Annotated in this window: 46 protein-coding genes; 23 read left to right on the forward strand and 23 right to left on the reverse strand. The window is 69.8% G+C overall.

Annotated features, from left to right (window positions below; translation table 11 throughout):
- Positions 1-13: 13 nt before the first annotated feature.
- From IEY55_RS16055 to IEY55_RS16065, 3 genes are all read left to right on the forward strand, one after another.
- Positions 14-172, forward strand: a complete 159-nt coding sequence (locus tag IEY55_RS16055; RefSeq protein WP_189058597.1) for a hypothetical protein — start codon at positions 14-16, stop codon at positions 170-172.
- A 572-nt stretch (positions 173-744) separates the two neighbouring features.
- Positions 745-1,119, forward strand: coding sequence for an alpha-amylase inhibitor (locus IEY55_RS16060; RefSeq protein WP_189058599.1), 375 nt, complete (start codon positions 745-747; stop codon positions 1,117-1,119).
- Positions 1,120-1,433: 314 nt separating this feature from the next.
- Complete coding sequence (locus IEY55_RS16065; RefSeq protein WP_189058601.1) at positions 1,434-2,795, forward strand: preATP grasp domain-containing protein; 1,362 nt, start codon at positions 1,434-1,436, stop codon at positions 2,793-2,795.
- Positions 2,796-2,970: 175 nt separating this feature from the next.
- Here the strand turns inward: IEY55_RS16065 and IEY55_RS16070 are convergent, their stop codons facing one another.
- Positions 2,971-3,486 carry an RICIN domain-containing protein gene (locus IEY55_RS16070; protein ID WP_189058603.1) on the reverse strand — a complete coding sequence of 172 codons (516 nt, stop codon included), beginning with the start codon at positions 3,484-3,486 and terminating at the stop codon, positions 2,971-2,973.
- Between the two features lie 919 nt (positions 3,487-4,405).
- Here IEY55_RS16070 and IEY55_RS16075 point away from each other — a divergent pair.
- Positions 4,406-4,777 carry a helix-turn-helix domain-containing protein gene (locus tag IEY55_RS16075; protein ID WP_229686440.1) on the forward strand — a complete coding sequence of 124 codons (372 nt, stop codon included), beginning with the start codon at positions 4,406-4,408 and terminating at the stop codon, positions 4,775-4,777.
- A gap of 109 nt (positions 4,778-4,886) precedes the next feature.
- On the opposite strand, the gene IEY55_RS16080 is transcribed toward IEY55_RS16075, so the two are convergent.
- Together IEY55_RS16080 and IEY55_RS16085 are read right to left on the reverse strand one after the other, a co-directional pair.
- A complete protein-coding gene (locus IEY55_RS16080; RefSeq protein WP_189058605.1) occupies positions 4,887-5,675 on the reverse strand; it encodes a hypothetical protein in 789 nt (262 codons plus the stop codon).
- Positions 5,676-6,677: 1,002 nt separating this feature from the next.
- A complete protein-coding gene (locus tag IEY55_RS16085) occupies positions 6,678-7,478 on the reverse strand; it encodes a hypothetical protein (RefSeq protein WP_189058607.1) in 801 nt (266 codons plus the stop codon).
- 573 nt (positions 7,479-8,051) lie between these two features.
- Here IEY55_RS16085 and IEY55_RS16090 point away from each other — a divergent pair.
- The 5 genes from IEY55_RS16090 (at position 8,052) to IEY55_RS32810 (ending at position 14,992) form a co-directional block, all read left to right on the forward strand.
- Positions 8,052-10,832, forward strand: a complete 2,781-nt coding sequence (locus tag IEY55_RS16090) for a bifunctional FO biosynthesis protein CofGH (RefSeq protein WP_189058609.1) — start codon at positions 8,052-8,054, stop codon at positions 10,830-10,832.
- Positions 10,833-11,118: 286 nt separating this feature from the next.
- The gene (locus tag IEY55_RS16095) at positions 11,119-11,397 is read left to right on the forward strand and encodes a hypothetical protein (protein ID WP_189058611.1); all 279 of its coding nucleotides are present in this window, start codon (positions 11,119-11,121) and stop codon (positions 11,395-11,397) included.
- 1,018 nt (positions 11,398-12,415) lie between these two features.
- Complete coding sequence (trpS, locus tag IEY55_RS16100) at positions 12,416-13,441, forward strand: tryptophan--tRNA ligase (protein WP_189058613.1); 1,026 nt, start codon at positions 12,416-12,418, stop codon at positions 13,439-13,441.
- Positions 13,442-13,469: 28 nt separating this feature from the next.
- The gene (yhjD, locus tag IEY55_RS16105) at positions 13,470-14,507 is read left to right on the forward strand and encodes an inner membrane protein YhjD (RefSeq protein WP_189058615.1); all 1,038 of its coding nucleotides are present in this window, start codon (positions 13,470-13,472) and stop codon (positions 14,505-14,507) included.
- A 122-nt stretch (positions 14,508-14,629) separates the two neighbouring features.
- A complete protein-coding gene (locus IEY55_RS32810) occupies positions 14,630-14,992 on the forward strand; it encodes a septal ring lytic transglycosylase RlpA family protein (RefSeq protein ID WP_308424765.1) in 363 nt (120 codons plus the stop codon).
- 350 nt (positions 14,993-15,342) lie between these two features.
- Here the strand turns inward: IEY55_RS32810 and IEY55_RS16115 are convergent, their stop codons facing one another.
- The gene (locus IEY55_RS16115) at positions 15,343-16,632 is read right to left on the reverse strand and encodes a D-alanyl-D-alanine carboxypeptidase family protein (protein ID WP_189058617.1); all 1,290 of its coding nucleotides are present in this window, start codon (positions 16,630-16,632) and stop codon (positions 15,343-15,345) included.
- Positions 16,633-16,693: 61 nt separating this feature from the next.
- Here IEY55_RS16115 and IEY55_RS16120 point away from each other — a divergent pair, with 61 nt between their 5' ends.
- Together IEY55_RS16120 and IEY55_RS16125 are read left to right on the forward strand one after the other, a co-directional pair.
- The gene (locus IEY55_RS16120) at positions 16,694-16,969 is read left to right on the forward strand and encodes an SCO4848 family membrane protein (protein WP_189058619.1); all 276 of its coding nucleotides are present in this window, start codon (positions 16,694-16,696) and stop codon (positions 16,967-16,969) included.
- A 37-nt stretch (positions 16,970-17,006) separates the two neighbouring features.
- Positions 17,007-17,375 carry a hypothetical protein gene (locus IEY55_RS16125; protein ID WP_189058621.1) on the forward strand — a complete coding sequence of 123 codons (369 nt, stop codon included), beginning with the start codon at positions 17,007-17,009 and terminating at the stop codon, positions 17,373-17,375.
- Positions 17,376-17,515: 140 nt separating this feature from the next.
- Here the strand turns inward: IEY55_RS16125 and IEY55_RS16130 are convergent, their stop codons facing one another.
- From IEY55_RS16130 to sdhC, 4 genes are read right to left on the reverse strand one after another with little or no spacing between them, the layout of a single operon-like run.
- Positions 17,516-18,304: a succinate dehydrogenase iron-sulfur subunit gene (locus IEY55_RS16130; RefSeq protein ID WP_189058623.1), complete on the reverse strand. Its 789-nt coding sequence runs from the start codon at positions 18,302-18,304 to the stop codon at positions 17,516-17,518.
- The gene (gene sdhA / locus IEY55_RS16135; RefSeq protein WP_189058625.1) at positions 18,304-20,091 is read right to left on the reverse strand and encodes a succinate dehydrogenase flavoprotein subunit; all 1,788 of its coding nucleotides are present in this window, start codon (positions 20,089-20,091) and stop codon (positions 18,304-18,306) included. The genes IEY55_RS16130 and sdhA overlap by 1 nt, the downstream gene beginning before the upstream one ends.
- Positions 20,092-20,115: 24 nt before the next feature.
- Positions 20,116-20,541 carry a succinate dehydrogenase hydrophobic membrane anchor subunit gene (locus IEY55_RS16140; RefSeq protein WP_189058627.1) on the reverse strand — a complete coding sequence of 142 codons (426 nt, stop codon included), beginning with the start codon at positions 20,539-20,541 and terminating at the stop codon, positions 20,116-20,118.
- Between the two features lie 2 nt (positions 20,542-20,543).
- Complete coding sequence (sdhC, locus tag IEY55_RS16145) at positions 20,544-20,993, reverse strand: succinate dehydrogenase, cytochrome b556 subunit (protein WP_189058629.1); 450 nt, start codon at positions 20,991-20,993, stop codon at positions 20,544-20,546.
- A 950-nt stretch (positions 20,994-21,943) separates the two neighbouring features.
- On the opposite strand from sdhC, the gene IEY55_RS16150 reads away from it, so the two are divergent.
- The 7 genes from IEY55_RS16150 to IEY55_RS16180 all read left to right on the forward strand — a co-directional run bounded on the left by IEY55_RS16150 (position 21,944) and on the right by IEY55_RS16180 (position 30,514).
- Positions 21,944-23,074 (forward strand): BMP family lipoprotein, encoded by a 1,131-nt coding sequence (locus tag IEY55_RS16150; protein WP_189058707.1) that lies wholly within the window; start codon positions 21,944-21,946, stop codon positions 23,072-23,074.
- A gap of 61 nt (positions 23,075-23,135) precedes the next feature.
- The gene (locus tag IEY55_RS16155; protein WP_189058631.1) at positions 23,136-24,752 is read left to right on the forward strand and encodes an ABC transporter ATP-binding protein; all 1,617 of its coding nucleotides are present in this window, start codon (positions 23,136-23,138) and stop codon (positions 24,750-24,752) included.
- A complete protein-coding gene (locus tag IEY55_RS16160; protein WP_189058633.1) occupies positions 24,752-25,846 on the forward strand; it encodes an ABC transporter permease in 1,095 nt (364 codons plus the stop codon). The genes IEY55_RS16155 and IEY55_RS16160 overlap by 1 nt, the downstream gene beginning before the upstream one ends.
- Positions 25,847-25,893: 47 nt before the next feature.
- On the forward strand, positions 25,894-27,132 hold the full coding sequence (locus tag IEY55_RS16165) for an ABC transporter permease (RefSeq protein ID WP_189058709.1): 1,239 nt from the start codon (positions 25,894-25,896) through the stop codon (positions 27,130-27,132).
- 4 nt (positions 27,133-27,136) lie between these two features.
- The gene (locus IEY55_RS16170; protein WP_189058635.1) at positions 27,137-27,529 is read left to right on the forward strand and encodes a cytidine deaminase; all 393 of its coding nucleotides are present in this window, start codon (positions 27,137-27,139) and stop codon (positions 27,527-27,529) included.
- 76 nt (positions 27,530-27,605) lie between these two features.
- Positions 27,606-28,925 carry a thymidine phosphorylase gene (locus IEY55_RS16175; RefSeq protein ID WP_189058637.1) on the forward strand — a complete coding sequence of 440 codons (1,320 nt, stop codon included), beginning with the start codon at positions 27,606-27,608 and terminating at the stop codon, positions 28,923-28,925.
- Positions 28,926-29,617: 692 nt separating this feature from the next.
- Entirely contained in the window at positions 29,618-30,514 is an 897-nt protein-coding gene (locus tag IEY55_RS16180) for an AfsR/SARP family transcriptional regulator (RefSeq protein ID WP_189058639.1), read from the forward strand.
- Between the two features lie 162 nt (positions 30,515-30,676).
- On the opposite strand, the gene IEY55_RS16185 is transcribed toward IEY55_RS16180, so the two are convergent.
- The 5 genes from IEY55_RS16185 to IEY55_RS16205 all read right to left on the reverse strand — a co-directional run bounded on the left by IEY55_RS16185 (position 30,677) and on the right by IEY55_RS16205 (position 35,223).
- Positions 30,677-31,534, reverse strand: a complete 858-nt coding sequence (locus tag IEY55_RS16185; RefSeq protein ID WP_189058641.1) for a M23 family metallopeptidase — start codon at positions 31,532-31,534, stop codon at positions 30,677-30,679.
- Positions 31,535-31,701: 167 nt separating this feature from the next.
- The gene (locus IEY55_RS16190) at positions 31,702-32,832 is read right to left on the reverse strand and encodes a C40 family peptidase (protein WP_189058643.1); all 1,131 of its coding nucleotides are present in this window, start codon (positions 32,830-32,832) and stop codon (positions 31,702-31,704) included.
- Positions 32,826-33,272 carry a hypothetical protein gene (locus tag IEY55_RS16195; RefSeq protein ID WP_189058645.1) on the reverse strand — a complete coding sequence of 149 codons (447 nt, stop codon included), beginning with the start codon at positions 33,270-33,272 and terminating at the stop codon, positions 32,826-32,828. Before IEY55_RS16195 ends, IEY55_RS16190 begins: the two co-directional genes overlap by 7 nt.
- Positions 33,273-33,299: 27 nt before the next feature.
- Positions 33,300-33,734 carry a hypothetical protein gene (locus IEY55_RS16200; protein WP_189058647.1) on the reverse strand — a complete coding sequence of 145 codons (435 nt, stop codon included), beginning with the start codon at positions 33,732-33,734 and terminating at the stop codon, positions 33,300-33,302.
- Between the two features lie 292 nt (positions 33,735-34,026).
- Positions 34,027-35,223 carry a coiled-coil domain-containing protein gene (locus IEY55_RS16205; RefSeq protein WP_189058711.1) on the reverse strand — a complete coding sequence of 399 codons (1,197 nt, stop codon included), beginning with the start codon at positions 35,221-35,223 and terminating at the stop codon, positions 34,027-34,029.
- Positions 35,224-35,640: 417 nt separating this feature from the next.
- On the opposite strand from IEY55_RS16205, the gene IEY55_RS16210 reads away from it, so the two are divergent.
- Positions 35,641-36,732, forward strand: coding sequence for an adenosine deaminase (locus IEY55_RS16210; protein WP_189058649.1), 1,092 nt, complete (start codon positions 35,641-35,643; stop codon positions 36,730-36,732).
- Positions 36,733-37,125: 393 nt separating this feature from the next.
- Here IEY55_RS16210 and IEY55_RS16215 read toward each other — a convergent pair whose 3' ends face one another.
- The 6 genes from IEY55_RS16215 to IEY55_RS16240 all read right to left on the reverse strand — a co-directional run bounded on the left by IEY55_RS16215 (position 37,126) and on the right by IEY55_RS16240 (position 41,764).
- On the reverse strand, positions 37,126-37,434 hold the full coding sequence (locus IEY55_RS16215; RefSeq protein WP_189058651.1) for a YbaB/EbfC family DNA-binding protein: 309 nt from the start codon (positions 37,432-37,434) through the stop codon (positions 37,126-37,128).
- Between the two features lie 242 nt (positions 37,435-37,676).
- The gene (locus IEY55_RS16220; protein ID WP_189058653.1) at positions 37,677-38,897 is read right to left on the reverse strand and encodes a SatS C-terminal domain-containing protein; all 1,221 of its coding nucleotides are present in this window, start codon (positions 38,895-38,897) and stop codon (positions 37,677-37,679) included.
- Positions 38,898-38,995: 98 nt separating this feature from the next.
- The gene (locus IEY55_RS16225; protein WP_189058655.1) at positions 38,996-39,490 is read right to left on the reverse strand and encodes a YbaB/EbfC family nucleoid-associated protein; all 495 of its coding nucleotides are present in this window, start codon (positions 39,488-39,490) and stop codon (positions 38,996-38,998) included.
- A 220-nt stretch (positions 39,491-39,710) separates the two neighbouring features.
- Positions 39,711-40,169, reverse strand: coding sequence for a YbaB/EbfC family nucleoid-associated protein (locus tag IEY55_RS16230; protein WP_189058657.1), 459 nt, complete (start codon positions 40,167-40,169; stop codon positions 39,711-39,713).
- Positions 40,170-40,185: 16 nt separating this feature from the next.
- The gene (locus tag IEY55_RS16235) at positions 40,186-41,313 is read right to left on the reverse strand and encodes a C40 family peptidase (RefSeq protein ID WP_229686441.1); all 1,128 of its coding nucleotides are present in this window, start codon (positions 41,311-41,313) and stop codon (positions 40,186-40,188) included.
- A 25-nt stretch (positions 41,314-41,338) separates the two neighbouring features.
- On the reverse strand, positions 41,339-41,764 hold the full coding sequence (locus tag IEY55_RS16240; RefSeq protein ID WP_189058659.1) for a hypothetical protein: 426 nt from the start codon (positions 41,762-41,764) through the stop codon (positions 41,339-41,341).
- 55 nt (positions 41,765-41,819) lie between these two features.
- Between IEY55_RS16240 and IEY55_RS16245 the strand changes: the two genes are divergently transcribed.
- Positions 41,820-42,401: an SMI1/KNR4 family protein gene (locus IEY55_RS16245; protein ID WP_189058661.1), complete on the forward strand. Its 582-nt coding sequence runs from the start codon at positions 41,820-41,822 to the stop codon at positions 42,399-42,401.
- A gap of 121 nt (positions 42,402-42,522) precedes the next feature.
- Here the strand turns inward: IEY55_RS16245 and IEY55_RS16250 are convergent, their stop codons facing one another.
- From IEY55_RS16250 to deoC, 3 genes are all read right to left on the reverse strand, one after another.
- Positions 42,523-43,392, reverse strand: coding sequence for an aldehyde dehydrogenase family protein (locus tag IEY55_RS16250; protein ID WP_189058663.1), 870 nt, complete (start codon positions 43,390-43,392; stop codon positions 42,523-42,525).
- A complete protein-coding gene (locus tag IEY55_RS16255) occupies positions 43,385-44,824 on the reverse strand; it encodes an aldehyde dehydrogenase family protein (protein ID WP_189058665.1) in 1,440 nt (479 codons plus the stop codon). The genes IEY55_RS16250 and IEY55_RS16255 overlap by 8 nt, the downstream gene beginning before the upstream one ends.
- Before the next feature lie 94 nt (positions 44,825-44,918).
- Positions 44,919-45,911 (reverse strand): deoxyribose-phosphate aldolase, encoded by a 993-nt coding sequence (gene deoC, locus IEY55_RS16260; protein ID WP_189058667.1) that lies wholly within the window; start codon positions 45,909-45,911, stop codon positions 44,919-44,921.
- A 129-nt stretch (positions 45,912-46,040) separates the two neighbouring features.
- Between deoC and upp the strand changes: the two genes are divergently transcribed.
- Both upp and IEY55_RS16270 read left to right on the forward strand, forming a co-directional pair.
- The gene (upp, locus tag IEY55_RS16265) at positions 46,041-46,670 is read left to right on the forward strand and encodes a uracil phosphoribosyltransferase (protein ID WP_189058669.1); all 630 of its coding nucleotides are present in this window, start codon (positions 46,041-46,043) and stop codon (positions 46,668-46,670) included.
- Between the two features lie 765 nt (positions 46,671-47,435).
- The gene (locus tag IEY55_RS16270) at positions 47,436-49,388 is read left to right on the forward strand and encodes a glycoside hydrolase family 18 chitinase (protein ID WP_189058671.1); all 1,953 of its coding nucleotides are present in this window, start codon (positions 47,436-47,438) and stop codon (positions 49,386-49,388) included.
- A 62-nt stretch (positions 49,389-49,450) separates the two neighbouring features.
- On the opposite strand, the gene IEY55_RS16275 is transcribed toward IEY55_RS16270, so the two are convergent.
- The gene (locus IEY55_RS16275; RefSeq protein WP_189058673.1) at positions 49,451-50,044 is read right to left on the reverse strand and encodes a TetR/AcrR family transcriptional regulator; all 594 of its coding nucleotides are present in this window, start codon (positions 50,042-50,044) and stop codon (positions 49,451-49,453) included.
- Between the two features lie 62 nt (positions 50,045-50,106).
- Between IEY55_RS16275 and IEY55_RS16280 the strand changes: the two genes are divergently transcribed.
- Positions 50,107-50,595 carry a DUF4188 domain-containing protein gene (locus tag IEY55_RS16280; protein ID WP_189058674.1) on the forward strand — a complete coding sequence of 163 codons (489 nt, stop codon included), beginning with the start codon at positions 50,107-50,109 and terminating at the stop codon, positions 50,593-50,595.
- Positions 50,596-50,840 lie beyond the last annotated feature (245 nt).

The following is a 50,840-nucleotide window of genomic DNA, read 5'->3' on the forward strand; positions in this document are numbered from 1 at the left end:
CGGTTCCGCGATCGTGCAGGGGATCAGCTGGCGGATCGACTACGTCGCGGCGACGGCGGGCATCGCGGAGAAGGCGGTGTCGTGCGCGGCCGAGCGGGCCGAGAGTTATGACGCCCGGTGGCCGGACCACGCGCCGTTGACCATCACGTTCGACTGGGTCCGGTGTACCTGATCACGCGTTCCGGCGCGTGGCCCCGTTGTGGAACAGACGGCGGTGCCGGAGGTGACGCGCCTGCTCGAACTGTTTGACAGGGCGGGCCGGTCGTCGTCCCGGCGGGTTCGGTGCTCGTGCCGGAGCTGACCGCGGTGCTCACGAATGGGTGATTCGGCGGCGACTGTCGCCCTGTTGCGGTACATCGAGCTTCGCGACATATCAAAGTTTCTGATTTGGTTCCGGGGCGGCTGCACCGGGCGGTACTGCACCAATTGGCCGACCGCACGCTGCCGGACATGTCCGAGATGCGCGTCACATTTGGTGCGAAAAGGGATGTTCTGCGCAGGAATCCCTTCCCGCCGGTGGCGGTCAGGGCAATTCGCATGACTCGATGATCCTGGGGAAGTCGTACCGGGTGCGGCATCCGGTGGATGTATCCGGTGCGCCATGGGTCTCACAACGAGAGCATGATTTTTTCGGCCGGGTGGAGCTGTTGGCACGGCTTCCCGTTACGGCAGGGTGAAGATCGCAAGCAGCTGGTGGGGACCAAATCCACGCCACTGTCACTTCGCGACGCAGGGGAGATGAGTATGTCTGCCAAGCGAGGCGGTCGAATTTCCACCATCGCGGTCGGTATCGCCCTTTCCGGTGCCATGGCGCTGGGGCTCGCCCCGGCCGCGACCGCGGCGAGCCCGGGGCTCGACTCCGCGGCTACGTCGGGCACGAGCCTCGGGGCGGAGTTCCTCGTCGGGGGCACCGCACCCAATTGCATCCAGGCCAGGCAAAAGAAGGGCATCACCTCCACAACGGTGTATGTCACGAACCGGTGCAAGCGGCACTACAAGATCAAGCTGATCATGAGCCGCGGTAGGGACAGCCGGTGTTTCCGCATTGCACCGCGACAGACCCGCTCGCACAAGTCCTATGGCACCCGACCGACCCTGAGCCGGATCGATCGGTGCTGACTCACGGCGGTTCGTGTTGATCGGAACGGACGTGCCCGCGGCGCCCGGGTGCGTTCGTTTCATTTTCAACCATGATGTGATCAGGGTTTTCCGCGCGGGGAGCGTACCGGAACGACGGCCGTATCGCTTCACGAAAAGCACAGGGCGCGGCCTACGTTGGCTCGACACAGCCGGTTTCGGGGAATCATGGATTCGCGTGGCGGCGTACTCCTACTTTGGAGCGACTTTCCCTGCGCTGCCTGGTCGGAACTGGGACATTGTCGGGGTAGCAGCCGGTGCGGCCGTGGGGCCGCCAGACGTCAGGATCAGTGACGATGACGACTCCGCCGGGCGCAACGAGTCTGCTGGTGCGGGATACGCCCCTGATCATCCTCGCCAACTTCGTCTCCGAGGTGACGGCAAGCCTGCAGGCACGCGAGGTGATGCTGCGGGGGATGGTGCAGGCCCCGCGCAAGATCTGGCTCACTCGACCGGGCGACGTGGTGGTGACCCCGGTCCCGGTCAGTGACGCATTCCGGTCCTATGCCTGCGAGCTGCTGGGCTTCGACCCTGCCATGCTCGACGTCGTGACGGTGCCGACGGACCCGGCCACGACGCTGTCCGAGGCGGTCCACCGTGCGGGGCTGGTCGACCCGCTGCGGGACCTCATCGCGGACCGGCCCGGTGTCGCGTTGCTTCCCACCACCCTCGACCGTGCGGCGGTGGGACTGGCCGCCGAACTCGGGGTGCTGGTCCACCCGTACGGACCCGCCGGTGTCCCGGACAGCGCTTTGGAGGTGGCCCGTCGGCTCAACACCAAGGCCGGTTTCCGTGAGCTCGCCCGGAAACTCGGGGTCCGCGTTCCCGACGGCCGGTTCTGCACCGGCGGGACCGAGCTCGCGGACGTGGTGCGTGAGCTGCTCGGCGACCATCCGCGCGTGGCGGTCAAGCCGAACCGCTCGGCCGGGGGCGAGGGGTTTCGGGTGCTTTCCCGGACGGACCTGCCCGACCTGGACGCCAGCCTCACCGCGTGTGCGGCTGCTGCGGGGATGGCGCCGGAGGGTTGGGTGGTGGAGGAGCATGTCGACTTCATCCGGGACGTGAGCGTGCAACTGGAGGTCGAGGGCGGCGGGCTTCGGGTGCTATTCAGCGGTGAAATGCGGACCACGGACGGCTCTTTCTGCGGTTACCGGGCACCCCTGCATGACGTCCCGCGCCAGACACGGCGTGAGTTGGAGCAGGGCGGTCTCGCGTTCGGCGCCTACCTGGCCGAACGGGGCTACCTCGGCCCCTTCGACATCGACGCCGGCCTCACCGCCGACGGAACGCTGTACGCCACCGAGAGCAACGTCCGACACACCGCCACCTCGACACCCGCGGCCCTGGTCCACCGGCTTCTCCCACCCAGCTACCCCGGTACCCCCACCTGGCTGGTCGGCTGTCGCCCCGCCACTGTGCGTCACGACTTCGCCCAGGCCCTACGACTCCTTCAACGGGCACACCTCGCGTACGACCCGTACCGCGTGGAGGGGGTCGTGCTCCACACCGGAGCACCCGCCGACGACAACACCTGGCGCTACACCATCATCGGCCCGGACCGCACCCGGGTGGAACAGATCGACACCGAACTGACCGACGTGCTGAAGATGGGCCACGGTAGTGGCGGCTTTCCGCGCCGCTATTCGCTGAGCAGGTGACTGCTACCGAGTCGGCTCTCGGGGTCAGGCGCGAGATCTCCGCGTGAGATCCGGCCGCACCGTGCGCTTTTCGTTATCCGGATCTCGGGGTGACGTCGCTAGCATGGAGGTCGGCCGGTTCGACACGGGTCCAGCGCGTCGAACCGGCCGACGTCTGTTCAGGGATGGCCATCAATTATCGGACGTACCATTCCTGGGTCTGGTCGCCGAAGCTGCAGTCCTCGATAACGAGCCGCGAGGACCGGGCCGGCTGGGTCAGACACGCGTTGTGGAAGTGCTCGTTACGGAAAACCACGGAACCGGGAATGAGGCCGGCCTGCTGGCGCCAGTGTTGCGTCGCGTCCCGGTCACAATCCTGCAACACCAGTGGGGCGCCCATCCGCGCCTGCTCGCCGCCCTTGACGTCGACGCACAGGTTGCTCTGCACACCCTTGAAAACGGTGCTGCCATCGGGGTAGCTCAGCAGCTTGAACTGCTGGTTCTGGCCGAAGTGCAGGTTCCAGCCGTAGATCGGCGTGCCCTTGGTGGTGCGTCCGGCCTCGACGTCCATGACCTGGCGGTACTCGACGTTCTGGACGTACCGCTTCGCCACCATCGGCTCCGGCGACGCCGCGCTGGCACCGGAGGTGGGGAGCAGGGCGAACGCGGCCGCCACGGCGGCGATCGCCATACCAATCGAACGTGCGCGCATGATCGTCCTTTCGGGTATTGCCGGTGGTGCGGAATGGGCGCTCCGAGCGTTTCGGGCGCCGGCCCGGACGTTTTCGTGTTGCCGTCCGTGGCCGGTGCCCGACGTTAGTAGCACGGGCCAGAATGGCCATCCGCTGACCGAGTGACCGGATCGGATTTTTCCGACAATCCCTGATCGGTCGCGGGCCGGGCGGGTGAAAAATTCCGCGGTTGATAACGCGCGCAGAATTGCGGTAGCAACCAGTTTTTGCCCTTGGTGTCGGCATTCATTCGGGCTAGGTAGAAGGTGATCAGCCCTTCGTGCGACCCCGTCGGGCCGAAATCCCGGCCCCAGGGCGAGCGGTCGCGCTCCGTCGTCGTGGCGGGGCAGGGGAGAGGTGATCGAACCCTTCGGTGAACTCGCGGGCTGCCGGAGCGCAGCCTGTGCGCCGGGGTTCCTCCACTCGCCGATCCGTCCCTCCTCACGGTGGCTGGGGCTCCTTCGGACCGGGTGGCCCGACCGCCTTCACCGCTTGGTTACCGAGGTCTCCTGGCCGCCCCGTGGACAGTTCCGGCTCGCTCCCGGGCGGTGGCGACTGCGTCCCTCGTTCGGACGCGTCCCGTTGGGTGAGTTGTACCCGCGTCCTTACTCGATGCCGTGGCCCCCTGTGGCGCCCACCCGGCGACCGGTGCCAGTAGCTCCGGCGCTACCGGTGGCGGCGTGCCCGAAACATCCCACAGCGCGCGAGCGTTTACTCGTATCCAGCTCGAGTCGACTGGCCCTTGTCCCAGTACGGGGGACACCGTCAAGGCTTCAGCTACGCCGATGTGGGTGATTTCTTAGTTTAGCCTTGACTAAACCAAGGTCGTCACCCACAGTTGTCCGGACCACGTAGGAACCTGCTTCCTCGAGGGGAGGCTGAGACATGGCTGACCCACGGTTGTCGAAGGAGACCTACACGGAGCGGCTCCCCGAGGAGCTGGAGCTCTTACCAGCCGCTTTCACCGCCGCGATCCGTACCTTCATGTCGCGCCACAAGATCGACCAGGCGACCCTCGCCGCCATGCTCGGCGTCACCCCCGGTCGCGTGAGTCAGATCCTGTCCGGCGACGCGAATCTCACCCTTCGAACCCTGGCCTCCGTCGCCGCCGCGCTCGACGCGCGTTTCGAGGTGACCCTCGCGCCGCATCCGGAACGCACCGCCTCGACCGTTGAACAGGGCGCGTCGGCGGTCTGGTCAACGTCGGACGGCCCGATGTTCCAGGCGGGCAGCGGGGCCCAGCTAGGTTCGATGTCCCGGGGATTCCATTGACCGCACACGGAAAATTACGCCAGCTTCGGCGCTTTCTCCTGCCGCACCATCACGACACCCGCGCGGTGGGTGCGTCTCCACTCCCGCTCAGCCTGACCGAGCACCGGGTTCACTGGCGGGAGGGCCGCCTGAGCGACGCCATGGTGAGACGCACGGCGGCGATCCGTCCGGGGTCCTGATAGGACTCGACAGCGTCCAGGTGTCCCCAGAGATACGCCTTCTTCAGTAGTCGGATGAAGTGGTCCTTTGCCAACTCCAGTGTGGAGCCGTCCTCCGGCTGGTACTGCGACAGGCCCTTCTCGATCTCCCGCAGGTGGACCTGGACCTTCTTTCCCTTCTCCGTTCCCTCGCCGACCCTGCTCGTCAGTTCGCACGCCAGTTGTTGCGTGGCGAAGCGCAGGGCGCTGTCATCATCCTCGGGCCTGGGCATCTGCCCATTGATCCAGTCCATGGTGTCGTTCTCGAGCTGCCCGTTGAGCCGCTCCCGCAACATGGTGAGCTTGAGATAGAGGAGTTGCTTGGCCTGGCTCAGGACGTTGCGGCCGCGACCGGCCGCTGCCTCGCCCTCCGCACCGCCGGCGCTGCCCACCGCATTGGCCATCGCCGAGGCACCGGCGGACCAGACGACGGGCGGCAGGATCGGCGTCAACAGGGGGAGCACGATTCCGAAGAGGGTGTGGAAAGACGTCTCGCAGCCGAGCAACGTGAACGTCTTGCGCCGGCTCTTCCACGTCTGGAGGAGGCGACCCCTGCTCTCACCGTGGCAGCGCGCCACGAGCGCTGTCGCATTCAGGATGAATGACACCGCGAATGCCCATGCCAAGTTGACGAGCAGGTCGAGCGCGTTCCAGTCGGTGGTTGACGCAGCGGTGACGTAAAGCGTGACCGTGGCGACCATTTAGCCACTCCAATGGCGGGGTAGCAAGGATGTTCGGGGAACCCTTGCGTTGTTACTGTCACGGCAATCGTTACGCGGCACTGTCCGCGTTACCTGGCACCACCTACGTTCGTTACCGGGTCAGACCGCCCCTGCTTCCGGAAGGACGCCCCGCGGCGTCGTCCCGCGTCGCAGTGGTTCGGTTCGCCGAAACGTGCCGCCGGCCCGTCCGAAGGCTCCACGAGTCATGGCTCCTCCTCCGTTTCCCTGCCGCTCCGCCCGCCACACCGGCTCCGCGGAGCGGCCGTACGTGTGTTGCCGGCGGGGTGGCTCCGGCGCGTGGGTGAACCGAGAAGCCGAGTGGCAGGGCGGGAAAGCTGAGCCTACGTGAGGGGAGCCGCCGATGGGGAGGGGTAACTGGTCCGAGTGGGTGTTTTTCCTGGAACCGGGCCGTGCGGCGGCCACCGGACCGATCCACTGAAAAAGAAGTTCGTGTCTTGTCGGCGGATGACCGGACGATTCTTGCCACCTTTCGTCCGGTTAAAGGTGGGCACCGAAAGAGATTTTCTCCTTCGGTAAGTTGCTGACACGATTTCCGGACGGAACACCTTTGCTTGCTTAAGCAAGGGTGCGGCTGCGTGGCGGGGAAGGTGGCTCCCATTGCCGGAGATGCCGGAGCCGCCCGCAACTCGAGACGCCCGGAATGTCCCAGATGTGTGGTCATGGTGGGCGGTCATCACCTGGACGCGATGACCGGACCGCCGGATAACGGGAACCTGCGCGGTGGCAGGGGCGTAGGTGACGTGAACGGGAGCGGGTGTTGGCGCGGGCAGGTGTGTACGCGGTGTCGGCCAGCGGGAGCCTTGCCGAGGGCAGGGGCCGGTCGTTTGGGCGAGATCGGTGCCGGTGTTGCCGGTCGACTCCGCGGATACGCCCACGTCAGCCCACCGGCATCCGCTTATGTTGTCGGCCCGACAGGCGGATACCCGAGTGTTGGTTCGGCCGGGATGTCTGGCCGGTGATTCACAGGAGAACGGGATGAGGCGGAACTCCTCCACAGCCTCGTCGACCGGGCGCGCGATGGCACCCCAGGATCGTCGCGGGGTCGTTGGCCAGCAGGTACCGGAATCGTGGCAACGCGTCGGTGGTGATCCAGCGCCAGCGGGCCTCGAACGTCGTGATGTTGGCGGTCGGCCCGGCCACGACGGCGAAGGGCGCGCCGCCGGGAATCGGCGACTGCGCGAGCATCTCGTCGTAGGACGGCTGCAGGACCATCAGCTGCTCGCGGTGGAGTATCCGCTCGTTGGCGAGTTCGACCAGTTCCGGGGCACGGGAGGCGATGTCCGCCCACACCCGGAGCAGGCCCGCGGGTACCTCGCCCGCCGCGTTCAGCCGGCGCATCGCCTCGATACCACCGTTGGCGTAAGCGTCGTGCTGCCACATGAGATCGGCGAAGAGGTCCTTGGCCATCGAGACCAGCTTGGCCTCGAAGTAGCGCAGCTCGGCATCGGCGATCTGGGCGAGGGAACGCAGCACGTCCGGCGAAAGGTCGACCCGCGGCGCGAGTGACTCGGGCGTCCCGCCGAGCGCGAGGAACTTGCGCACTGCCCGCAGATCTTGGAGTCCGGCGAGCACGACCTTGCAGGCCAGATTCGACAGGCGGGCCCACTCCATCTCCGTCTCACGAAGAAGCATCTCGCCGTAGTAGGTATAAATACGCTTCAGGGTCGGTTCGTTCGCGGTGAGGCCCAGCGCGGGGTCACAGGCGTCCCAGCCGATTCCCAGCCGTTCCGCGAGCTGCGAGCTGCCTGGAGTAGCGCTCACGCACCGCGGGGTCGAGCGGCGCCATGAGACCTGGTCCAGTGCGTAGGCCGTCCTGGCCGACATCGGACCGGCATCAGCGGTGATGTTGGCGGGCTCGACAGCTACTGGGATGTGGTCGGGTCGAACATCGAATCGGTCGTGGTGGTTTCGCCAGCGGGTCTGGCGGCGGCCGCATGCGCTGTTGGCCGGGTCAAACCGGTCCCCGTGGTGGCGCCAGGTTCGGGAGTCGCCGCACGTGCCTGGGCTCCGTCTACACCGGCTCCCGCGAGTAAGACCGTGATCAAGAACGCCGTTGCCACCGAGCGAGGACCAGACATCACACCCTCCCGCCGTCGCCGTCCGACTGACCGGGGGAGCGGCCTGCCCCGAAGAGACGATGCGGGCTGACAGAATCCGGTCACGAACGAAGTTTGGGCTCGCGAGCGACGGAACCGCATATCGGCCCTTGACGGACGAAGCGCGTATCTGCCGCTGTGATGCCCGTCATGGCGACGGAAATGTACTGGTCAACGGCCTTGCGCCAGCCGGGTTGTCGGTCGGCGGAAACCCCTCGCGCACCCATACGATGACCAAGTGGGTGAACAAGTCAGCGACAGCGCACTGCGTCGAGCCCTCCGTCGGGCACGGGACGGGGCGGCGTTGGACGTCACCGAGGCCGCCGTGCTCATGGCGGCTCGCGGCGAACACCTGGAGGAGCTGCTCGCCACGGCCAGCCGGGTCCGCGACGCCCACCTGGCCGCCGAGAACCGGGCGGGCGTCATCTCCTACAGCCGGAACGCGTTCATCCCGCTGACCCGGCTCTGCCGCGACCGCTGCCGCTACTGCACCTTCGCCACGGTGCCGCACCGCCTGCCGGCGCCCTTCCTGGAGCGCGACGAGGTCCTGGAGATCGCGCGGCGCGCCGCCGCGGCCGGGTGCAAGGAGGCCCTCTTCACCCTCGGTGACCGCCCCGAGGACCGCTGGCCGGCGGCACGCGAGTGGCTCGACGCCCGCGGCTACGCCTCCACCCTCGACTACGTGCGCGCGTGCGCCATCGCGGTGCTGGAGGAGACCGGCCTGCTGCCGCACCTCAACCCCGGCGTGATGAGCTGGACCGAGCTGCAGCGGCTCAAGCCGGTTGCGGTCAGCATGGGCATGATGCTGGAGACCACCGCCGAGCGGCTGTGGTCCGAGCCCGGCGGCCCGCACTACGGCTCGCCCGACAAGGAGCCTGCCGTCCGGCTGCGGGTACTCACCGACGCCGGCCGTGTCGGCGTCCCATTCACCACCGGCATCCTCATCGGCATCGGCGAGACGCTCACCGAGCGCGCCGAGTCGCTGCACGCGATCCGCAAGCTCGCCCGGCAGTACCGGCACATCCAGGAAGTCATCGTGCAGAACTTCCGCGCCAAGCCGGACACCGCCATGCGCAACCACCCGGACGCCGACATCGCGGACCTCGCCGCCACCACGGCTGTCGCCCGGTTGCTCCTCGGATCCGGCACCAGCGTGCAGGCCCCGCCCAACCTCATCGGCGAGGAGCACGACCTGCTGCTGCGTGCCGGCATCGACGACTGGGGTGGCGTCTCGCCGGTGACGCCCGACCACGTCAACCCCGAGCTGCCCTGGCCGCGGATCGAGGAACTGGAGCGGCGCACGGCTGCCGCCGGCTTCGCGTTGCGCGAGCGTCTGACGGCGTACCCGCATTACGTCCAGTCGGTGCTCGGCGAGGGGCAGAGTGCACCCTGGATCGATGCCAGGTTGATCGGACACGTCTCGGCACTCGCCCGCCCGGACGGCATGGCCGACGAAACCGCGATGCCGGTAGGCCGCACGTGGCAGGAGCCGGACGGCGGTTTCGATTCCACCGGTCGCACGGACCTGCACGCCAGCATCGACACCACGGGCCGCACCGGCGACCGCCGGGCCGACTTCGACACGGTCTACGGCGACTGGGAAGAGCTTCGACGCAGCGTCGTGGCACGCCAGCGACAGGCTGACTCCCACGAGCGGATGGCCGAAGCCGCCCAGGATGCGCTGCTGTCCGCGGCAGAAGCGGGCGATTGCCCCGAAAATGCGGGCAGCGGCCTCGCATCTGCCAGCGAACTCCCGAATCCCGCGGGAACAGACCACCAATCCGCGGGCACGCTCCTGGAATCTGCGGGCACGCTTCACGCAACCGCATCCGAGGTTGACCAATCGACGGACACGTCGCGACCGGGCCCGGGTCAGGGCGCGCCGGAGCGGTTGAACTCCGACGTCATTGCGGGGTTGAGGCTCGCAGCTGAGGACCCCGCGGCGCTCCTCGACGAGCGGCACACCGACGCCGCGCTCGCCCTTCTCACCGCCGACGGGCCCGCTCTGGAAGAGCTGACGCGCATCGCTGACCAGCTTCGTGCCGACGTCGTCGGTGACGACGTCACTTACGTCGTCAACCGAAACATCAATTTCTCCAACGTCTGTTACGTCGGCTGCCGGTTCTGCGCCTTCGCACAACGCGAGCGGGACGCCGACGCCTACCGGCTTTCCGTCGACGACGTCGCCGACCGCGCCGAGGAGGCATGGCGGGCCGGCGCCACCGAGGTCTGCCTGCAGGGAGGTATCGACCCGAAGCTGCCGGTCACCGGCTACGCCGACATGGTCCGCGCCATCAAGGCGCGCGTTCCCGGCATGCACGTGCACGCGTTCAGCCCGATGGAGATCGTCTCCGCCGCGGCGAAGGCGGGCGTGAGCGTCGAGGAGTGGCTGACCGAGCTGCGCGACGCCGGCCTGGACACCATCCCCGGCACCGCGGCCGAGATCCTCGACGACGACGTCCGGTGGGTCCTCACCAAGGGCAAACTGCCCGCCGCCACCTGGATCGAGGTGGTCAGCACGGCGCATCGGCTCGGCATCCCGTCCAGCAGCACGATGATGTACGGCCACGTCGACCATCCCGGCCACTGGCTGGGGCACCTGCGCACCCTGGCGCGGGTGCAGGACGGCAGCGGTGGGCTCACCGAGTTCGTGGCGTTGCCCTTCGTCCACCGCAACGCGCCCATCTACCTGGCCGGCATCGCGCGGCCCGGCCCTACGCAGCGGGACAACCGCGCCATTCACGCTATGGCTCGGCTGCTGTTGCACGGCCGCATCCACAACATCCAGTGCTCGTGGGTGAAGTTGGGGGACGAGGGCACCGCGCAGGTGCTCCGTGGTGGCGCGAACGACCTCGGCGGCACGCTGATGGAGGAGACGATCAGCCGGATGGCCGGCTCCGAGCACGGCTCGTCGCGCACGGTCGCGCAGCTCGAGGCGGTCGCCGCCGGGATCGGACGGCCCGCACGCCAGCGCACGACCACCTACGGCCCGGTGGAGGTGGCTCCCACGGCCCGGTGAGGGGCGTGGCTCGGGCGGAACAGCGCCTCGGGGTCGAGCCCGAGAGGCTCCCACAGCGCGGCGCGGGCCTCCGGGCACGGGACCGGATGATCTTGCTCCGAGGCGTGCTGTTACCGTGCGTCGCCGCAAGAATCCGAAGAGTTCCCCGAACGAGCCCTTGCGGGTTGACGGGTTGGGTAACTTCTCGGCGGTAACCTCGTGAACCGCGTGGGGCGCTTCGATCGCCCCGGCGGGGACGGCACGTCCCTCATCTGAACGAGGGGTAATCCCCCTGGGAGGCAGTCTCGTGCGCAGCCGAGCTCGCGCCGTGTCACGCCGTGCGGTGGCTCTTGCCGCGGCGTTCGCCTTCGTTGCCCTGATGGGGCTGGCGTCCGCCGGTAGCGCCGCGGCGGACGATGGCCATGTGCTCGCCGTGGAGACCCGTTCCGTCGCCCTGACCACGGCGCTGGGCGGGACCGTCGGTGTCACGGCGGTCGTGCTCGGGCTGGGCGGCATGGTGGCCGGTGCGGTGCGGCGCCGGAAGGGCGCCGCCGTCGCGGACCCCGCCAACGAGCGCGAGGACTGACGCTCCCGGCGAGCGCAGGGGATTGCTGAACGGGTCAGGTGGTGAGGTTCAGGTTGTGGCCTACCGGCCTGGTCCCGCCGACGAGAACCCTGCCTGCGGTCGCCATCCGCGCCCGATGCCGTGGCTGACGCACGGGAAGGACCCGTCAAGTGATTCAGATCACCGGCGGCGTCGGGGCTGGTGGCCGGTTGCGGCGGCTGCCCCGGCCGCAGATGGGTGGTCTTCGTTGGCGTGGAACGTGTTCCCCTCTCCTGCCGCGGCAGTGACGCACGCCAGGCTGGCAGGGGCCGGGTGTGTGACGGAACGAGATGCGTCGCATCGACACGGCCCCCACTCGGCGGAGGGCTCGAGGTGGTCGCCGCAGGGCCATCGAGCTTTGCGGGGTGCGTCAGGGCCGTGTCCGGGGCGGGCCGGTGGTTGCCGGGGTCGGGGAGGCGAGCCAGGCACCGAGTGACCCGAATCCGCATAAGCCCTGGTGGTGCGCGAGGCGGCCGCTGGAAGGCGCCGAGAAACCAACCACCGGGAATGCGGCTCGCTGTGTCGGCTCTGGCGCTGGGGTTGCGTGCTTCGGCTGCCTGCCGCGTTGCCAACCGCATTTGTGGTTTGCGACTGCGGTCGGAAAGGCGCGTTTGCGAGCCAATGGTGCGAGTGCCGGTGGCCACCGGCACACCGTCCCCGGAACGAAGCCGCCGACCGCCTCGTCACATGCCTTGGCCGGTGGGCGGGGTGCGTGACCTGGACGGTCCGGAGCGTGGGGACTAACTCCGTCTGGGCCGTTGCCGCTCGGTTGGGGGCCTGGGGGCGGTCACCGCGAGGTTGTGCGCTGTGCCGGGCGTGCGAGGGCGCGTTTTCGTCGGGACAGCTGCGACCCTTGCCGGGCGCCGACCGCCCGACGGGCGGTCGTCCAGCGCGGGGAACTTGCTGGCGTGCGCGGGTAGCTGCCTGGGTGGCGCCGGGCCGGGGTAGGTTCCGGGCAGGGCCCCCTCCTTCCGACCCGGCGGCCTGGAAGAATTCACTCATGACCGAGACGCCCACCCCGAAGCGCCCGCGCGTGCTGTCCGGCATCCAGCCCACCGCGGACTCCTTCCACCTCGGCAACTACCTGGGCGCCCTCCGTCAGTGGGTGGCGATGCAGGAGACGCACGACGCCTTCTACTGCATCGTCGACCTGCACGCCATCACCATCGAGCACGACCCCAAGGCCCTGCGCCGGCGCACCCGCGCCGCCGCGGCCCAGCTGCTCGCCCTCGGCATCGACCCCGAGCGCTCCATCCTCTTCGTGCAGAGCCACGTGCCCGAGCACGCCCAGCTCTGCTGGGTCCTGGAGTGCCTCACCGGCTTCGGCGAGGCCGGCCGCATGACCCAGTTCAAGGACAAGTCCGCCCGCCAGGGCGCCGAGCGGGTTACCGTCGGCCTGTTCACCTACCCCGTGCTGCAGGCCGCCGACATCCTGCTCTACCGCGCCGACGCGGTCCCGGTGGGCGAGGACCAGCGCCAGCACCTCGAGCTCACCCGCGACCTCGCCCAACGCTTCAACAGCCGCTTCGGCAAGACCTTCGTCCTGCCCGAGGCGTACATCCCGAAGGAGACCGCCAAGGTCTACGACCTGCAGGACCCGAACGCCAAGATGAGCAAGTCGGCCGCCACCCCGGCCGGCTTGGTCGACCTGCTCGACGACCCCAGGGTGTCGGCCAAGAAGATCCGCTCGGCGGTCACCGACACCGGCCGCGAGATCAGCTACCACCCCGAGACCAAGCCGGGCGTCAGCAACCTGCTGGTCATCTACTCGGCGCTGGCGGACCGGCCCGTCGCCGACCTGGAACGCGACTACGCCGGCAAGGGCTACGGCGACCTGAAGAAGGACCTCGCCGAGGTCCTCACCGACTTCGTCACCCCCCTCCAGCAGCGCGTCCGCTCCTACCTCGACGACCCCGCCGAGCTGGACAAGGTCCTCGCCCACGGCGCCGAGCGCGCCCGCGAGGTGGCCAGCCGAACCCTGGCCAGGGCCTACGACCGGGTGGGCTTCCTGTCGCCGGCGCGTTGAGGAGGCCGATCCGGGATAGCGTCCCCGCGTGGTCGACGAGCGGACGGACAAGACCGAGCGGTCCCGGCTGGACCGGCTCCGCGAGCAGCGCGAGTGGCTGGACCACCTGTTCCGGACCAAGGACCGCTACAACGAGCGCTACGGCAACCACTACGCCGCGGCGATCACCTTCTTCAGCGTGCTCTCCCTCGTCCCGCTACTGATGATCGCCTTCGCGGTCGGTGGGTTCGTCCTCGCCGGCCAGCCCGAACTGCTGGACCGCGCCCGGCAGGAGATCGTCGACGCGGTGCCCGACGCCAGCCTGCGCGACACCCTGCGCCGCGCCGTGGACCAGGCCGTCAGCCAGCGCTACTCGGTCGGCATCATCGGCCTGGCCTTCGCGCTCTACGCCGGCCTCGGTTGGATGTCCAACCTGCGGGACGCGCTCACCGCCCAGTGGGGCACCCCGGAACGGCCCAGCCCGCCGTTCCTGCGCAAGCAGCTTGCCGACCTGCTGGCACTGGTCGGCCTGGGCCTGGCCATGGCCGTGTCGTTCGGCCTCACCGCGGCCGCCACCGGCTTCGCCGACCACCTACTCGAACTGCTCGGGCTCCGCGGCCAGACCTGGGCCGCGGTGTCGTTCCAGGTCCTGTCCATCGCCTTGGCCGTGTTCGCCAACTGGGTGGTCTTCCTGTGGGTGCTGGCCCGGCTGCCCCGGGAGCCGGTGGCGTTGCGCAGCGCCATGCGGGGCGCTCTGGTGGCCGCGGTCGGGTTCGAGGCCCTCAAGATCGTCGGCGCGGTGTACCTGGCGCGGGTCACTGCCACCCCGTCCGGCGCCGCCTTCGGCTCCTTGCTCGGCCTCTTGGTGTTCGCCTTCCTCGTCGCCCGGTTCCTGCTCTACGTCACCGCGTGGACCGCCACCGCCCGGGAGAACCTGCGCCCCGAACCGATCCAGCCGCCACCACCAGCGGTGATCCGGCCCACGGTGGCCGTCGGCGCCCGGCCGGACACACGCACCGCGGCCGGGTTGCTGGGGGCCGGCGCGCTGGCCGGAATCGCGCTGCGTAGTCTCCTCCGTCGCCGGTAGTGACCGCCTAGGGCTGCGGCGGGTAGCGACCGGTACGCCCACCCTGCCGTGGCGCGGCGTGGGGCGGGTGGGTGGCCAGGCGGGCCCGGTGCCCGCGGACCACCGAACGAAGGAGATCAGTGGTGTCCACCACGCATCGGAAGAGGACCGCCGCCGTGGCGACGTTCGCCGCGTTCGGCGGGGTCCTGGCCCTCGCGCCGGCGGCGACCGCCGATCCCGGGCCGTCCCCCCTCCAACCGCGGGAGAGCTGCCAGGCATCCTGGTACAGCACCCGGTCGGGCGGCTACACGGCAGCCCATCGCACGCTGCCGATGGGAACGAAAGCCCGGGTGACCAACCGCAGGAACGGCAAGTCGGTCGTCGTGACGATCACGGACCGCGGCCCCTTCGTCCGCGGCCGCTGCGTCGACCTGAGCAAGCAGGCGTTCGCCGCCATCGCGCCACTGAGTCAGGGCGTCGCTCCGGTGACAGTGCGACGGATCTGAGCACCCCGCGGGCCGCCCACCGGCCCGCTCTCCACAACGCGGATGGGGCCCGGAGGTCGCGAACTCCGGGCCCCATCCATGTCGCTGCCGAGTTGGGTGCGCCACCAGCCCGAAGAACGCGGGTACGGACTTCAGGTGCGCTCCGCGGAGGTGCGATGGCCCGCGCGGCCCGCAAACGGGGTTTCCGCACCGGAGTGGGGCTGACGCCGGGCGGGCGCGGCGCCGGTCGGCCGCACCCAGCCGATGTGTCGCTGGACGGGCGTCCCCCGGATGCGGCGCCGTCAGAGCAGGTTAGGTGCGTCGGCGTCGGGCGGCCCGCCCCTACCGCACCACCTCGCCGGGATGTCGACTCAGCTACTCATCGCCCTGCGACGCGCCACCGCCCGCTTCCGCCGCACATACATCGCCATCACGATCAGGAACGCCACACCGGCCGCGATCGTCAGCGGCATACCCACCGTGCCGAACGCGCTGTCATCGCCGTTCGGGCTCTTCGGCGCCGCCAGCTCACGGTCCGGATCCGCGGCTGGTTGCGGTGCCGGGCCGGTCGTGGTGGCCAGCACCGCCTGGGGTGGCCCGCTGACCAGCTCGCCCACCCTGGCGTGCCGGTTCAGGGCGAAGCCGTAGTCCAGCAGCTTGGCACCCTGCTTCCAGGCCGGCACCGGCTGCTGCTCGGTGCGCAACACCACCGCGACGAGCTTGCGGCCGTTCCGCTCGGCCGCCCCGATGTAGGTGTGCCGGGCGTCGTCGGTGAACCCGGTCTTGCCGGCCATGCCACCCGGGTACTGGGTGAGCAGCTGGTTGTCGTTGACGACCCGCGGCCCCTTGCTCAGGCCCTTCAGGTCGATGAACCGGGTGGCCTCCGCCTTCCGGAAGTCCGGATTCTGCATGGCCTTGCGGAAGACCAACGCCAGGTCGTAGGCCGAGGTCATCTGGCCCGGGCCGTCCAACCCGGACGGGGTGGCGGCCTGGGTGTCCAGCGCGCCCAGTTCCCTGGCCAGCGTGTTCATCTTGGCCACGGCCTTGTCCAGCCCGCCGAGCTGGCGCGCCAGCGCGTGCGCCACGTCGTTACCCGAACGGATGAGCATCGCCGTCATCAGCTGCCGGACCGTGTACTGCTGGCCCGGGACCAGCCCGACCCGTGTCTCCTCCTGCTCGGCGTCCTCCTTGCTCACGGTGACCTTGTCGTCCAGCTTCACGTCACCCGAACTGAGCACGGTCAACGCGGTGAGGACCTTGATCGTGGAGGCGGGACGCTGCCGGGCGTGCGGGTTGTGAGCGGCCAGCACGTTGCCGGTGTCCAGGTCGGCGACCAGCCACGACGCCGCGGACACGTCCTTGGGCGGCTTCGGCGCCCCCGCCGGGAGCACGTCGCCGCAGCCGCCCAGCTTCTCGCCGCCGACCGGGTGGTCCGGGATCGGCGGTGGGGGCGGGGACGACTTGCCCGGTGCGGGCTGCTCGGAGGTGTCCACCGGTGGGGGCGGCGCCGTCCGGTTCTCGCACGCCGCCGCCAGCGGCTTGTGCCGCACGTGGTCCGCCGCCTTCGGCGCCGCCGTGGCCGCGGGCGACACGGCCGCGAACAGAGCACCGGCCGCGGCGAGCACCGCCACGGCCGAACGGCGAAACTGCTTCGTAGGCATCGGGTCCAGGCTAGCTACCCCTGCCGCGGTGGGCGCATCGGACACCACCGATACTGGGTGGGTGAGACTCTCCCGCCGCGCCTCGCTCTTCCTGCTCGCCTTCGCGGTGTGGACATGGCTCATCTGGCCGAACTTCCTGCGCAACATCTGGAAGGATCCCCGCTCGTGGGCCGCGGAGGGTGGCCCGACCTCGTTCTTCACGGTGCACCTGCTGCTCGTGCTGGCCTCGCTGCTCTTCGGCACTGTTATCGGTGTCATCGGCTGGCGGGGTTACCGCGCTGGTCGGGCGACCGGGGCGAACCCCACCCGGGCCAACGACCACGACGGACCGAAGTGACCGACTGACCTCCCACCACACCGAGGAAGGACACCCCGTGGAGTTCGTGCGCAACCTGCTGTTGTTCCTGCACCTGCTGGGGATGGCGATCCTGGTCGCCATGTTCTTCCTGCAGCGCAGGACGGCCCCGGAGGGGCCGCTGAACAACCCGGAGGGGCCGCTGAACAAGGGTTGGCTGCATGGATCGGTGCTGCAACTGCTCACCGGCATGGGGCTGGTGGGTGTGGCCGAGGTCATGGACCGCGACCTCAACCACGTCAAGATCGGCGTGAAGCTGGTGGTGGTCGTCGTCATCGCCGGCCTGGCCGTTGGCTTCCAGAACAGGGAGCGCATCGCCAATTGGCTGACACCCACCCTGGCGGCGCTGGTCGTGCTGAACACCGGTGTGGCCGTGTTCTGGAGCTGACGGCCCGCCGGCGCCGTCGCACGGCCTCGCCACGGACAGCTAACCACGACCCGATCGACAACACGGAAGTGCCCCCTGGCCGTTACCGGACCAGGGGGCACTTTCGTCACGTTCGGCACGCGTGCGCTCCGCGTCCCGCGTCAGACCCGACGGAACAGCAGGGCGCGCTTGACCTCCTGGATCGCCTTCGTGACCTGGATGCCACGCGGGCAGGCGTCCGTGCAGTTGAACGTCGTACGGCAGCGCCAGACACCGTCCACGTCGTTGAGGATGTCCAGCCGCTCCTCGGCGCCCTCGTCCCGGCTGTCGAAGATGAACCGGTGCGCGTTGACGATCGCCGCCGGGCCGAAGTACCGCTGCTCGGACCAGAACACCGGGCACGAGGTGGTGCAGGCCGCGCACAGGATGCACTTCGTGGTGTCGTCGAAGCGCTCCCGGTCGGCCGCCGACTGGATCCGCTCCCGGGTCGGCTCGTTGCCGCTGGTGATGAGGAACGGCTTGACCGCACGGTACGCCTCGAAGAACGGCTCCATGTCGACCAGCAGGTCCTTGTGGACCGGCAGGCCCTTGATGGGCTCCACCGTGATGGTGGTGTGCTTGCCCGCACCCGCCAGCAGGTCCTTCACCAGCACCTTGCACGCCAACCGGTTCACGCCGTTGATGCGCATCGCGTCCGAGCCGCAGATGCCGTGCGCGCAGGACCGGCGGAACGTCAGCGTGCCGTCCAGGTACCACTTGACGTAGTGCAGCAGGTTCAGCACCCGGTCGGTCGGCAACGCCGGGACGTCGAAGGACTCCCAACACGGCTCGGTGTCCGTCTCCGGGTTGAACCGGCGGATCTTCACGGTGATGGTGGTGGCGCCCTCCGGCACCGGCGGCTGCGAGCCGCGGCTACCCGCCGTTGGCGCCTTCTCAACGGTCGCTGTCATCAGTACTTGCGCTCCATCGGCTGGTAGCGGGTGATGGTGACGGGCTTGTAGTCCAGCCGGATGTCCGCGGTGAGGACCTCCTGCAGGGACTTGTGGTGCGCGTGGCCCGGCTCGATGCCCTGCTTGTAGGCCATGGTGTGGCGCAGGAAGTTGACGTCGTCGCGGGCCTGGTAGTCCTCGCGGGCGTGCCCGCCGCGCGACTCCTTGCGGTTGATCGCGCCCTGCACCAGCGCCTCGGCCAGGTCGAGCAGGAAGCCCAGCTCCACGGCCTCCAGCAGGTCGGTGTTGAACCGCCGGCCCTTGTCCTGGATGGATACCCGGGCGTACCGCTCCTTGAGCGCCTGCACGTCGGTCAGCGCCTGCTTGAGGGTGTCCTCGGTGCGGTACACCGAGGCGTTCATGTCCATCGTGGCCTGCAGTTCGGTGCGGATGTCCGCGACCCGCTCGTTGCCGGTGCCGCCGCGCACCCCGTCCACCAGTGCCTCGACGAACCGCGCCGGCTGCTCCGGCAGCTCGACGTGCTCGTGGACGGCCGCGTACTCCGCGGCGGCGATGCCGGCTCGCCGGCCGAACACGTTGATGTCCAGCAGGGAGTTGGTACCCAACCGGTTCGCGCCGTGCACCGACACGCACGCGCACTCGCCCGCCGCGTACAGTCCGGGAACTACGTTGTCGTTGTCCCGCAACGCCTCGCCCTCAATGTTGGTGGGGATACCACCCATCGCGTAGTGCGCCGTCGGGTACACCGGCACCGGCTCGGTCACCGGGTCGATGCCCAGGTAGGTGCGGGAGAACTCGGTGATGTCCGGCAGCTTGGCGTCCAGCACCTCGGCACCGAGGTGGGTCAGGTCCAGCAGCACGTAGTCCTTGTTCGGGCCGCAGCCGCGACCCTCGCGCACCTCGGTGGCCATGGCGCGGGCCACCATGTCGCGCGGTGCCAGGTCCTTGATGGTGGGCGCGTAGCGCTCCATGAACCGCTCGCCGTCGGCGTTGCGCAGGATGCCGCCCTCGCCCCGCGCGCCCTCGGTGAGCAGGATGCCCAGCCCGGCGAGGCCCGTCGGGTGGAACTGGTAGAACTCCATGTCCTCCAGCGGCAACCCCTTGCGGAACACGATGCCCATGCCGTCGCCGGTCAGCGTGTGTGCGTTCGAGGTGGTCTTGAAGACCTTGCCGAACCCGCCGGTGGCGAACACGACCGCCTTGGCCTGGAACACATGGATCTCGCCGGTGGCCAGCTCGTAGGCGACCGCGCCGGTGCACACCGGACCGTTGTCGGTGTCGGTGAGGCAGATGTCCAGGACGTAGAACTCGTTGAAGAACTCGATGCCCTGCTTGACGCAGTTCTGGTACAGCGTCTGCAGGATCATGTGACCGGTGCGGTCGGCCGCGTAGCAGGCACGACGAACGGCGGCTTCGCCGTGGTTGCGGGTGTGGCCGCCGAACCGCCGCTGGTCGATCCGGCCCTCGGGCGTACGGTTGAACGGCAGGCCCATCTTCTCCAGGTCGAGCACGGCGTCGATGGCCTCCTTGGCCATGATCTCGGCCGCGTCCTGGTCGACCAGGTAGTCACCGCCCTTGACGGTGTCGAAGGTGTGCCACTCCCAGTTGTCCTCCTCGACGTTGGCCAGGGCCGCACACATGCCGCCCTGCGCCGCGCCGGTGTGCGACCGGGTGGGGTAGAGCTTGGTCAGCACCGCGGTGCGGCAGCGCTGCCCGGCCTCGATGGCCGCGCGCATGCCGGCGCCGCCGGCACCGACGATGACCACGTCGTACTTGTGGAACTGCATCGTTGGTTCTCCTCGCCGGCCGCGTCAGTTCCCGATGTTCGGGTCGAAGGTGAAGATCACGAACGAGCCGAGCGCGATGGTCAGCACGGTCGCCGTGTAGAGCAGAATCTTCAGCCAGAACCGGGAGGCGTCCCTGCGGGCGTAGTCGTTGATGACGGTCCGCAGGCCGTTGGCGCCGTGCAGCATGGCCAGCCACAGCATGGACAGGTCCCAGAACTGCCAGAACGGCGACGCCCAGCGGCCGGCCACGAAGGCGAAGTTGATGCGGTGCACGCCGCCGTCGAGGATGTTCATGATGAACAGGTGGCCCAGGACGAGCACCACCAGCGCCAGGCCCGACAGCCGCATGAACAGCCAGCTGTACAGCTCGAAGTTGCTGCGCCGCACGGGCGCGCGGCGCGGGGTGCGCGGGGCGTCGAGGGCCGGCGTGGAGTCCAGGGTGGCAGCCATGATCAGTGACCCCCGAACAGCTCGGAGATGGTGCGGGCGAGCATGAAGTAGGCACCGGGGACCATCACCAGCAGCCAGATGCCCGCGATGACCCAGAACATCGCCCGCTGCACCTTCGGTCCCTTGGACCAGAAGTCGACCAGCATCACCCGGATGCCGTTCAGCGCGTGGTAGAGCACGGCGCCGACGAGGCCGACCTCCATCAGGTTGACCAGCGGGTTCTTGTAGAGCTCGATGGTCTTGTCGTACGCGTTCGGCGAGACCCGCACCAGCGCGGTGTCCAGAACGTGCACGAGCAGGAAGAAGAACGTGAGTACGCCGGTGATCCGGTGGGCTACCCACGTCCACATGCCCAGGTCTCCGCGGTACAAGGTGCCCCCGCCGCCGCGGGAGCCGCCCTCCCGCGCCGGGGCGCCCCCCGTGCCCAACTCGGAGGCGGTGGTGCTGGCCATGGTGGACGGCCTCCAACATCGCTGGTGGACTGCGGCTCCGCGTTCGGGTATACGGAGCCTTGACCTTCCGGATGCTAGTCCTGCGTCATCCACCCGGCCCAATGGCGGACGTCTCGGTGTGATCGATGAGACAACGTGTGGTAAACGCCGTGATCGTCCTGCCCCGGCCCCGCTCCGGCGGGAGTGTCGGCAGAACCGCAGTTCAGTGGGCGTGTGGGTGCGTGTGACCCGGTCGGGTGAGCGAGCCTTGCGGCTCACGGCGGCGGTCACTCCGGGTGCGCATCGAATGGGTGCCAGACGCGGTGTCGAACGCTTGTTCTAGGCGGCATCGCGCATTCCGTACCGATTCCGGAGAACGTCGGGCGACCGGGTGAACCGTCTCCACCATTCCATTCTTTTTGTTGTCTGAACGGGGAATCGGGTTGCGCCGTCGTCGTTTCGCGCCCGGATGTGATGGTGGCGCAGGCTGAAGCCTTGTGCCGTGAGGCGGGAGACACCCGGTTGCGGGCCGAGGAGCGGAGGGGATGGCCCGGCAGCAAGCGGGCGTCGGGCGGCCGATCGGGCTCTGTACCGAGAGGTTGTGGGGCGGCGGAACCCTCTCGGCGTCCGGATCGGTTCTGCAGTGCCATCTGTGGCGGGTGGGGCGGTCGTGCCCTCGCGCTACTTCCGTGCTGCCCGGTGTGTCCGAATCCCGCGCAGCAAGAACAACTTGGGCCCCGAGTGGCTACTGAGTGGGCGGGTATCGGCGGCTGTCGGTGCGGAGCGTAGGCATTCTCGTTGCGGAGCGTCATCAACCGGAATCGCTGCGCTGAACACCGCCAACGATTCGGTCACGTGGCCAGACCACCGTGCCGCCCCACCTGCGAGGACGAGGTACCGTCCCTGCCCGACCCACCAACGGCGGTGGTGTCGTGCTCGTGAAAGCGGGAGGAGAACGAGCAGTGCGTCGAATGCGCGGCGTCGTCCTCGCGGTCATCGCCCTCACCGGCGCGATGTCCCTCGTGGCCTGCGCCAAGGACGCTGGGCGGCGTGGCTCCGTCGGCGGTCAGGCCGCGGCCTGCAAGCTCGCGGACAAGCCCGAGCTGATCCCCGGCCTCATTGCCACCACCACGGCGACCGGCGAGCGGATCGACGGCAGCCACCTGCGGGTCGGCCTGGCCTTCGACGTCGGCGGCCGGGGCGACGAGTCGTTCAACGACGCCGCCGCGGCCGGCATCGACCGGGCCAAGGAAGAGCTGGGCATCACCGACGTCCGGGAGGTCACCGCCTCCCACCAGGAGTCCGAGGACGTCAAGCAGTCCCGTCTCCGCCAGCTCGCCCAGGACGGTTTCAACCCGATCATCGCCGTGGGCTTCTCCTACGCCGACTCGCTCGAGGCGGTCGCGCCCGAGTTTCCGAACGTTCGTTTCGCCCTGGTCGACGCCACCGTCGAGGGTGCTCCCAATGTCACCCCGCTTCTCTTCTCCGAGGAGCAGGGCTCGTTCCTGGTCGGTGTTGCCGCCGCCTACAAGAGCAGGAACTGCCACGTCGGGTTCGTCGGCGGCGTGGAGACCCCGCTGATCCAGAAGTTCGAGGCCGGTTTCCTGCAGGGCGCCAAGGCCGCCGCCCCGGACATTCGGGTCGACGTCAAGTACCTCACCTCGGCCGGCGACTTCTCCGGCTTCAACGACCCGGAGAAGGCCACCCACTCCACCCGCGGCCTGCTCGACCGGGGCGCCGACGTGATCTACCAGGCTGCGGGCGGGTCCGGTAAGGGCGTCTTCGCCGCGGTCGACGACGCCGACGGCGCCATGGCGATCGGCGTCGACTCCGACCAGTACAAGCAGAAGAACCTCGCCGCCTACCGGGACGTGATCATCACGTCCATGCTGAAGCGGGTCGACGTCGGCGTCGTCGACTTCCTGCGCGCGGTGGCCAAGAACGACCTGAGCGCCATGCCCGACGTCCTCAACCTCAAGGAGAACGGCGTCGACTACGCCACCTCCGGCGGGAAGCTCGACGACATCGAGGACGTGCTCGAGGCGTACAAGAGCCAGATCATCGCCGGCAACATCGAGGTGAGGGACAGGCCGGGCGCCTGAGCGCGTGACTTCGGGGCCCGAGGACCGCCTCCTCGGGCCCCGGCCCTTGAGGAGTGAGCAGATGACCACCCCAACACCCACCGGCACCGACGCCGGGGCGGATCCGGGCGGCGGTGCCACCGCCGTCGTGCTCAGCGGCATCACCAAGCGGTTCCCGGGCGTCGTGGCCAACGACAACGTGTGCCTGACGGTGCGCCGCGGCGAGGTGCACGCGCTCTGCGGTGAGAACGGCGCGGGCAAGTCGACCCTGATGAAGACCCTCTACGGCATGCAGCAGCCGGATGAGGGCACCATCGAGATCAACGGCGAGCAGGTGCACTTCCGCTCGCCGGCGGACGCCATCGCCGCCGGCATCGGCATGGTGCACCAGCACTTCATGCTCGCCGACAACCTCACCGTGTTGGAGAACGTGGTGCTCGGCGCGGAGTCGGCGCACGGCATCGGTGGGCGGGCCCGCCGCCGCGTGGCCGAGCTGGCCCGGCAGACCGGCTTCGACCTGGCCCCGGATCTGCTCGTCGAGCGGCTCGGCGTCGCCGACCGGCAGCGTGTGGAGATCCTCAAGGTCCTCTACCGCGGGGCCCGCATCGTCATCCTCGACGAACCCACCGCCGTGCTGGTGCCGCAGGAGGTCGAGGACCTGTTCGCCAGCGTGCGTGCCATGCGGGAACAGGGCTACACGTTCCTGTTCATCTCGCACAAGCTCGACGAGGTGCGCGCGATCGCCGACTCCATCACGGTGATCCGTCGCGGCACCACGGTCGGTACCGCGGACCCGGCCACGGTGACCAACCGCCAGCTCGCCGAGATGATGGTCGGCACCGAGCTGCCCAGTCCGCAGACCCGCGAGTCCGTCGTCACCGACCGTGCGGTGCTGGAGCTGCGCGGCCTGACGCTGCGCGCCGAAGGCGACGGCCGGGAGCTGCTGCACGACCTCGACCTCACGGTGCGGGCCGGCGAGATCCTGGGCATCGCCGGTGTCGAGGGCAACGGCCAGACCGAGCTGGTCGAGACGATCATGGGTATCCGTCGGGCCAGCGCCGGCCGGATCCTATTGTCCGGCAAGGACATCACCCGGGTCGGCACGCTCGCGCGGCGGGAGGCCGGCATCGGCTACGTGCCCGAGGACCGGCACCGGTACGGCCTGCTGCTCACCCAGCCGCTGTGGTGGAACCGCATCCTCGGTTACCAGACCCGTCGGCCGACCGCCAGGCGCGGATGGCTGGACCGGGCCGGTGCGCGTCAGGACACCGAGCGGATCGTGCGCGACTTCGACGTACGCACGCCCGGCATCGAGGTTGCGGCCGCCGCGCTGTCCGGCGGTAACCAGCAGAAGCTGATCGTCGGTCGCGAGCTGTCCGGCGACCCGGTGCTGCTCATCGCCTCGCACCCCACGCGCGGCGTGGACGTGGGCGCGCAGGCGCTGATCTGGGAGCAGATCAAGGACGCGCGGGCGGCCGGCCTGGCGGTGCTGCTGATCTCGGCCGACCTGGACGAGCTGCTCGGCCTGTCCGACACGATCAAGGTGATGTTGCGCGGCCGGCTGGTGGCCGAGGCCGACCCGAAGACGGTCACGCCCGAGGAGCTGGGTGCCGCCATGACCGGCGCCGCCGGCGACAGGGACGCCAAGAAGGACGGCGCCGCCGACCATCAGGAGCCCGGCGAGGGGGGTGATCGGTGATGGGGTCGTTGCGCGGCCAGCTGCTGCCGCCGGTGTTGGCGATCGCGTTCGCCGCATTGCTGTGCACGATCACGCTGCTGATCTCCGGGGCCAACCCGGGCAGTGCGCTCGCCGCGATGGTGGGCCAGGTCGGTGAGGGCACGACCGCGGTCGACATCGTCAACTCGGCGTCGGTCTACTACCTGGCGGCACTGGCGGTGGCGATCGGGTTCCAGATGAACCTGTTCAACATCGGCGTCGAGGGGCAGTACCGGCTCGCCGCGGTGGTTGCCGCCGTGGTCGGTGGCGCGGTCGCGTTGCCCACCGGGGTGCACGCCGCCTTCATCATCGTGGTTGCGGCCCTCGTCGGCGCTGCTTATGCCGCCATCCCCGCGATCCTGAAGGTCACCCGGAACGTGCACGAGGTGATCTCCACGATCATGTTGAACGCGATCGCGGCCGGCATCATCGCCTTCATGATCCGCGACGACATGTTCGGCGTGTTGCGCGGTAACAACATCTCGACCGCCGAGATCGCGTCCAGCGGGTGGGTGCCGGGCGTTCCCCTGGGTGGTTACGGGACCCTCTTCGGCCTGGCGTTCCTGGCCGTGGCCGTCGGCATCGGCTACTGGGTGTTGATGAACCGCACCCGGTTCGGGTTCGAGCTGCGCGCCGCCGGCGAGTCGCCCACCGCGGCCACCGCCGGTGGCGTCAACGCCAAGCGGATGATCCTGGTCTCGATGCTGCTCTCCGGCGGTGTCGCCGGCCTGGTCGCCATGCCCGAACTGCTGGGCCGCGACCACACCTACCTGATGACCTCGCCGGCCGGATACGGCTTCACCGGCATCGCCATCGCGCTGCTCGGCCGCAACCACCCGGCGGGGATCGCGTTCGGCGCCCTGCTGTGGGCGTTCCTGGACAAGTCCGCGGTGGCGCTGGACAACGTGGGCGTGCCGAAGGAGATCGTGACGATCATGCAGGGCTCGATCGTGCTGTCCGTGGTGGTCGCCTACGCGGTGGTCCGCCGCTTCGAGCTGCGCGCCGAGCAACGCCGGGTCGGCCAGAAGCTCGGCGGCGCCGAGCCGGCCGCCGCCACCGCCGGAGGTGCCTCGTGAACCTGGTGACCACCTCCTCCGCCGAGCCCAACCCGTCGGCCGGCCCGATGACCGAACCGGCCCCCGCGCCGCGGAGGCGCGTTCCCGGCTGGCTGTCGGCCATGCTGTGGGTGGCGATCGCGATCACGGTGGTGTCCACCACCTCGTACTTCACCGGACTGCCGGAGCTCACCTCGTCTGGCACGGTGCAGACCGCGCTGCGGCTGGCACTGCCGATCATGCTCGCCGGCCTCGGCGGCCTGTGGGCCGAACGCGCCGGCGTGATCAACATCGGCCTCGAGGGCATGATGATCATGGGCACCTGGGGTGCCGCCTGGGGCGGTTACCAGTGGGGTCCGTGGGCCGGGATGCTCGCGGCGGCGGTGTTCGGCGCGCTGGGCGGGCTGGTGCACGCCGTCGCGACGATCACCTTCAACGTCAACCACATCGTGTCCGGCGTCGCCATCAACCTGCTCGGCGCGGGCGTCACCAAGTACCTGTCGACGCTCATCTTCGCGCCGATCTCGCAGAACCCGCGCGAGTCGCCGGCGGTGCCCAAGTTCGACACGTTCTCGGTGCAGCCGCTCACCGACTGGTTGCGTAGTCTCGAGGACCTGCAACGGGTGGGGATCTCCGACGTCGCCGGAATCCTGCGTGGACTGCTTATCAACGTGTCGCCGTTGACCCTGATCGCGATCCTGCTGGTTCCGGTGAGCTTCTTCGTGTTGTGGCGCAGCCCGTTCGGCCTGCGGCTGCGGTCCTGCGGCGAGAACCCGGTCGCCGCGGAGTCGCTGGGCGTCAACGTGTACCGCTACAAGTACCTCGCGGTGACCGCCTCCGGTGCGCTGGCCGGGCTGGGTGGTGCCGCGCTGGTGCTGCAGCACGGCCAGCCCGGTTACCTGGAGGGACAGACCGGCGGGCGTGGCTTCATCGGCCTGGCCGCGATGATCTTCGGCAACTGGCGACCGGGCGGGTTGCTCGGTGGTGCCGCGTTGTTCGGCTACACCGACGGCCTGCAGCTGCGGCGTGGCGAGGAAACGGTGCACGCGTTGCTCTACGGTGCGGTGTTGTTCCTCGTGGCGTTGGCGATCTTCCAGCTGATTCGGCGTCGGTGGCTTCCGATGGTGATCGCCGGGGCGTCCGCTGGACTGCTGTATGCGCTGTACTGGTACACCGACGAGCTGCCGGAGCAGCTCACCCCGTACGCACCGCACTTCCTGACCCTGATCGTGCTGGCGGTGGCGGCACAACGGCTCCGACCACCGGCCGCGATCGGTGCGACCTACCGGAAGGGTGAAGGGGGCTAGCCCAATGTCGTCCACAGTGGACTGGGAGGCGTTGCGGTCGGCCGCCGCCGAGGCAGCCGACCACGCCTACTCGCCGTACTCCGGACTGCGCGTGGGAGCCGCCGGTCTCGCCGACGACGGGCGGCTGGTCGCCGGCTGCAACATCGAGAACGCCTCCTACGGGATGGCGCTGTGCGCCGAGTGCACGATGGTGGGGCAGCTGCGAATGACCGGTGGCGGCCGGCTGGTCGCGGTGGCGGTCCGCGGCGGGGACGGCGAGCTGCTCATGCCGTGTGGACGTTGTCGCCAGATCCTCTTCGAGCTGGGTGGCCCGGACTGCCTGGTGGACACCCCCGGCGGCCCCAGGTCGATGCGCGAGGTACTGCCGGACGCGTTCGGCCCCGACGATCTGCCCTGAACCGGTCGCGTCCGGTTTCCCAGCGCGTAATACATTTCGGACTGATACATCCGACAACGCCGAGGAGTGCTCAACGATGAGCAGCGAGGCGGCTCCCCCCGTGGGCCGTGCCATCACTGCCGTGGACGTCATCCGCGCGAAGCGGGACGGGCAGGTCCTGACGCCGGCACAGATCGACTGGGTCATCGACGCCTACACGCGTGGCGCTGTCGCGGACGAGCAGATGTCCGCGTTGGCGATGGCGATCTACCTCAACGGGATGAACCGGGCCGAGATAGCGCGCTGGACGCGGGCGATGGTGGAGTCCGGCGTGCACTTGGAACTGGGCGGTGTGGACCGGCCAACCGTCGACAAGCACTCGACGGGCGGTGTTGGTGACAAGATCACGTTGCCGCTCGCACCGCTGGTCGCCACGTGCGGGGCGGCGGTGCCGCAGCTGTCCGGGCGGGGGCTCGGCCACACCGGCGGGACGCTGGACAAGCTGGAGTCGATCCCGGGTTGGCGAGCACACCTGTCGGTCGAGGAGATTTCCCGCCAGCTGCGGGACGTTGGCGCGGTGGTTTGCGCGGCGACCGAGGGGCTCGCCCCGGCCGACCGCAAGCTCTACGCGCTGCGTGACGTGACGAGCACTGTCGAGTCGGTGCCACTGATCGCCAGCTCGATCATGAGTAAGAAGATCGCCGAGGGCGCGGACGCGTTGGTGCTGGACGTGAAGGCCGGGTCGGGCGCCTTCATGAAGACGGTGAACGAGGCTCGGCGGCTGGCCGAGGCCCTGGTGGGGATCGGTGACGAGCACGAGCTCAAGGTGACCGCGCTGCTCACGGACATGTCGGTGCCGTTGGGGCATGCGGTCGGCAACGCGGTCGAGGTGGCCGAGGCCGTGCAGGTGCTGCGCGGTGACGGTCCGGCCGACGTGGTGGAGCTGACCGTCGCGCTCGCCCGCGAGATGCTGGCGCTCGCCGGACTGCCCGATGTGGACCCGGGTGAGGTGCTGGGCTCGGGCGCGGCCTACGAGACCTGGTGCCGGATGATTCGGGCGCAGGGCGGGGACCCGGAGGCGCCGCTGCCGCGCGCCCGGCACGTGCACGTGGTCGAGGCGGAGCGGGACGGGGTGCTCACCACGCTGGACGCGTACGCGGTGGGTGTCGCGGCCTGGCGGCTCGGTGCCGGCCGGACGCGGAAGGAAGAGGCGGTCCAGCACGCGGCCGGGGTGCTGTGCCTGGCGAAGCCCGGGGAGCGCGTGGCCGCCGGGCAACCGCTGCTGGAGCTGCACACCGACACGCCGGATGCGGTCCCGGCCGCGCTCGCGGCCCTGGCCCGGCAGATGGAGATCGCTGACGAGGCTCCCGCCCGCACACCGTTGGTCATGGACGTCCTCCGCGGCAAGGTCCGCTGAGGCCGGCAGTACCTGACCGAGGCCGGCCCGTGCGCGACGCACCGCGCCCACGGGCCGGCCTCGCGCTCGTGCCGACCGAAGGTGCGGTTCGCAACGGGGAGACGGGCGGGGGCACCACTGCCACCCGAGCCAGGGCCGAAGGACGGTCGGTGGGCTGGGACTTCCGACCTCAAGTGCGGTTCGCGGGTGTGATCGGTGTGTGCGCGGGTCCGGCGGGCGGTGAGCCGCGCGAGCTGCGGATGGCAAACGTGGTTTGCACCGAGGACGCCGTCGACCAGCCCGGTCACGTCGGGTGCGGACGGCAAGTGCAGTTCACTGCGGCGGGACTGGCGCTGCGGCGGGGCACTGCCGGCGGCTGCCGCGTTGACCAACCGCGCTTGCGGTTTGCGATTGTGTTCGGGAAAGGCGTGCTCGCGAGCGCCCTTCGTTCCCCCAGGCGCCCTGCCGCGGAACGCAGCGAGTAACCGATCGCCCAGAACGTCGTTGCCCTTCACCGGGCCTGTTCAGGCGGGGCCGCGTGTCGCCGGGCCTCCGGTCCCGGTGTGCAAATGGCTGTTCTCCGTCGGTGGACAAATCGCTGACCTGCGAAGACATTGGCGCACAAACAGCCGGCCGGCCATCGCCCACGCGGCCCGTCGCGGCCCGCTTAGCGTCCCCTCACGTCGCCATCGGCACGACGTCCAAGGGGGACCATGAACTGGCGGTTTGGTGTGCTCGGTCCGTTGGAGCTGCGCACCCCCACCGAGGTGCGCCCGATCTCAGCCCCGCAGCAACGGCGCGTCCTGACCACCCTGCTGCTCAACGCCGGCCAGCTCGTCGGGGTTCCGGCCCTGCTGTCCGCCCTGTGGGAGGACGAGCCCCCGGCCACCGGACGCAAGGCCGTCCAGGTCTATGTCTCCCAGCTGCGCCACCTGCTCGCCGACGCCCCCGGGGTCACGATCACCGGCTCCCGGCAGGGCTACCGGCTCCAGATCCCGCCCGGCTCGCTCGACCTGTACGAGTTCCGCGACCTCGTCCGCCGGGCCACGACGGCCACGATCCGGCCCACCGACCCCGCGGTCACCGCGGACCTGCTGCGCCAGGCCCTCGACCTCTGGCGCGGCACCCCCGCCCCGGACCTCGGCAACACCTGTCGCGGCCAGCGGCTCTGCGCCGCGCTCGAGGAGGAGCGGTTGACGGCCCTGGAACACCGCATCGACGCTGACCTGCGCGCGGGGCGCCACCGCGACCTGGTCCCCGAACTGATGGCCCTGGTCGCCGAGCAACCACTGCGGGAACGCCTGCGCGGCCAGCTCATGCTCGCCCTGCACCACTCCGGCCGCCAAGCCGACGCCCTCGCCGTCTTCGCCGAGGGCAAGCGGCAACTCGCCGACGAACTGGGCCTCGACCCGGGCCTGGAACTGCGGGAGCTGCACACCGCAATCCTCACCGGCGACCTCCCGTCGGCACCCGCCAACACCCTGGCGACCATCACCGCCACGAAGCAGTGGCCGATGCGGCTCCCGCGCAAGCTCCCCGCCAACCTCGAACCCGCCCGGCTCACCCTGACGCCGTATCAGACCGTCGTCTGCGCGGCGTGCCAGCGTTAGCATCCGGCGTCGGCGGGCCGAACAGCGGCCAGGACGCCCGAGCACGCTGACACGATCGAGCTGGCACAACCGAACCACGTCACGCACCCGAAAAACGGATCGGCCCCGGCCGTTCACGGCCGGGGCCAACCCTACTGCGGACCGAGTCAAGGGGGGAGGGACTCAGGAACCGCAGTGCTCGAACGGGCTCGTGTAGGACTTGGAGCCCACCGAGCCGCCCCACTTCACGCACTTGCCGGGGGCCTTCTTCTTCACCGGGCCGGCATAGTAGCTGAACGAACCGGAGTCGGTCACCCGCTTCTCACCCTTGACCTCGAGGAAGGCCGAGGCCGCGGTCTTCTTGCCGATCGCGGTGTGCTTCATCGACACAACGCAGTTGTAGCCGTTGCCCTTGTTGTACAGCAGGTAGACACGGCCCTCGCTACCCAGACCCTGGGAGTCGACGACCTTGTAGCCGTCACCACACGCCTGCTCGGCGGTGTAGGGGTTCTTGCTGTCACCGCCACCGCAGTTCTTGCTGGTGTAGTTGGCGGTGCCCCAGTACCTGATCTGGCTGCCGTTGAACTTGATCTTCACGGCGGAGCCGTTGTACCGCTCCTCGAAGTGCAGGTGCGGGCCGGTCGAACCACCCGTGCTGCCGACGTTGCCGATGGCCTGCCCCTGCGACACGCGCTGGCCCACCGACACCTTCTGCGACGACAGGTGCGCGTAGCGGGTCGTCCAGCCGCCACCGTGGTCGATCTCGATCCACCGGCCGTAGCTGGTGCTGCCGGTGTTCGCCACCCGGCTGACCTTGCCGGCCGCCGACGCGACGACCGGGTCGCCGTTGTCGTTGGCGCGGTTGAAGTCGACGGAGTTCGCCGGGCTGTGGTTGGTCCGGGTCTGCCCCTCCCAGGTCTGCCCGCACGGGAACGGCATCTGGAAGGTCGGCGCCGCCTGGGCCTCACCCGCCCCGGCCGTCATGCCGCCGACACTCACCAGCAGGCCGATGCCTGCGGCAACGAGCCCCTTCAGCTTCATCTCATTTCTCCCCTCACGGTCACCGGTGGAGTACCGGGACCAACTTTTTGGAGGCTTCCGCGAACGATCACCGAGGTTTGAACGGCGCTGGAGTTCGCGGGGGCCGACCGGGCGCGGGTGTCCCGCAGATGCACAGCACTGGCGGGCGGGTCCCCCCGCCCGACGTCTCAGCGGATGTAGCGGACCGCGTGCGCCGTCCACTTGTCCTTCTCGTAGAAGGACCGGATGTGCACGCTGTTGGAGTCCCGCGGCGGAGCGGCCTCGAGGATCTTGTCGCCGCCCAGGTAGATCGCGACGTGCGTGGTGGTGTTCGGGTTGTCGCCCTTGCCCCAGAAGATCAGGTCACCGCGCTGCAGGTCGCTGAGCGGAACGAAATACTTCTTCTTGTACTGCTGGGTGGTGTTGGCGCCGATGTCGATCCCGGCGCCCTTCCAGAACGCGTAGAGCGTCAGCCCGGAGCAGTCGAAGCCGTACCGGTTGTAGTCATCGCCCTTGGACGGGTCACCGTCCGGGTAATGGTGGATGCCGTAGGACGGCCCACCCTTGCCACCCCCACCCCACGCGTAGGTCAGGCCGCGACCCATCTGCGACCTCGCCGCCGCGATGACCCGGTCGATCTTCTGCTGCCGGGTTCCGGTCGTCGGGCCCGCCGGACCGTTGTTGCGGCCGTGGTCCCGGGTCCCGTCGCCGGCGTGTGCACCGTCGGTGTCGCAGCGCGGCAATCCCTGGACGAAGCCGTCGACCCCGGTCTTGACGTACTTGTCGGGAACCCACAGCTTGTCGGTGGTGCGGTCCCAGATCGCGCCGCCGGCGAGCGCCTGGCAGACCACCTTCACCGGCTTGCCGGCCCTGTACTTGTCGACCACCGAGCCCGGGGCGTTGGCGGCATCACCCTTGTTCCTGCGCCCGTTGAGGTCGGTCTTCGCCGGGAAGGACTTGGGGATCGAGCACTCGGGCATCACCATGCCCGTGGAACCGGTCCTGACGTAGCCGTCCGGAATCCACATGCCGTCGGTGGTCAGGTCCCAGATGTCGCTGCCGCCGTAGCTCGGCCCCCGCTCCTGGCAGACGAGCGTGACCTTGCCGCCGGTCTGATACATGTCCGCGATCCGCTGCTTCCCGACCGGGACCTTGGGGTCCTTGACGGTCCGGCCGTCCAAAGTGGTCGTTACCGGGAACGACTTCGTCGCTGCGCTCGCCGTCGCGGCCCCGGCCGCCAAGCCCGTGCCCACACAGGCCAGTGCGGCCAGGCCGGCGACCACACGACGCACGACGGTGGGGTTGTTGCGCTTCAGCATCGGACCTCCGAATGACCCTCGACGGGCTCACCACGAACCCAGCCGATCGCGAACGTGCACTGGGAGAGCGTGTTCGTGCCGTACGACCACACCTCCCGGGCACCGGCCGGCGCGCAGTAGTTCCCGGCGGTCCGGGCCTTCGCCTTGTCCCGACCGATCCCGACCGCGGCACAGGGACGCAGGCCCTTGCCCTGGTACGCCTTCCACAGGTAGATGTAGGCGTAGTTCTTGCCGCAGCCCTTGAACTGCTTGACTGAGGCGACCGTCGTGCCACCGGGGCCCTTGAGGTAGCCGGTGTCTCCGATCTGGACGGAGCTCGCGCAACGCGGGTTGGTCTCGGCGGCGCTGGCGGGCGTCGCGACCGCCACCCCCAGTGCCGAGGCGACCGCGACGCCCCCCGCCACCGAGCTCAGCCGACGGAGGAATGTCCTGCTGGACATGGCTCAATTCCTGTCTGGAGCGAGCCGTCAGCAGCGCTCGCTGGTCTTGCCGTACTTCTGGCCGGACTGGCTCGGCACCGACCCGAGCGCGACCGTGCACTTGTTCAGCGTGTTGGCGCCGGCGGACCAGTTCTCGGCCTTGTTGCTGATGCACCGCAGGTCCTGCAGCGTCTTGCCGACGGCGATCGACGCGCAGGTCTCCCAGCTCTTGTGGGTCTTGCGGTAGCTCTCCCAGACGTAGACGTAGGCCCAGTTCTTGCCGCAGCCCTTGAACTGCTTCACCGAGGCGATCTTCTGGCCGTTGTGCGTCACGTAGGCGGTCGACCCGATCTTGGTGACGCTGGAGCAGTACGGGTTCGTCTCGGCGCTGGCCGGGGCTGCCAGCGCCAGGGTGCCGCCGAGGGCGAGGGCGGTGGCGCCGACGAAGATGGCCGCGCGACGCGCGATCGTGCCGATGGACATGGGGTTCTCTCCTCCACAGGACGCAAACCGTGGGTCCTCGCTACGGCCCGCTTCGGGCCCGCCGCCGACCGACCGGAATGTCCGTTCGGTCCGACCCACGCTTTGCATCCTGTGCGGGAGGGGTTAGAAATCGCCTAGGCGTCGGTAAAGCCGCTGCTGAGGCGCGATATGGGGGCGGCCGTGTGCCCGGCGTCGCGACACGGCGGGGCGCACGCAAAAACCCGTTACGCCCCGAACGAAACGAACGGGGCGGCCCCCGAAGGGACCGCCCCACCCGTGTCTCCCGGCCGGATCAGGCACTTTCTGCGTTGATATCGGGCACGTCGTCGATGTTCTTGTCGGTGTCTCGCTTCGCGGACTTGCCGCGGCTGGCACGGCGTTGCGGGCGGGGGAGGGAAGCCGGCACCGGCGGGGCCGCGGGTGCCCCACCGCCCAGGATCAGCTCGGCGAACGTGGCCATGGCCTCGTCGAGCTGCCCGGCCTGCCGCCGCTCGGACTCCTCGTTGGCCTTGCGCACCAACGACACCAGCGACGCCTCGTCCGGGCGGTCCGACAGCGAGCCGTCGATCCTGGTCAGACCCTGCTGCACGGTGCCGGCCAGCTCGCCGATCTGGGAGCCGACCCCGTCCTCGACCGCGTCCAGCCGCGCCGCCACCTGGTGGAGCCGGTCGGTGAGCTGCGCCAGCCGCTGCGCCAGCGAGTCCAGCCGGTTGGCGTCGAGGTCGTCGAGCTTGCCGTACACCGACTCGCGGGTCTCGGCGAGCGAGGTGTGCAGGGTGTCCGATGCCTGGTCGACGGTGCGCTGCACGGCCTCCACCGACTCGCTGAGGGAACGCTGCACCCCGTCGGTGGACTCGCCGACGTGCCGGCGCAACAGCTCCGCCGCCTCGCTGGTGTGCCGCTGCAGCGCCTCGGCTGCCTCGGTGAGCGAGCGCTGCACGGCCTCCCGCGTGCCGTCCAGGTGCTCGTGCACGCCCTCGTCGACCTCGTCGACCCGGCCCCGCAGCGTCGTCTCCAACGCTTCCAGGCGGTCCCGCACCGGGCCGTGCACGGCGCCGGGCAGCCCGTCGAGCCGGACGTCGGTCTTGTCGAAGCGTCCGTTGATGTCGTCCAGTCGCTTGTGGATGTGAGCCAGCCGGTCCTCCAGACCGTCCATCCGGCCGGCGACTCCGTCGAACCGGCCGGCGACCCCGTCCAGCCGGCCATCCAGCTGGGCGAAGGGCTTGGCGAGCTTGTCCACCAGGCCGTCCACCGCGCGACCGAGCGCGGTGATGGCACCGTCCTGGGCCTCCAACTTGGCAAGTGCCTCGTCCAGCCGCTCGGCGAGCACGCTCACCTCGGTGCGGTCGGGCAGCTCCGACAGGCGCTTGCGCACCGAGCCGAGCGACTCCAGCGGGGACAGGCGGGCGTGGATCTCGTCCAGCGCGTCGAAGATCTGCTGCTGCTCGCTCTCGCGGATCTCCGCGGCCCGAGTCAGCATGCTGCGCATCCGGTCGAACGACAACGCTGCGTGGTTGTTCTCGTTCACGGCGGGTAAGACCTTCCGAGGGGAGGGGAGACCTCCGGGAGCCTAACCACTGATCCGGGGTGGATCCCATGGCCCCCGGCGCGTCGGGGCGACATCTGGCCCCCATTGCGCTATTTGGGTGGCGCTCCGGGCGGCCGACGCGGAATATTGATCTTGATGCGGTGACTCAGTACCCGGCTGCATCTCCAATCAGGTGACAAAATCTTCGGTTATGTCATTGCACCCCGTAGCGGAAAACCGGCACGACGGACCGGCTCTCCGCCCGTCGGGGTGGTTTTCCCTCCCCGTGTAACGCGTCGATCAAGTTGATCATCTTATCCACTGTGGTCCCGGTCAACCCAGGCCGAACACGCCGAAGCCCCGCGATAGCGTGACGCCATGTCGACCCCGGTGACCCTGGAGAACATTCGCCGCGCGCCCAAGGTGTTGTTGCACGACCACCTTGACGGCGGCCTGCGCCCGCAAACCGTGATCGAGCTGGCGCGCGAGTGCGGCTATCGCGACCTCCCCACACACGACGCCGACGACCTCGGCACCTGGTTCGCCGACGCCGCCGACTCCGGCTCACTGGTGCGATACCTGGAGACGTTCGGCCACACCGTCGGGGTCCTGCAGACCCGCGACGCCATCGTCCGGGTGGCCGCCGAGGCCGCCGAGGACCTCGCCGCCGACGGCGTGGTCTACGCCGAGGTGAAGTACGCGCCCGAGCTGTTCACCGAGCGCGGTCTCGGGCTCGACGAGATCGTCACCGCCGTGCAGGAGGGCTTCCGGCTGGGAGAGAAGCGCGCCGCCGCGGCCGGGTACCGGATCCGGGTCGGCACGCTGCTGTGCGCGATGCGGCAGAACGACCGCGGCCGGGAGATCGCCGAGCTGGTGGTCCGGCACCGGGACACCGGTGTGGTCGGCTTCGACATCGCCGGACCGGAGGACGGGTTCCCACCCACCCGGATGCTGGACGCCTTCCAGTACCTCCGCGACAACAACGTGCACTTCACCATCCACGCGGGCGAGGCGTTCGGGCCGGCGTCCATCTGGGAGGCCGTGCAGCGGTGCGGGGCCGAGCGCCTCGGCCACGGCGCCCGCATCATCGAGGACATCACCTTTGCCGAGGACGGCACGGCGGAGCTCGGGCGGCTGGCCGCCTACGTCCGCGACCGTCGAATCCCGCTGGAGCTCTGCCCCGCCTCGAACCTGCAGACCGGCATCGCGAAGACGGTTGCCGACCACCCGTTCGGACCCCTGGCCAAGCTTGGCTTCCGGGTCACCGTGAACACGGACAACCGGCTGATGAGCCACTGCATGCCCAGCACCGAGACGGCCACGCTGGCGGAGACCTTCGGTTACGACTGGACGGATCTGGAGCGCTTCACCGTCGACGCGATGGAGGCGGCGTTCGTGGACTACGACCAGCGTCGCCAGATCATCGACGACGTGATCAGGCCGGCCTACGCGAAGCTGAAGGCCGACTGAGTCCTGACCGCTCGCCAACGGGCACCCGCAGCCGACCGGCGATGGCTCCGGCGGCCGCGGGTGTCCGTGCGGACGGGGCTGACGTCGCCACGCGCAGGTTCTGCGGCCGCAGGCCATGGACCACAGTTCCTCGTGGCGGGAGGTCGGTGGTCGGGAAGGACAGGATCGGCAACACCCATCAGATCCGAGTCCTCGCCTTCGGCGAGTGTCATCACCGGCTCGGCCGCGCGCGACCCATGTCCCACGCTGTCCGGCACCGCCACCATGTCATCCCGCCGCCCGCGAGGGTCGTGACGGGCCCCGTGATCGTCGACGTGGTGGGGCGTCCCGCTGGTGGTGCGTCCTTGCCAGAACCCGCCTGCGCGTTGCCGCACCGGTCCCGGCGCACTTCCGTCACCCGCGGCGGTCGTCCTCGGGGTCCAACGCGTCGATCAACTCGGCCGCGCGGTCCGCGCCGAGCTCGTGCGCGAGCTCGGCCAGCTCCTCACGCATCGCCGACACCGACGCCTGCGCGGCCAACCGCACGATTTCCGCACCCAGCCGCTCCGCACCCATCGCCAGCGCCCGCTCGTCCAGGCGCAGCTCCGCGATCGCGCCGTGCACGGTGGCCGCGACCTGCACGGACCCGTCGACATTCCGCGCGCGGCCCCGTACGGCGGCGAGCCGGCGCCCCAGCTCGTCCCCGCCCGGTACCGCGGTCACCGGCGCCCGCTCGTGGCTCGGTCACCCCGTCGCCCCCCGGTGGACCACCGGTCAACCTCCCGACGTCGACCCCCCGTCCCGCGGGGGTGGCCGTGGGGTCGCGCTCTCGCCGTGCTGCGCATGATCGCCCCCTATGCGAATCCCCTTCGCACTCGGATCTTGCCGGACCGGGGCGAGTCGGGACACCGGCCCGACCGGGCGATGCATGGCCGGCCGGAGGAAGACGGGGGCGGACGGGCGGGTCAGTGCAGGGTGAGCCGCTCCTCGAACGCGGTCACCAGCTCCCGCCACGAGGCGACCTCCTCGTCGAAGGGGGCGCTGGGCGCGAGCCGGGTCGGGTCCGGGCGCACCACGAACGAGATCAGCCAGCCCAGCCGCTCCGAGGGCACCAGCGCCTGCTCCACCGTGTCGTCCCCGGCCCACCGGCCGGCGTCGGTGAGCAGCTCCACGGCCAGGTCCAGCTGGGTCGGGTCGATGGCGTCCGGCCCCTCGGCGAGGTCGTCGGCCAGGCCCGTCAGCACGTAGGTGTTGTCCTGGTCCACCTCGACGTCCAGCTCGCCGGCGGTCGCCCTGGCGAGCACGTCGTCCCAGGTGGCCACCTCCCGCAGGTCGTGCTCGGCGGCCGGCTCCGCGAGGTGGCGGGCCAGCGCGCGGGCCGAGCCGAACACGTCGATCCGGCCGTTGCGCCCCAGGAACAGCGGCTCCTCGTCGAGGTAACAGCGCAGCGTGTAGAACTCGCCCTGGCTGGTGATGATCCGGATCGGGTCGATGCCCACCTCGGCCCAGAAGCCGGTCGGCTCCTCCTCGACCTCCTCGGGCTCGGCGGGTTCCTCGGTGGCCGGCTCGGTGTCCTCGACCGCCTCCTCCAGCTCGGCCAGCTCCTCCTGGGCGGTGGCCAGGGCCGGGGCGTCCACCTCGGGGGTCCGGATCACGCCCTCGATCGCGTCGAGGACCTCGTCCCACCGCTCGGCGACGACCTTGGCCAGCTCGTTCCACAGCTTCTGCCCGTCGCGACCGGAGAACGGCAGCGTGCCCCGGTCGAGCAGCTCGAACGCGGCCGAGGAGGCCAGCACCTCGGGCACGACCGCAAGATCGCAGACATCGGCCAGCGACCGGACCATCGCCACCGTGCCGGCCAGCTCGGCCAGCGTCCAGGTGTCGGGCTCCTCGGCCACCAGCTCCATCACCCCGACCAGGTCGAAGCGGTGGTCCTCGGCCGGGATCAGCTCCTCGACCGACAGCTGCGGCACCACGTGCCAGGCCGGGTGGTCGGCCAGGTCATGCTCGGGCACGGTGCGCACGAACGCGGCCAGGTGCGCCTCGTCCGGAAACGCGAACAGGGACTCGGAATCCCCGAGGAACGCCTCCCATTCCTCGCCTTCCTCGCGCCACCGCGGCGCCCACAGCGTGACCAGGTCGCCCTCGGTCAGGCCGAGCTCGATCGGGACGATGTCCTGCGCCACTTGCCGCACCTCCTGGCCAGATCACCTGCTCGGGCAGCCTACCCATCCGGGGTGCGGCGCGGCGCCGGGCCCGGGCGTGTGACCTGTCGGAGGCGGGGTCAGCGGTCCGAGGGCAGCGTGGCGGGGTTGAACACGCCGGTCTCCTCCGCCACGGCGTGGGGCCCGGTCTCTTCTTGCGCCGGGCGTGGGCGGCCCCGACCGGCCACCAGCGGCGGCCGCATCGTCGAGGCGACGTCCCAGCCGTCCACCCGAGCCGGCGCCGGCCCGGCGAGCTGCTCGACCAGTAACGTCATGTGGTCGCCGAGCACCGGGGCGAGCGCGTTGTAGCAGCGCTGCAGCGCGTCCCGGGCGGCCTGCTGCGCGGTCTGCGCGACCAGCTCGCCGAGCCGTTGCGGTCCGAGCCGCAACGCGGCCGGCTCCAGGTGCAACCCGCACAGCTCACCCCGGGCCGTGGCGGTGGCCACCACGCTGCCGTCCGGGCTCTTGGCGGTGCCGGTGATCTTGTCCAAGGTCTGCGTCAGCCGCTCGCTGGCCCGCCGTCGCTCCTCGGCGGCGGCGATCAGGTCATCACTACTCGGTCCGGCCTCGTTCACTCCAACTCCCATCGGATGCCCCGACCGGCGGGCCGGGAAGGGGCCGATTCCGGCGCGGAGGCCGCCACGACGAGGCGCTCCGGCCGGAATTGTCGAGTACGCCTCCGAGGTCGGCGAACCCACGGATCCCCGACCTCGGCGACCCGGCGGGTGCGCGCCGCAGGAACGGCGCGCCCACCCGGCCGCCACACGGGCCAGGAATGTCCCGCGGGGTGGGGCGTCAAAACCCCCTCCGGGAGAACGGGTCGTAGCCGTCGGAATCGGAGTCGGGCTCGGAGTACGGGCGGATCCCCAGTTCCTCCAGGTTGCGTACGCTGGCCTGGTCGAGCACGCCGCGCAGGGCGGCGTGCAGCCGGGCGGCGGCGTTGCGGGTCGCGCGGCCGGCCAGCTCGACGACCTCCTTGGCCAGCGCGTCCGGCCCCATGTGCAGCGCGGCCGGGGTGAGCCTGACACTGCGCAGCATCCCGCCGGGGGAGACCACCACGCTCACCGCGCCGTCCGCGGAGGACGCGTGCCCGGTCACCGGGCCGGTCCGCGCCAGTTGTTCGGCGACCCGGTACTGGGTTCGTGCCACCTGATCCGCGACCCGCCCCGTTCCGGGGTCCGTGCTGGTGTTCCCGGCCCGCCGCACCGCCGGGTCGACGGCGGGTGGGGTCTGGCGGTCCCACTCCTCGCTCACCGCTGGTTCCTCGCCTTCATCCGGTCGGGCGGAAGAATCCGAGCAACGCCTGACCGGCGTTGGTCGTCCGGACCGGTCCGATCTGGACCGGGTCTCCGGCCTCGATCAACTGGCCGTTGCCGACGTACATGGCCACGTGCCCGCTCCACACGAGGAGGTCGCCCGGCAGCAGCTGGTCGGCCGAGGGCACCCGGGCGCCCACCGTCTGTTCCTGTGCCAGCCGGGGAAGCTCCAGGCCCGCGTTGCCGTACGCCCACTTGGTGAGGCCGCTGCAGTCGGTTCCCTGCGGCGGGTTGGAACCGCCCCAGACGTACGGGGTTCCCAACGCGGATAACGCATTGCGGACGGCGGCCGCGGCAACCTCGTTCGGCGCCTCCACGACCACCCCGCCGGGGAGGCTGATCTCGACGCCGCTGCCGGGCTGCGGCGGAACCGCCATCGGCAGGTCGGGTCGGACCCCCGTGGCTCCACCACCGGTCTGCTCGCCCCCGGACGTCGGGTGGCCACCGGGCGAAGTCGCCGAGGAGGTACCGCCGTGTGCGTTGTTTCCCTCGGGATTCGCACCAATCGCGCCGCCCAACCCGTCCAGCGCCACGGGTTCCCTCGGCTGCAAGGCGTTGAGCCGCGCCACCAAGGGGATGAGCTGGTCGCGCACCTTCTGCAGTTCCCCCGCGGTGCGGCTCGCGTACTCGTCGGCAACGATCTTCGCCACGCCGCAAGCGCGCAATACCGCGCCCGGGTCGTTGGCGCCACTGCTCGCCACGGCCGCCTGCAGGAACGCCGACACCCAGCCGACGTACTCGTCAATCAGTTTCTGGATGGAACTGCGGCCACCGGAGACCGCATCCAGGGCGGTGCCGGCGACCGTCTGCATCGTGGCGCAGTTGCTCGCCAGCCTGTCCATCACACCGTCGAACGTCCCGATCCGGTCGTGGAACTCGGTGGCCTTCTCGCCGTACCAGCCATTGAGAGCGGCATTGGCGCTGCCCGTGTGTTGCCCCCTGAGATCCCGTAAGGCGGTTGCGGCGCGACCCAACGCCTCACCCGCTGCACCGGCACTTCCGGTGTCGCCGTCTAGTTTGGCCAGGTGGTCCCGCATCGGTCCCACCAGCCCCTCGACCAGACCGGTGATGTCGAAGCCCATTCGCTGCCCCCTCGCGCTCGCCCGCTCAGCGGCCGGCCCGCCGCAGTGCGGCGGCCGTTTCCTGGTCCTGGCGCTGGTAGCCGGCGAGCGCGTCGCCGACCGCACCGGCCAGGCCACCCAGGCCACGGGCCGCCGCGGTCACGCCGTCCCGGCTGGCCCGTGCGGCGCGCCGGAACGCCTCGGCCAGCCCGACCTCGTGGCCCAGCCGGGAGAAGCAGTCGTCGCCGAGCGTGGCCGGAGTGTCCAAAGTAGACCCGATCTTGCCGAGATCGTCCGCGATCCCGGGTACCGACCCGGCATAGGACCGGAGTGCTTCCTCCTCGACGCGGAAGCCGTGTCCCCCCATCTCCACCTCCACGAGTGTGCGCAGTGTGCCCTGGAACCCGTCGCCGTCCCCAGCCTGCCCGACACCACCGTCCGGCGTGGCCGACTTCCCCCGGATGGCGCGCACGCCACCGCCGTCTTGGCGGCAGCGCGGACACCTGTGGAGCTGGAATCATGATCCCATGGGCGTGACCGAGGGCTGGGCCCACCTGCTCGGGTGGCTCGCCGAGCACGCACCGGCGACGTACGAGGTGATCCGGCCGGGAGCGGCCGACGGCGACATCGACGCGTTGGAGCGGGAGCTCGGGGAGCGGCTGCCGGGCGACGTGCGCGAGTGGTGGCAGGCGTGCGACGGCACCGAGGACGGTGTTTTCGCCGAGCTGTTCCCGCCGTTCTACACCCCTTACTCCGCCCTGGGCGCACTGGACTCCTGGCGCGGCAGGCGCAAGGCGTGGCACGGCAGGTGGGAGGAGCCGGACTGCGAGCCGGAGGCCGGTGCCCCCGGTTTCAGCTACCACCCCTCGTGGGTGCCGATCGCCTTCGACGGCTGCGGGGACGACCTGGTGGTGGACCTGCGTCCGGGGATGGCCCGTGGTTGTGTCCTGGAGTGGGACAACGAGGTGTGCCAGGTGCTCAAGCCGGAGTGGTCGAGCCTGGCGGCGATGCTCGACGAGGTGGGCGAGGCGTTGGCCTCCGGTACCCGGGTCGGGCACTGCGACCCCCACGTCACGTGGGACGGCCGCCTCGACTGGCGCATCCACTGAAGAGCGCTCGATAGAGCGTAAGAAGCTTTCCCTGTCAAGGAAATCCGCCCGCGAACGATCCGCGGAAGCGAACCGCCCGGGCCGATGAGTCGGCCCGGGCGGTTCGCGGGCGGAGTGCGATTCAGATACCCGTCGGGTGCCAGACGGTCTTGGTCTCCAGGAAGGCGCGCAGCCGGGAGATGTCGGGCTGGCGCGCCCAGTCCGGCTCGGTGACGGGCGCGCGCAGGACGCGCTTGACCGTGTCCGCGGCGGAACGCTCCAGATCCGCGCGCAGTTCCCCGGGCGCGCCGGCGAGGTCGAGCGCGTTGACGTCGGAGTGCGACGCCAGCCACGGTGCCAGCTCGGCGGTCCGCCCGGTGAGCACGTTGACGACACCGCCCGGCACGTCCGAGGTGGCCAGCACCTCGGCCAGCGTGATCGCCGGCAGCGGCCGCTCCTCGCTGGCCAGCACCACGCAGGTGTTGCCGGTGGCGATCACCGGCGCGACCACGCTGACCAGGCCGAGCAACGCCGACGACTGCGGCGCGAGCACGCCCACCACCCCCGTCGGCTCCGGGACGCTGAAGCAGAAGTACGGCCCGGAGACGGGGTTCGCGGCACCGAGGACGGTCGCCACCTTGTCGGTCCACCCCGCGTACCAGACCCAACGGTCAATGGCGGCGTCGACCGCGACCTGCGCCCGTTTGGCCGGAATCCCCTCGGCCGCGGTCACTTCCGCGACGAACTCCTCGCGCCGCGCCTCCAGCATCTCCGCCACCCGGTACAGCACCTGTCCCCGGTTGTGGGCGGTGGCACCGGACCACGGGGCGAACGCCTTGCGGGCGGCGGCCACCGCCTCCCGGACATCCTTGCGGGAGGCCTGTGCGGCGTTGGCCAAGAAGCGTCCCTTCCTGTCGGTCACCGGATACGAGCGGCCGGACTCCGAGCGCGGAAACGCCCCGCCGACGAAGAGCTTGTAGGTCTTGGCGACGGCAAGACGAGTGTCAGACATCGAGGTAAGCCTCCAGACCGGCGCGGCCACCCTCGCGGCCGAAGCCCGACTCCTGGTAGCCGCCGAACGGCGCGCTGGGGTCGAAACGGTTGAACGTGTTGGCCCACACCACGCCGGCCCGCATGCGCTCGGCCAGCCAGAAGATCCGGGAGCCCTTCTCCGTCCAGACCCCGGCGGACAGCCCGTACGGCGTGTTGTTGGCCTTGGTCACCGCCTCGGTCGGCGTGCGGAACGTCAGCACCGACAGCACCGGGCCGAAAATCTCCTCACGGGCGATACGCATCGCCTGGTGCACGTTGGAGAACACGGTTGGGGCGAAGAAGAAACCCTTCTCCGGCACCGGACACGGGCTGGTCCACCGCTCGGCACCCTCGGCGTCTCCGGAGGCGGTCAGCTCGCGGATCTTCTCCAGCTGCGCCTTGGAGTTGATGGCGCCGACGTCGGTGTTCTTGTCCAGCGGGTCGCCCAGCCGCAGCGTGGACACCCGGTACCGGAGCTTCTCCAGCAACTCGTCGGCAACCGACTCCTGCACCAGCAGCCGCGAACCGGCGCAGCAGACGTGCCCCTGGTTGAAGAAGATGCCGTTGACGATGCCCTCGACCGCCTGGTCCAGCGGAGCATCGTCGAACACCACGTTCGCGGCCTTGCCACCCAGCTCCAGCGTCAACCGCTTGCCGGTGCCGGCCAGCGAGCGCTGGATCTCCTTGCCCACCTCGGTGGAACCGGTGAACGCGACCTTGTCGATGCCGGAGTGCTGCACCAGCTGGGCGCCGACATCCCCGGCACCGGGCAGGATGTTGACCACGCCCGGTGGCAACTCGGCCTGCTGGAGGATCTCGGCCAGCACCAGGGCGGTCAGCGGCGTGGTCTCGGCCGGCTTGAGCACCAGGGTGTTACCGCACGCCAGTGCCGGCGCGATCTTCCACGCCGCCATCAGCAACGGGAAGTTCCAGGGGATCACCTGGCCCGCGACGCCCACCGGTCGCGGCTCCGGCCCGTAGCCGGCGTAGGCCAGCTTGTCCGCCCAGCCCGCGTGGTGGAAGAAGTGCGCCGCGGCGGTGGGAATGTCGACGTCGCGGGACTCCTTGATGGGCTTGCCGTTGTCCAGCGACTCCAGCACCGCCAGCTCACGGCTGCGCTCCTGGATCAGCCGCGCGATCCGGAACAGGTACTTGGCCCGCTCGGCGCCCGGCATCCGGCCCCACAACTCGTCGTATGCCTTGCGCGCCGCCGCGACCGCACGATCCACATCGGACGGAGCCGCGGTGGCGACCTCGGCAAGCACCTCCTCGGTCGCCGGGTTCACCGACTTCAACGGCTCGCCGGTGCCGTCGACGAACTCGCCGCCGACGAACATGCGGTAGTTCGGCTTGAGGTTCGCGATCTCGCGCGACTCCGGCGCCGGGGCGTACTCCCAGACGTTGTCGGTCATCGATTCCGCCTCCGAAACGGGCGCTGTGGGGGACTGCTGCGTGGTGGCGCCGGTCCGGCCGCCGGTTCCCTCGCTGGTTCCACTGGTTCCCACGTCAGTCCACCGTCACGTAGTCCGGGCCGCTGTAGTGGCCCTCGAGCTGGGTGCGTCGCTGCATGAGCAGGTCGTTGAGCAGGCTTGAGGCGCCGAACCGGAACCGGTCCGGGTGCAGCCACGCCGGGCCGGCCACCTCGTGCACCGCGACCAGGTAGCGGATCGCGTCCTTGGTGGTGCGGATACCGCCGGCCGGCTTGACCCCGCGGACCTGGCCGGTCTGCTCCCGCCAGTCGCGGACCGCCTGCAGCATCAGGTGCGTGACCGGCAGCGTCGCGGCCGGCGACACCTTGCCGGTGGAAGTCTTGATGAAGTCCGCGCCGGCCAGCAACGCCAGCCACGAGGCGCGCCGCACGTTGTCGTAGGTGGCCAGCTCACCGGTTTCCAGGATGACCTTCAGGTGCGCTTCACCACACGCCTGCCTGACCGCGACGATCTCGTCGAACACCTCGCCGTAGCGGCCGGACAGGAACGCGCCCCGGTCGATCACCATGTCGACCTCGGTCGCGCCGGCCGCCACCGCGTACCGGGTGTCGGCGAGCTTCACCCCGCGGGAGGCCCGGCCGGACGGGAAGGCGGTGGCCACGCTGGCGATGCCGATGTTGGTGCCGGCCAGCTCGGCGACGGCCACCTCGACCAGGTCCGGGTAGACGCACACCGCCGCGACCTGCGGCACCTCCGGCCGCTCCGGGTCTGGCCGGCGCGCCTTCGCACACAGCGAGCGCACCTTGCCCGGGGTGTCCGCACCCTCCAGGGTGGTCAGGTCGACCATGCGGATCGCCGTGTCGATCGCCCACAGCTTGGCGGCCTTCTTGATGCTGCGCGTCGCGAGGCCGGCGACCCGCTGCTCCAGCCCCACCTGGTCGACGCCGGGTAGGCCGTGCAGGAAGCGTCGCAACGCGGCGTCATCTCGGATGGTGTCGGCCAGGGAGGCGGGCAGCGCGGGACCCGCGCCGTCCGCCACCGTCGACACCGTTGTAGACGGGACACCCATAACGGTGAGTCTATGCCGTCTGCCTGCCCGTATCCGCCCCCGGCAGGGGTACGTCCCAGCTGCGCCGACGACGCGGAGTGACCAGGGGCCGGCACCACCGGGGCACGGTGGCGGTTACCGTCTTCGGCCATGGACGTGCTCCTCGTTGACCACCCGCTGGCCCGCGCGCGGCTGACGACCATGCGGGACGCCCGCACCGACTCGGCGGCGTTCCGCGCCGCGCTGCAGGAGCTGACGATGATGCTCATCTACGAGGCCACGCGGGAGGCACCGGTCGCGGTCGAGCGCGTCCACACCCCGGTGGCCCGCACCGACGGCTACCGACTGGCCAACCCGCCGCTGCTGGTGCCGGTGCTGCGGGCCGGGCTGGGCATGGCCGACCAGGCGCACAAGCTGATCCCGGACGCGCAGATGGGCTTCGTGGGACTCGCGCGGAACGAGGAAACGCTGCAGCCGACCCCGTACCTGGCGGCGTTGCCGAACGACCTGTCGGGCCGGCCGGTATTGGTGCTGGACCCGATGCTGGCCACCGGCGGCTCCCTGGCGTACACGATCAACCTGCTGGTGGAGCGGGGTGCCACCGACGTGACGGCGGTCGTGGCGCTGGCCGCGCCGGAGGGCCTGCGGCGGCTGGAGGAGTCCGGGCTGCCGGTGCGGGTGGTCACGGCCAGTGTCGACGAGCGACTCAACGACTCCGGGTTCATCGTGCCGGGCCTTGGCGACGCGGGCGACCGGCAGTATGGCGAGCCGGGTAAGTAGCCGGACCCGACTGCCGGCTGGAATGGATCGCCAAGAACGCCCTGTCTGGTGATCTGCTCTGGTCCAGCAGATCGCACCGAGTGCCGGGCCGCCCAGGAAGATCGTCGCCGTCGCCGCAACGGGAACCCGGCACAGGTGAGGTCTTGCCCTCGCACGGTCGAGTCCCGTCCGCGGAGGCGCGTCTACGTGGCCCTCCCGTGACCGCCACGTGACCGAGCGGAGTCGCCCGCTTATCGGCCGTGACGGCTATGGCCAGGTGGAATGCGGCCGAACGGGTGCGTTCGCTGGTCTAGACCTTGACCTTGGTCCCGGTTCGGAACACGCTGCGAAGAGCCTCGGGAAGGCACACGGCGGCGGCGGGTCTTCCCGAGGCTCTTCCTTTCCCTTGCTGCCCCACTGTTTCCGTGGCCGGGCGTGGCCCCTTGGTGCCGGGCTGCTCGCATCACAGTGGCGGGGCGTTCGAGTGCGCAATCCACGCCGGGATCCGGCCCATGCGGAGGCGCACGAGCCGGCACAGCTCGGCGCTGCCGCTCAATGCGCCGCCTTCGCACCGAACTTCCGTTTGCCCTACGGGACACTCCCCCGAAGCGCGGCGGAATCCCAGCCTGTCCGGCCCCGGGCAGCTTCGCGCCCGGGCCCGACTATCGGTGTGGGCGGGCCGGGTGACCAAATGGTCTAGACCTTGACGGGGCTGTGGCCTGCGGCACAGATTCCCTCTCACGCCGGGATCGGGCTCCCGGCATCCCCTGCACCGAAGGAGAACCCATGCCTCGTTGTCGATGGCAGTTACCCGTCGCGCTCGCGACGCTGCTCGTCGCGCTGGGCCTGACCGCCCCGGCACACGCCGGCGACGGTCTCACCGCCACCTTTACCAAGACCAGTGACTGGGGGACGGGCTACGAGGCCCGCTACACCATCAAGAACGGCTCACCCACCGCGATCGACGGCTGGACCGTCGAGTTCACCCTGCCTAGCGGCCACCGGATCTCCTCGCTCTGGGACGCCACCTACACCGTCTCCGGTCAGCAGGTGACCGTCCGGAACGCTTCCTGGAACGGTGCCGTGGCCAGCGGCGCCCAGGTCAGCTTCGGATTCGGGGTCGCCTACTCGGGCACCTACGCCGACCCCGGCGACTGCACCGTCAACGGCCGGCCATGCGACGGTTCCTCCGGCACGCCGGACACCGAATCCCCGACCGCGCCGGCCAACCTACGCAACACCGGTGCGACGTCGAACAGCATCACACTGGCCTGGGACGCGGCAAGCGACAACATCGGTGTCACCGCCTACGACGTCCTCCGCGGCGACACCAAGGCGGGCACGACTTCCCAGACCTCGTTCACCGTCACCGGCCTGGCGGCCGGAACCTCCTACACCTTCACGGTCAAGGCCCGCGACGCGGCAGGAAACACCTCGCCGGCAAGCAGTCCCGTTACCGCCAGCACCACCGAGGGCAACGGTGACCCGGGTCCCGGACCAGGTGGGCAGCGCAAAGTCGGCTACTTCACGCAATGGGGGATCTACGACCGCGGCTACTTCGTGAAGAACATCGACACCTCGGGCACCGCGGCGAAGCTGACCCACATCAACTACGCGTTCGGCAACGTTTCCGCCGACGGCAGGTGTTTCGAGGCGAACCAGCAGGGCGTCGGCGATGCATGGGCTGACTACCAGCGCCGGTTCAGCGCCGGGCAGACGGTCGACGGTGTCGCCGACCGGTACGACCAGCCACTGGCCGGGAACTTCAACCAGCTCAAGAAGCTGAAGGCCAAGCACCCGCACCTGAAGGTCAACTTCTCCCTCGGCGGGTGGACGTGGTCGAAGTACTTCTCCAATGCGGCGTTGACCGACGCCTCGCGCAAGGCGTTCGTGGCCAGCTGCATCGACCTGTTCATCAAGGGAAACCTGCCCCGCATCGGCGGCGAGCCGCAGGGCGGTCCGGGTTCGGCGGCCGGCGTGTTCGACGGGATCGACATCGACTGGGAGTGGCCGGGCTCGGAGGGCAACGCCGGCAACATCGTCCGCCCCGAGGACAGGCAGAACTTCACCCTCCTGCTGGCGGAGTTCCGACGTCAGCTCGACGCCTACGGCGCGGAGGTCGGCAGGAAGTACGAGTTGACCGCGTTCCTGCCGGCCGACCCCGCCAAGATCGAGGCCGGGTTCGAGGTGCCGAAGATCTTCTCCTACCTCGACTTCGCCACGGTGCAGGGCTACGACCTGCACGGCGCGTGGGAGAAGATCACCAACCACCAGTCCGCGCTCTACGTCCCCGAGGGCGACCCGTCGGAGCCGGAGCGGCGGTTCAGCGTGGACAAGGCGATCAGCACGTATGTCGACAAGGGTGCGCCCAAGGACGAGCTGGTGCTGGGTGTGCCCTTCTACGGTCGGGGCTGGACCGGTGTTCCGAACGTCAACGACGGCCTGTTCCAGCCCGCGTCCGGGCCGGCGCCCGGCCGTTGGGAGGACGGGTACGAGGACTACAAGCGGTTGAAGAACCTGGTCGGGCGGGGCTACACCGTGTACCGGGACACGATCGCCGGGCACGCGTGGCTCTTCGACGGCTCGACCTTCTGGACCTTCGACGACCCGACAGAGCTGACTCGCAAGACCAGCTACATCAAGAGCAAGGGACTGGGCGGCGCGATGATCTGGTCGCTCGACGGAGACACCGCGAACGGTGAGCTCATGAGCGCGATCCACAACGGACTGTCCCGATAGGACAGTTAAGGTTACGCAGTGGCCCCGGCTACGCCCGGGGCCACTGATGTTTCGTCGTCGTGTCAGCGCCGCCGCCAGCCGTCGACACCGGCCTGCAGCGCGCGGTGGTAGGTGGTCGCGAAGTCAACGTCGTCGGGCACGTTGCCGTTCAGCTCCAGCATCACGAGACCGTGCACGACCCCCCAGCAGGCCAGTGCGATCTGCTCGGGTGGCTCGTCGACGAGGCTGCCGTCGCGCACCCCGCGCCGGGCCGCGTCCAGCAGGGGCTCGAAGGTCGCGTCCGCCTCGCGGCAGGCCTGTTCGTCCGGGGTGAAGTCGGGGATGGGTCGGCCGAACATCACCTGGTACAGATGCGGGTCCGCCAGCGCGCTCGTCCGGTAGGCGCGACCGAGCCGGACGATGTCGTCGGCCGGGTCGTCGGACGGCGTGACCGCGGCGAGCCGGGCACCGAACCGGCGGAACGCCTCCCGGTGCAGCGCGGCCACCAGGCCCGGCTTGCCACCGAACAGCGAGTAGACCGCGCTGGTCGAGGTGCCCACCTCGGCCGCCAGCCGGCGCAGGCTGAGCGCGTCCGGGCCCCCGGTGGAGAGCAGCTCGCCCGCGCGGTCGAGCAGGCGGATCCGGAGCGCGTCGTCGTGGGTTCGCGGTCGTGGCACTTGACGAGCGTATCGCAACACTGTTTCATAACAGCGTTCGAAAATGATCTGGGGAGGGCACGATGCGCGTGGCCAAGGGGCGTTGGACGGCCGACATCGGCAGCGACGAGATGGTCGTCTTCCTCATCGGCATGCGGTTCAACCAGCTGTGGCGGGTCTGGCGGTGGCTGCCGACCTTCAACGCGATGCCGCCGATGCTGCGGCACCTGGAACAGACGCCGGAGTCCGGGCTGCTCGGCTGGCACGTGTGGTTCGGCCGGACGGTCCTCGTGCTGACCTACTGGCGCAGCGCCGAGCAGCTGATCGCGTTCGCCGGGAACCAGGACGCGCCCCACGCCCCGGCCTGGCGCGCGTTCAACCGCAGGATCGGGGACGACGGCTCCGTGGGCATCTGGCACGAGACCTACGTGGTGGGGCCGGGCAAGGCAGAGGCGGTCTACGTCAACATGCTCACCTTCGGCCTAGCCGCGGCGACCTCGCCGGTGCCGGTGACTCCCGAGAGGAACACCGCACGCCGTCGTCTCGCCGTGGCGCCGGACAACGGATCCTAGCCCCGCGGCGTGATCGTGTGCGGGAGCAGCCCGCTCTGCCCCTTGCCTGCAAGTCCTCACATGAGGGAACTCGCGATGTTCCGTGCTGGATGGGAGCTTGCGGTGAAAACACCGAATCAGTGGCCATCTGCGTCCACGCCGATGAACTGCGCCGATTCCACGTGGTGCCTGACGGGCAGGGGGAACACGTCATGGGTGAAGCTGCGTCTGCCTGGGACACGGCCGGTGCCTTGCTGTTGGTGCTC

The organism is Longimycelium tulufanense (assembly GCF_014645795.1).
GTDB classification, from domain to species: domain Bacteria; phylum Actinomycetota; class Actinomycetes; order Mycobacteriales; family Pseudonocardiaceae; genus Longimycelium; species Longimycelium tulufanense.

Excerpts from the sequence above, each read along its gene's own strand:
- IEY55_RS16060 (WP_189058599.1), top strand. The coding sequence starts at position 745 with ATGTCTGCCAAGCGAGGCGGTCGAATTTCCACCATCGCGGTCGGTATC.
- IEY55_RS16065 (WP_189058601.1), top strand. The coding sequence starts at position 1,434 with ATGACGACTCCGCCGGGCGCAACGAGTCTGCTGGTGCGGGATACGCCC.
- IEY55_RS16070 (WP_189058603.1), bottom strand. The coding sequence starts at position 3,486 with ATGCGCGCACGTTCGATTGGTATGGCGATCGCCGCCGTGGCGGCCGCG.
- IEY55_RS16080 (WP_189058605.1), bottom strand. The coding sequence starts at position 5,675 with ATGGTCGCCACGGTCACGCTTTACGTCACCGCTGCGTCAACCACCGAC.
- trpS (WP_189058613.1), top strand. The coding sequence starts at position 12,416 with ATGACCGAGACGCCCACCCCGAAGCGCCCGCGCGTGCTGTCCGGCATC.
- IEY55_RS16115 (WP_189058617.1), bottom strand. The coding sequence starts at position 16,632 with ATGCCTACGAAGCAGTTTCGCCGTTCGGCCGTGGCGGTGCTCGCCGCG.
- IEY55_RS16130 (WP_189058623.1), bottom strand. The coding sequence starts at position 18,304 with ATGACAGCGACCGTTGAGAAGGCGCCAACGGCGGGTAGCCGCGGCTCG.
- sdhA (WP_189058625.1), bottom strand. The coding sequence starts at position 20,091 with ATGCAGTTCCACAAGTACGACGTGGTCATCGTCGGTGCCGGCGGCGCC.
- IEY55_RS16140 (WP_189058627.1), bottom strand. The coding sequence starts at position 20,541 with ATGGCTGCCACCCTGGACTCCACGCCGGCCCTCGACGCCCCGCGCACC.
- sdhC (WP_189058629.1), bottom strand. The coding sequence starts at position 20,993 with ATGGCCAGCACCACCGCCTCCGAGTTGGGCACGGGGGGCGCCCCGGCG.
- IEY55_RS16150 (WP_189058707.1), top strand. The coding sequence starts at position 21,944 with ATGCGCGGCGTCGTCCTCGCGGTCATCGCCCTCACCGGCGCGATGTCC.
- IEY55_RS16155 (WP_189058631.1), top strand. The coding sequence starts at position 23,136 with ATGACCACCCCAACACCCACCGGCACCGACGCCGGGGCGGATCCGGGC.
- IEY55_RS16160 (WP_189058633.1), top strand. The coding sequence starts at position 24,752 with ATGGGGTCGTTGCGCGGCCAGCTGCTGCCGCCGGTGTTGGCGATCGCG.
- IEY55_RS16165 (WP_189058709.1), top strand. The coding sequence starts at position 25,894 with ATGACCGAACCGGCCCCCGCGCCGCGGAGGCGCGTTCCCGGCTGGCTG.
- IEY55_RS16170 (WP_189058635.1), top strand. The coding sequence starts at position 27,137 with ATGTCGTCCACAGTGGACTGGGAGGCGTTGCGGTCGGCCGCCGCCGAG.
- IEY55_RS16175 (WP_189058637.1), top strand. The coding sequence starts at position 27,606 with ATGAGCAGCGAGGCGGCTCCCCCCGTGGGCCGTGCCATCACTGCCGTG.
- IEY55_RS16180 (WP_189058639.1), top strand. The coding sequence starts at position 29,618 with ATGAACTGGCGGTTTGGTGTGCTCGGTCCGTTGGAGCTGCGCACCCCC.
- IEY55_RS16185 (WP_189058641.1), bottom strand. The coding sequence starts at position 31,534 with ATGAAGCTGAAGGGGCTCGTTGCCGCAGGCATCGGCCTGCTGGTGAGT.
- IEY55_RS16190 (WP_189058643.1), bottom strand. The coding sequence starts at position 32,832 with ATGCTGAAGCGCAACAACCCCACCGTCGTGCGTCGTGTGGTCGCCGGC.
- IEY55_RS16195 (WP_189058645.1), bottom strand. The coding sequence starts at position 33,272 with ATGTCCAGCAGGACATTCCTCCGTCGGCTGAGCTCGGTGGCGGGGGGC.
- IEY55_RS16200 (WP_189058647.1), bottom strand. The coding sequence starts at position 33,734 with ATGTCCATCGGCACGATCGCGCGTCGCGCGGCCATCTTCGTCGGCGCC.
- IEY55_RS16205 (WP_189058711.1), bottom strand. The coding sequence starts at position 35,223 with ATGCGCAGCATGCTGACTCGGGCCGCGGAGATCCGCGAGAGCGAGCAG.
- IEY55_RS16210 (WP_189058649.1), top strand. The coding sequence starts at position 35,641 with ATGTCGACCCCGGTGACCCTGGAGAACATTCGCCGCGCGCCCAAGGTG.
- IEY55_RS16235 (WP_229686441.1), bottom strand. The coding sequence starts at position 41,313 with ATGGGCTTCGACATCACCGGTCTGGTCGAGGGGCTGGTGGGACCGATG.
- IEY55_RS16245 (WP_189058661.1), top strand. The coding sequence starts at position 41,820 with ATGGGCGTGACCGAGGGCTGGGCCCACCTGCTCGGGTGGCTCGCCGAG.
- IEY55_RS16250 (WP_189058663.1), bottom strand. The coding sequence starts at position 43,392 with ATGTCTGACACTCGTCTTGCCGTCGCCAAGACCTACAAGCTCTTCGTC.
- IEY55_RS16255 (WP_189058665.1), bottom strand. The coding sequence starts at position 44,824 with ATGACCGACAACGTCTGGGAGTACGCCCCGGCGCCGGAGTCGCGCGAG.
- deoC (WP_189058667.1), bottom strand. The coding sequence starts at position 45,911 with ATGGGTGTCCCGTCTACAACGGTGTCGACGGTGGCGGACGGCGCGGGT.
- upp (WP_189058669.1), top strand. The coding sequence starts at position 46,041 with ATGGACGTGCTCCTCGTTGACCACCCGCTGGCCCGCGCGCGGCTGACG.
- IEY55_RS16270 (WP_189058671.1), top strand. The coding sequence starts at position 47,436 with ATGCCTCGTTGTCGATGGCAGTTACCCGTCGCGCTCGCGACGCTGCTC.
- IEY55_RS16280 (WP_189058674.1), top strand. The coding sequence starts at position 50,107 with ATGCGCGTGGCCAAGGGGCGTTGGACGGCCGACATCGGCAGCGACGAG.